Below are 55,338 nucleotides of genomic sequence, written 5' to 3'. Positions count from 1 at the left end.
CGATGATCAAGCGCCCGGTGCTGGATGTGGACGGCAGGCTGACGGTGGGCTTCAAGCCCGATTGCTACGCGGCGCTGTTCGGCTGACCCGGCCGGCCCTTCAATAAGGCTGGCCCTGCTCGCGGGCGCGTTTCCGGGCTTCCTTCTCGGCGCGCTTGCGCTCCTTGGCCTCGCGCTTTTCCTGCTTGCGGATCTCGCGGCCGCGATTGCGGTCCGCTTCCTCCTGGCTGGTGGTGACGGCGTCGACACCAGCGCCCACCGCCTTCACCGGCAGCGTCACGATATTGGCGGCCGTCCGCGCGACGCAGCCGGACGCGAGCAGGGCCAGAGGCAGGATAAGCAGGGCGGCGCGCATGCGGGACCGATCGATGGTTCTTGGTGCCCGCGCTTGTAGCCGGCGCCGCCCGCGCCGTCGATCGGGGTTGCGACGATTTGACCGCGCGGTCCGCCAGGGGCTACCACCCGCCCATGTCCACGACCTTCACCCTCGATACCTCCACCAGCCGCGCCCACCCCACGCCCGCGCCGATGAAGCGGATGACGGTGCCGCAGATCCAGGCGCGCAAGGGCAAGGAGCCGATCGTCATGCTCACCGCCTATACGGCGCGCATGGCGCAGCTGCTCGACCGGCATTGCGATATGCTGCTGGTGGGCGACAGCCTGGGCCAGGTGATCTACGGCCTGCCTTCCACCCTGCCGGTGACGCTGGACATGATGTGCGCGCATGGCGCCGCCGTGGTGCGCGGCAGCTATCATTCGGTGGTGATCGTCGACATGCCGTTCGGCACCTATGAGGCGAGCCCCGAGCAGGCCTTCCGCTCCGCCGCGCGCGTGATGGCGGAAACGGGCGCGGCCGGCGTGAAGCTGGAAGGGGGCGAGGCGATGGCGCCCACCGTGGCCTTCCTGCAGGAACGCGGCATCCCCGTGGTCGGCCATATCGGCCTTACCCCGCAGGCGGTGAACGCGCTGGGCGGCTATGGCGCGCGGGGCCGCAGCAATGCCGAACATTCGAAGATCATCGCCGATGCGCGCGCGATGGCCGATGCCGGCGCCTTTTCCATCGTCGTCGAAGGCGTGGTGGAGCCGCTGGCCGTCGCGGTGACGGCGGAGGTCTCCTGCCCGGTGATCGGCATCGGCGCGTCGGCCAGGTGCGACGGCCAGGTGCTGGTGATCGACGACATGCTCGGCATGTTCGAACGCACCGCCCGCTTCGTGAAGCGTTATGACGATCTGGCGTCCCGCATCGACGCGGCGGCGGGCGCCTATGCCGAGGAGGTGCGCGCGCGCGTCTTCCCCGGCATCGATCAGACCTATCAGCCCAAAGGCTGAACACAGCTTTCGTTCAGGTTCAGTCGTCGCTAAGAAGGCGACCCGCGATAATTCGGCCGCGATGCTTGGAGAGACTGCTTGGCCCTGAAGCCCCAGAATGAAGACGCCTTCTTCCGCGAGGTGGATGAGGAACTGCGTCGCGAACAGATCGGCACCTTCTGGCGCACTTATGGCCGCCTCGTCGCCATTGCGGTGGTGGTGGGGCTGGTCGCCTTCGGCGGGTGGCTCTACTGGCAGCACCGGCAGAAGACCGCCGCCGACGCCGCGAGCGAGGCGATGGTGCAGGCCCTGACCGATCTGGAGCAGGGCAAGCATAATGCCGCCAAGGCCAAGCTCGAAACCGTGCAGAAGGAAGGCATTCCCGCCTATCGCGGCGCGGCCTTGCTCGCCCAGGCGGCCTCTGCGCTGGAACGCGGCGATGTGAAGGCGGCCGCCGCCGGCTATCAGGCCGTGGCCGCCGATCCGGCGATCCCGCAGCCGTTCCGCGATCTCGCCACCATCCGCCAGACCGCCGCCGAATTCGATACGCTGCCGCCTGCCCAGGTGGTCGCGCGGCTGAAGCCGCTGGCCGAAGCCGGCAACCCCTGGTTCGGTAGCGCCGGCGAGATGACGGCCATCGCCTATATGAAGATGGGCAAGCCCGACCTGGCCGGCCCGATCTTCGCGGCCATGGCGAAGGATGAGGGCGTGCCCCCTTCGATCCGCGATCGCGCCGGGCGCCTCGCCCTTTCGCTCGGGGCCGATGCGGCCGCCCCTGCCGCCCCCGTCAAGGCGCCGGGCGCCGCAAAGGAATGACCAGCATGAAGCGTGCCGTGATCGCGGGGATGATCCTCGCCAGCCTCAGCGGCTGCGGAATATTCAAGAAAACCGCGCCCAAGACCGCCGTGCTCGGCGAACGCACCCCCGTCCTCACCTATGAGACGGGCGCCGAGGTCGATGCCTCGCTGGCGGACACGCCCGTCGAGGTGCCGGGCCCGATGACCAACGATGCCTGGGCGCAGCCCGGCGGCAATGCCTGGAAGGTGCTGAGCCACGTCGCGCTCGGCCAGAACCTGTCCGAGGCGTGGCGCGCCCATATCGGCGGCAGCACCAAGCGCGCGCGGCTTGCCGCCGCGCCGGTGGTGGCCGACGGCAAGCTCTACGTGATGGATATCGGTGGCCGCGTCCATGCCCTCGATGCCGCCAGCGGGCGCGAATTGTGGGTGAAGGCGATCCCGCAGGCGAAGAAGCTGTCGGGCGAGGAGCAAAAGGAAAGCCGGTCCGGCAAGGTCGTGTTCGGCGGCGGCGTCAGCTACGAAGCCGGCCGGCTCTATGCGACGACCGGGCTGGGCGATGTCTCCTCGCTCGATGCCGCCACCGGCAATATCGGCTGGACGGTGCGCCCCGGCGGCCCGCTGCGCGGCGCGCCCACCGTCGCCAACGGCCATGTCTATGTCGTCAGCCAGGACAACCAGCTCTTCGCGCTGAAGGCGGAGGACGGATCGGTCGTCTGGAACGAGGCCGGCACACTGGAACTGGCCGGCGTGTTCGGCGTCGCGGCCCCGGCCGCCGCGGCCGGCACCGTCGTCGCCGGCTTCTCCTCGGGCGAGCTCAACGCCTATCGCTACGAAAACGGCCGCATCGTCTGGCAGGATGCGCTGTCGCGCACCAGCATCTCGACCGCGGTGGCCAGCCTTTCCGATATCGATGCCGATCCGGTGATCGATCAGGGCCGCGTCTATGCCGTCGGCCAGGGTGGCCGCATGGTGGCGATGGAGCTCAACACCGGCCAGCGCATGTGGGAACTCAGCATCGCCGGCATCTCCACCCCCTGGGTGGCGGGCGACTGGATCTTCGTCGTCACCGATGACGCGCGGCTGATGTGCATCGCGCGCACCAGCGGCAAGGTCCGCTGGATCAGCCAGCTCGAACGGTGGCGCAGCGCGAAGTCGAAGAAGGGCCCGGTGAGCTGGACCGGCCCGATCCTCGCGGGCAACCGGCTGATCGTCGCCAATACGGAAGGCGAGCTTGCCTATGTCGATCCGGCGACCGGCAAGGTGCAGTCCAAGGGCAAGGCGGGTGGGCCGGTCTATCTTTCCCCCATCGTTGCCAACAACATGCTCTATGTACTGGCCGAGGACGGCACGCTGACCGCCTGGCGCTGATATCGCCCGCTCCCCGGTGTCCCGAGGGCATCGGGGAGGGCGCGATGCCGCCGATCGCATAATTGAGTCCCGCCGGCGCGCGAATGTCGGTAAGGGGGCACAATGTCCAAGCTTCCCGTGGTCGCGATCGTCGGCCGGCCGAATGTCGGCAAATCAACCCTGTTCAACCGCCTCGTCGGCAAGAAGCTCGCGCTCGTCGACGATCGGCCGGGCGTGACGCGCGATCGCCGCGAAGGCGATGCCACGCTGCTGGGCCTCGAATTCCGGGTGATCGACACCGCCGGCTTCGAGGATGAGGACCCCGATACGCTGCCCGGCCGGATGCGCCGGCAGACGGAAGCGGCGGTCGATGCGGCCGACGTCGCCCTGTTCCTGATCGACGCGCGCGCCGGGGTGATGCCGCTGGACGAGGAGATCGCCCGCTGGCTGCGCGCCGGCGATACGCCGGTGGTGGTGCTCGCCAACAAGGCCGAAGGCAAGGCGGGCGAGGGCGGCGTGCTCGAATCCTTCGCGCTCGGCTTCGGCGATCCGGTGCCGTTCAGCGCCGAACATGGCGAAGGGCTGGCCGATCTGTTCAGCGCGCTGCTGCCCTATGTCGATCGCGAGGACGATGCGGAGGATGAGGCGGCGGACGACGAGGATGAGGAGGGCCGTCCCACCGGCCCGCTGAAGCTCGCCATCGTCGGCCGGCCCAACGCCGGCAAGTCCACCCTCGTCAACCGCATGCTGGGCGAGGAACGAATGATCACCGGCCCCGAGGCCGGCATCACCCGCGATTCGATCGCGATCGACTGGGAATGGACCGATGCGGAAGGCAATGTCCGCCCCGTCCGCCTGATCGACACCGCCGGCATGCGCAAGCGCGCCCGCGTGCAGGACAAGCTGGAAAAGCTCTCGGTCGCCGATGCGCTCCACGCCGTCGATTTCGCCGAGGTGGTCGTGCTGCTGCTCGATGCCACGCTGGGGCTGGAGGCGCAGGACCTGCGCATCGCCGACAAGGTGCTGCAGGAAGGCCGCGCCCTCATCATCGCGCTCAATAAATGGGACGTGGCGGAAAATCCGCCGGCGCTGTTCCAGGGCGTGCGCACGGCGCTGGACGAAGGGCTGGCGCAGGTGAAGGGCCTGCCGCTGCTCACCGTCTCGGCCGCCACCGGGCGCGGGATCGACCAGCTTCTCCAGGTCGCCTTCGAATCGCGCGATGCCTGGTCGCGCCGCGTCTCCACCGGCCAGCTCAACCGCTGGTTCGAAAAGGCGATCGAGAAGAATCCGCCGCCCGCCCCCGGCGGCAAGCGGATCAAGCTGCGCTACCTCACCCAGGCCAAGACGCGCCCGCCCGGTTTCATCCTGTTCGGCACGCGGGTGGACGAGCTGCCCGAAAGCTATCGCCGCTATCTGATGAACGGCATCCGCCGCGATCTCGGCTTCGGCGCGGTGCCGGTGCGCCTCACGCTGCGCGCGCCGAAGAATCCGTTCGATTCCTGATGGCCCTGGCGGTCGATGCCCGGGGCATGCGCTGCCCCTGGCCGGCGCTGCGGCTGGCCCGTGCGATGCGGGATGCCGGCCCCGGCGCCACCGTCCGCCTGCTTGCGGACGATCCCGCCGCCCCGCGCGAGGTGGCGGCGCTGGCCGCCCAGCATGGCTGGCAGGTGGAGGAAGATGGCGAGGCTCTGATCGTTACGGGCTGAGATAGGTCGATAATCCGGCGGATTGTCGATGGCGCTGCCCACAAAACGGGCTGCCCCGTCAACGCGGCCTTTACGAATTTCCTGCAACAGGACGTTTGGCCGTGGGGAAATGGCCGATGGAGGAGCGGACAAGTGGCCGGTGAGACGTTGGCTTTGGTCGACTGGGACGTCTTTTCGCGCGCGCGCACCGAGCTTGGCGCGGGCTTCATCCGCATCCTCGGCTATTTCCGCGAAGACGGCGTGAAATCGATCCAGGCGATCGAGGAGGCGATGCGCGCCCGCAACGCCACCGCGCTCGTGATCCCGGCGCATACGCTGAAGGGCGAATCACTCCAGTTCGGGGCGGAGCCGCTGGCGGCGCTTTCCGAACATATCGAAAAGGTCGCCCGCCGCTGCGTCGAGACCCGTCAGGCCCCGGACGAGCTGATCCCCGATGTCGTCCGCCTGCGCCCGATGTTCGAGGAAACGCTCGCCCAGATCGACCGCGAGGCCAGCCCCCTCATGCAGCGGCGCCCCAGCTTCGGCCGCCGCCCGCCCACGGTTTTCGGCCAGGGCTGAATTCGTCCCGCTTGCCATCGTTGCCGCCGCCATGCTCTGACCGGCGCGACGGAGCAGGAGGACGGCCCATGAACCCATGGATATTGCTGGGCGGATCGATCGCGCTGGAGATCGCCGCCACATCCCTCCTCAAGGCGTCGGAGGGCTTTGCACGGCCGGGCTTCGGGATCGCTTCGATCGCGCTCTATTCGGCCTGCTTCTGGCTGCTGTCGATCACGCTCACGCGGGTGCCGATGGGTATCGCCTATGCGGTCTGGTCGGGCGTCGGCATCGTCGCGATCGCGCTGATCGGGCTCGCTTTCTTCCGCCAGCCGATGAACGGCGCGCAGTGGCTGTGCGTCGGCCTGATCCTCGTGGGCGCGGTGGGTCTGAACCTCACCACGCCGCACGATGCCGGTTCCGCGGATCAGCGGGTCGGCACGGGCTCCGGCCCGGAATAGTCGTAGAAGCCGCGTCCGGTCTTGCGGCCCAGCCAGCCGGCCTCGACATATTTCACCAGGATCGGCGCCGGGCGATATTTGGGATCGCCGAAATCCTCCTGCAGCACCCTCAGGATCAGCAGGATCGTATCGAGGCCGATCATGTCGGCCAGCGTCAGCGGCCCCATCGGGTGGCCGAGGCCCAGCTTCACGCCCTTGTCGATATCGACGATCGATCCCACGCCCTCGCCGACGGCAAAGAATGCCTCGTTCAGCAGCGGCAGCAGGATGCGGTTGACGACGAAGCAGGGCGAATCCTGCGCGATCACCGTTTCCTTGCCCACCTTCCTGGCGAAATCCTGGGCGACGGCGACGGTCGCGTCGGAGGTCGCAAGGCCGCGGATCACCTCCATCAGCGGCATCAGCGGCACCGGGTTGAAGAAATGCATGCCGATGAAGCGCGCCGGATCGATCGATGCCTGCGCCAGCCGGGTGATGGAGATGGAGGAGGTGTTGGACGCCAGCACCGCATCCGCCGCCAGCACCTTGCCGACATTCTGGAAGATCACGCGCTTGATGTCCTCGCGCTCGGTCGCCGCCTCGATGACGAGGCCGGCGGCCGCCATGGGCGCGAGATCGCCGATCGGCTCGATCCGGCCGATCGCGCCGTCCGCCTCGCCCGCGTCCAGCTTGCCCTTCTCCACCTGCTTGGCGAGGATCCTGGCGATCCCGGCCTTGCCCTTTTCGGCGACGTCGGCCGAAACGTCGGACAGGAACACCCTATATCCTGCCTGCGCCGCCACCTGGGCGATGCCCGCCCCCATCTGGCCCGCGCCGATTACGCCGATGCTGTCCATGTCCGCTTCCCTCCAGTCTGATCGGCCTCGCGGATAGGGGAGGATGGCGGCGATGGGAAGCCGGGGCGCGGCCCGGCTGCCGCAATCGCGATCAGGGCGCGGTTTCCGGCGGGCGCGCCTCGGCCAGGATCAGCGCGAACAGCCCGTCCGGGTCGGTCCATTCGCGCATCGGCGTCCAGCCGCCCGCCGCCAGCAGCAGCCGGGCGCCGCGCGGATCATATTTGTGGCTGTTCTCGGTATGGATGGTCTCGCCCGCCGCCATGGCGAAGCGTTGCCCGGCGACGGTGAAGCTTATGTCCGCCATCGCCTCCAGATGCATCTCGATCCGCGCGGCCTCGTCGTTCCAGATCGCGCGGTGGCGGAAGGCGGCGATGGGGATGTCGCCGTCCAGCTCGCGGTTGATGCGGTGGAGGAGGTTGAGGTTGAACGCCGCCGTCACCCCTTCGGCATCGTCATAAGCGGGGATCAGGATGGCGGGCGATTTCACCCTGTCCATGCCGATCAGCAGCATCGCGCCCTCGCCCAGCGTGCCGGCCATGGCGCGCAGCAGGTCCACGCCGTGCGCGGGCCCCATGTTGCCGATCGTCGATCCGGGAAAGAAGCCCAGCTTGGGCAGGTGGCGGACATCGCGGGGCAGCGCCACCCGCGCCATGAAATCCGCCTCCACCGGGATCACCGGCAGGCCGGGAAAGTCCGCCGCCAGCGCATCGGCCGATTGCCGCAGGAAATCGCCCGAAATGTCGATCGGCACATAAGCGGCGGGCGCGATGGCGGACAGCAGGTGAGGCGTCTTGGCCGACGATCCCGATCCGAACTCGATCACCGCGCGCCCCGGCCCGGCGATGCGGCCGACCGCGCCGGCATGTTCGGCCAGCAGCGCGGTTTCCACCCGCGTCGGATAATATTCGGGCAGGCGGGTGATCGCCTCGAACAATTCGGACCCGCGATGATCGTAGAACCAGCGCGCCGGGATGGCGCGCGGGCGGGCGGAAAGGCCGGCGATCACGTCGGCCCGGAAGGCCGCGTGCAGCGTGCCGGCGCGGTCGAGCAGGTCGGTTGCGGCCATGTCAGATATCCTTCGCCAGCCGCAATGCGGTGAACTGCCAGCGCTGATGGGGGTAGAAGAAGTTGCGGTAGGATGCCCGCGCATGGCCGCGCGGCGTGGCGCAGCTCGCGCCCTTCAGCACGCACTGGCCGGACATGAACTTGCCATTATATTCGCCGACCGCGCCGGGGGTGGGGCGGAAGCCCGGATAGGGCAGATAGGCGCTGGCGGTCCATTCCCACCCGTCGCCGAACATCTGCCTCAGCCCCGGCCCGCCGGCGCCTGCCGCGCGCGGCCGCACCGGCCCGGCTTCGTCCAGCTGGTTGCCGGAATGGGGGTCGATCGCGGCGGCGGCGCTTTCCCATTCCGCCTCGGTCGGCAGGCGCGCGGCGGCCCAGCGGGCATAGGCGTCCGCCTCATAATAGCTGATATGGGTGACGGGCGCCGCCGGCCGCACGGGGTGGAGCCCGTCCAGCGCGAAGCTCGCCCAGCCCGCGCCGTCTTCCGCCCGGCGCCAGTAGAGCGGGGCCGAAATCCCCTGCGACCGCACCCAGGCCCAGCCGTCCGCCAGCCAATGTTCGGGCCGGTCATAGCCGCCATCGGCCATGAACGCCTGCCATTCGCCGTTGGTGACGGGCCGGTCGGCCAGGGCATGCGGGGTCAGCATCACCGGATGGGGCGGCCCTTCGCAATCGAAGGCGAAGCCGTTGCGCGCGTCCGCGCCGATCTCGACGATGCCGTGGCGCCCTTCGATCCACCTGATCGGATCGGGCGCCGGCGAGGGCGGATCGCGCCGCGCCTCCCACATCGCCGGGCAGAGCGGATTGGCGGCGAAGAGGTTGAGGATATCGGTCAGCAGCAATTCCTGGTGCTGCTGTTCGTGCTGGATGCCCAGCATCACCCGGTCGCGCATGGCGGCGTCCAGCCCCGGCAGGGCGGCGATCACCGCTTCGTCCACCGCCTCGCGCCAGGCGATCACCTCGTCCAGCCTGGGCCGGGTCAGCATGCCGCGCCGCTCGCGCGGATGGCGCGCGCCCTCCGCCTCGTAATAGCTGTTGAACAGATGCGCCCAGCGCGGATCGCGCGGGCGATATCCGGTGCCGCCGTCGCGCAGCACGAAGGTTTCGAAGAACCAGCTCGTATGCGCCAGATGCCATTTGGCGGGCGATGCCTCCGGCATGGATTGCGCGGTCGCATCGGCGTCCGAAAGCGGCGCCGCCAACGCAAGGCTCAACCCGCGCACCGCCCGGAAACGGGTCGCGATATTGTCCTGCGGCTGGGTTTGTCGTGCCGCGTCGCTCAGCATGGCCTCAAGCCCATGGCCGACCAACGGATCACGGCCGGCATGGTTGCATGGGGCATGGCCCGGCTCAGGGGCCGGGATGCGCTGCCGTGGCGGCTAGCGCGTGGCCCCCGGCTGCCACAGCACGTCGCCGCCATTGTGGGAGGCGATCAGCCGGGCGAGCACGAACAGATGATCCGAAAGCCGGTTGATATAGGCAAGCGCGCGCGGATTGAGCGCAACCTCGCGCGCCGCCGCCACCGCCGATCGCTCCGCCCGGCGCACCACGGCGCGGGCGAGGTGGAGGTGCGCGACCGCGCCGGGGCCGGCCGGCAGGATGAAGCTGCGAAGCGGCGCCAGCCCCTCGTTCAGCATGTCGATCTCGCGCTCCAGCCGGTCCACCTGCGATTGGGCGATGCGCAATTCCATCTCGGTGGGCGCGAAATCGCCTTCGCCAGGCGTCGCGAGGTCCGCGCCCAGATCGAACAGCTCGTTCTGGATGCGGCCGAGCAGGGCGGCATGGCTTTCGTCGGCGACGTGCTGGAGCGCGACGCCGATCGCCGAATTGGCCTCGTCCACGTCGCCGATCGCCGCCATGCGCGGATCGGCCTTGGACACGCGCGAACCATCGACCAGCCCGGTCGTGCCGGCGTCGCCCGTGCGCGTGTAGATCCTGTTGAGCCTTACCATGCCGCCTCGTCCGCCGGGCTCAGCCGCCGCGGGCGACCAGCAGGAACAATATGATGAGGATGATCGCCAGCGCCTGGAAGCCGATGCGCGCCCGCATCATCCTGTTCTGCCGCTGGCCGGAAAGATTGGGGCCGCTCCCCGTCAGATCCGCCTCGGTGGTCTTCAGGAAGATGACGATGCCGCGCACCAGCGCCGCCAGCGTCGCCAGCATGGCCAGTATCATGAGGATGATCAGGAAAGTGGACATGGCGCCATTCTAGGCGCTTGCCGGGGGAATGCCAGCGGGGATTGCCCCGGCGCGCAGCGATGCGGCCAATGCGTGGCCGTCCATGCCCCGCTGGCGCATCAGGGCAAGCGCGGGCGCGCCGTCGCGCTTGGCCAGCCTCTTGCCGTCCGGCCCGGTCAGCAGCGGATGATGGTGGTAGAACGGCGTCGGCAGGCCCAGCAGCGCCTGCAGCAGGCGGTGGACATGGGTGGCGGCGAACAGATCCTCGCCGCGCACCACGTCCGTCACGCCCTGCGCGGCATCGTCGACGGTGACGGCGAGGTGATAGGATACCGGCGCGTCCTTGCGGGCGAGCACCACGTCGCCCTGCTCCCCCGGCGCCGCCGGCACCGTGCCCGCGGTCTCGTCCGTCCAGTCGAGCGGGCCGGCGCGGGCGATGGCGGCCGCCATGTCGATCCGCCAGGCGTGCGGCTCGGCGGCCATGCGGGCGGCACGGACCTGGGGATCGAGATGGCGGCAGGCGCCCGGATAGACGGCGCCCGCCGGCCCGTGCGGCGCCGCGGCGCTGGCGGCGATCTCCGCGCGGGTGCAGAAGCAGGGATAGACGAGGCCCATCGCCTTCAGCCGGTCGAGCGCGTCGGCATAGAGGCCGAGCCGGGCGGACTGGCGGACGACATTGCCGTCCCAGCGCAGCCCCAGCCAGGCCAGATCCTCCAATATTCCGGCCACATGCTCCTCGCGCGTGCGGCCGGGATCGATATCCTCGATGCGCAGCAGGAAGCGGCCGCCGGCCGCCCGCGCCAGATCATGCGCGCGGATCGCCGAGAAGGCGTGGCCCAGATGCAGCGCGCCGGTCGGGCTCGGCGCGAAACGCGAAATTACGTGACTCATCGGCAAAACGGCTCTTGACCACGAGTCGGGAACGATGTTGTCATGACGGTGTCACGCTCTTGAGGTTAGGAGCGCGACGTCGGGAGACGCGAGCCGGTTCGGCCTCCGCGTCCCGAGTGCGACGGGACCGAAGCCGTCCGGTGGCTCTTCCAGCCACACGGGGAGGCCGTCCGTTCCATGTACCATCCCGATCTCCTGCGCCATCCGGATAGTTGCCCGGCGCTCGTGCTCAATGCCGATTATACGCCGCTCAGCTATTATCCGCTCAGCCTGTGGTCCTGGCAGACGGCGATCAAGGCGGTGTTCCTCGAACGCGTCGATATCGTCGCTTACTATCAGCGCGAGGTGCACAGCCCCAATTTCGCGATGCAATTGCCCTCGGTGATCGCCCTTCGCCAATATGTCCGGCAATCGCAATATCCCGCCTTCACCCGGTTCAACCTGTTCCTGCGCGATCGCTTCACCTGCCAATATTGCGGCGCCGCCACCGACCTCACCTTCGATCACGTCATCCCCCGCGCCCAGGGCGGGCGGACGACGTGGGAGAATGTGGCCACCGCCTGCGCGCCCTGCAACCTCCGCAAGGGCGGCCGCACGCCGCGCCAGGCGCATATGGCGCTGATGGAGGAACCGATCCGCCCCACCACCTGGCAGCTCCAGGAAAACGGCCGCAGCTTCCCGCCCAACTATCTGCACCAGAGCTGGCGGGACTGGCTCTATTGGGATGTCGAGCTGGACGCCTGAGCGCCCGTCTGGAGATTCGCTCCCGGCAAATCCGGTGATGCCGGATTTCTCGACAGCCCCGAGCGCGCCTCCCTTTCATTTCCGGGCGGGACTGCTCTAAGGCTGGTGGCATGATCGCGCGCCTTTTCCTGCTCTTCGCCCTTTTTACCGCCGCCTTCCCCGCTTATGCGGCGGGCGGCATCGTCACCGCCGCCGATCCGCGCGCGGCGGAGGCCGGGCGGGAGATGCTGCGCGCCGGCGGCAGCGCCACCGATGCGGCGATGGCGATCATGCTGGCCCTGAGCGTGGTGGAGCCGCAATCCTCCGGCATCGGCGGCGGCGGCCTGCTCGTCCATCATGACGGCCGCACCGGCGCCATCGCCACGATCGACGGGCGCGAGGCCGCGCCCGCCGCCGCCACGCCCGATCGCTTCATGCAGGATGGCCGGCCGATGCCGTTCGCTACCGCCTTTCCCGGCGGCAAGTCCGTCGGCGTGCCCGGCAATATCCGGCTGATGGCGGAGGCGCATCGCCAATGGGGCCGGCTGCCCTGGGCGAAACTGTTCGAACCCGCGATCCGGCTGGCCGAAGGCGGCTACAAGGTCACGCCGCGGATGAGCCAGTTCGCCGGCTATGTCGCGCCGCTGTGGAAGGATTTTCCCGGCATCGCCGCCATTTATGCCCGCGACGACGGCAAGGCGCCCCCGGTCGGCACCCTGATCCGCAATCCCGCGCTGGCGAAGCTGCTGCGCGATGTCGCCGCCGGCGGGCCGGAGGCCTTCTACGGCGGCAGGAACGGCCAGGCGATCGTCGATGCGGTCAGCAAGGCGCCGGTCAATCCCGTGCCGCTCACGCTCGCCGATCTCGCCGCCTATCGCGCGAAGGAACGCCCGGCGCTGTGCGGCGCCTATCGCGGCTATCGCGTCTGCGGCATGGGGCCGCCCTCGTCGGGCACCACCACGATCCTCCAGATGCTCGGCATGCTCGAACGCTTCGACTTGGCCGCCCTCGGCAAGGACAGCCCGGAGGCATGGCACCTGATCGGCGAGGCGATGCAGCTTGCCTATGCCGATCGCGATACCTGGCTGGGCGATACCGATTTCGTGTCGGTGCCGCTGCAGGGGCTGATCGACCGCGACTATCTCGCCCGCCGCTCCACGCTGATCGCGCCCGATCATGCCCGTGGCACCTACGAACCGGGCGTGCCGCCGGGGGCGGAGCCGCGCACCGCCGCCGTCTCCGGCGAGGTTTCGGGCACCACCCATTTCGTCGCGGTCGATGGCGACGGCGATGTCGTAACGATGACCTCCACGGTCGAAGGGCCGTTCGGCAGCCAGCTCGTCGCCTCGGGCATGGTGCTCAACAACGAGCTGACCGATTTCACCTTCGCGCCGGAAAAGGATGGCGCCCCCGTCGCCAACCGGGTGGAGCCCGGCAAGCGGCCGCTCTCCTCCATGTCGCCCACCATCGTCTACGGGCCGGACGGCAGGGTGGTGCTGGCGATCGGGTCCGCCGGCGGCAAGCGGATCATCATGCATGTGATGAAGGCGCTGGTCGGCGTGCTCGACTGGAAGCTGCCCGCGGCCGATGCGATCGCGCTGCCCAACATCTTCTTCGGCGGCGGCGCGCTGCAGGTGGAACAGGGCAGCGCGCTCGATGCCATGCGCCCCGCGCTCGCCCGTTTCGGCCAGCCCGTCGTCGCGGCCGATCTGCCGTCGAAGCTCAACGCGATCGAACGTATCGGCGATGGCTGGCGCGGCGCCGCCGATCCGCGCAGCGAAGGCGTGGTGCTGGCGGAATAGCGCCGGCCGGCCCGCTGTGCGAGCGGCCTTTCCGTAGCGGGTGCATCGGGCTATCCCGGCAGCGGGGGCAGCAGAGAAGGCCCCGGAGAGGCTGCAGGAACAGGGCATGCGCACGCTGGAACATTTCCCCAATCTCGTCACCATGTTCTTCACGCGCGCACGGGAGAAGGGCGGCGCGCCCTTCCTCTGGGCCAAGCGGGGTGATGGCTGGCAGCCGACAAGCTGGGCTGAGGCCGCGCGCGAGGTGGCGGCGCTGGCCGAAGGCCTGCGCGGCATGGGGCTGAGGCGCGGCGACCGGGTGATGCTGGTTTCCGAAAACCGCCCCGAATGGTGCATCGCCGATCTCGCGATCATGGCGGCCGGGCTGGTGACGGTGCCCACCTACACCACCAATACCGAGCGGGATCACGCCCATATCCTGGAGAATAGCGGCGCGCGCGCGGTGATCGTGTCGACGCCCAAGCTGGCCCGCGCGCTGATGCCGGCGGTGCTGCGTTCCACCGGCTGCCGCCACGTCATCGGTATCGAGCCGCTGCGCATCGGCCAGTCGGGCGACGTGCGCTTCCACGACTGGGCGGAGCTGATCGCATCCCAGCCCGGCGATATCGCCGCGGCGGAGGCGGCCGCCGATTTCGGGCGCGACGACCTCGCCTGCATCATCTACACCTCCGGCACCGGCGGCGCGCCGCGCGGCGTGCGCCAGCATCATGGCGCGATCCTCCACAATGTCGCCGGCTGCACCACGATCATCGCCGAGGATTTCGGCTGGGATGACGAGGTGTTCCTATCCTTCCTGCCCCTGAGCCACGCCTATGAGCATACCGGCGGCCAGCATTTCCCGATCGGGCTCGGCGCGCAGATCTATTATGCCGAGGGGCTGGAAAAGCTCGCCTCCAATATCGAGGAGGTGCGCCCCACCATCATGGTGGTCGTCCCCCGCCTGTTCGAGGTGCTGCGCGCCCGCGTGCTGAAATCGATCGAGAAGCAGGGCCGCACCGCGCAATATCTGATGCGCCGCGCGCTCCAGATCGGCGAGAAGAATTATGCCGGCCGTTCCACGCTGGGCGACCTGCCGATGAAGCTCATCCTCCGGCGGACCCTGAAGCCCAAGGTGGGCAAGCGCTTCGGTGGGCGGATGAAGGCGATGGTGTCGGGCGGCGCGCCGCTCAACCCGGAAGTGGGGCTGTTCTTCCACTCATTGGGCCTCACCTTCCTGCAGGGCTATGGCCAGACGGAGGCGGCGCCGGTCATCTCCTGCAACCGTCCCTCGGCCGGGATCAAGATGGACACGGTCGGCCCGCCGCTGCCCGGCGTGGAGGTCCGCATCGCCGACGATGGCGAGATCCTCGTGCGCGGCGAGCTGGTGATGCACGGCTATTGGCGGAATGAGGAGGAGACGGCTCGCGTCCTCAAGGACGGCTGGCTGCACACCGGCGATGTCGGCCATATCGACGAGAAGGGCCGCATCGTCATCACCGATCGCAAGAAGGACATCATCGTCAACGACAAGGGCGACAATGTCGCGCCCCAGAAGATCGAGGGGATGCTGACGCTCGAGCCGGAAATCCTGCAGGCGATGGTGACGGGCGACCGGCGGCCACATCTGGTCGGCCTGATCGTCCCCGATCCCGAATGGGCGCGCGAATGGGCGGAGGCGCAGGGGATTGCCTATGACCCCGCCGTGCTGCGCGGCGATCCCGCCTTCCAGAAGGCGCTGATGGCGGCGGTCGATCGCGTGAACGGCAGCCTTTCGGTGATCGAGAAGGTCCGCCGCATCCTGATCGCCGACGAACCCTTCTCGATCGAGAATGAGATGCTCACGCCCTCGCTCAAGATCCGCCGTCACATCATCCGCAAGGCCTATGGCGCGGCGTTGGACGCGCTCTACGGCACGCGCTCCTGACGGGCGGTAACCACTTTTGATTTTCGGGATATACTCAATATAGACTTGCGAAATACATGAAAATCGTTGCAGTTTGTCTGGATCAATTTCGGAACCGGAGATTCGGCAATGATTGATGAGACGGACCGTCGAATCCTGCGGGCGATTCAAGGTGAAGGGCGAATAACCAACCAGGAACTCGCCGCCCGATGCGGATTATCTGCTTCGGCCTGCTTCGATCGGCTGCGCAAATTGCGCGAGCAGGGCTATATCACCGGCTTCGCCGCGCTGCTCGATCCGGTGAAGCTCGATCGCGCGCTGTTGATGTTCATCGAAGTATTGCTCGATCGCACGACCGGAGACGTTTTTCAGGATTTCGCGGCGGCCGTCAGCAATCTGCCCGAGATATTGGAATGTCACATGGTGGCGGGCGGCTTCGATTATCTTATCAAGGTCCGCGTGCGGGATATGGCGGCCTATCGCGCCTTCCTCGCCGATACGCTGGTGCAGATGCCCGGCGTCCGCGAAACCCGCACCTATGCGGTGCTGGACGAGGTGAAGAACGTCACCGCGCTGCCGATCTGATCGCGGCCTGGTTCCGGATTGCTGGAAAACGCCGGCCTCGGGCCGGCGTTTTTGTCTGGGCTCCAGGTCGTCGGGGCGATGGCCGTGCCCCGAACCGCCCGGCGGTTCCCCCGCCGCCGTGGGGGGCGGCGGCGGGAGATGCGGGTGTTACTGGCCCGGATTGGGGGCCGGCGCGCCGGGCTGGCCCAGCCGAGTCTTCTCCGAAGCCACCATGTCGGCCACTTCGGCCAGCAGCTTCTTCGCGTCGAAGACGATGCCGTCCTTGATCGTGTAGCTGACGCCGCCGACCAGCTCCTGCTTGTTCGTCTCCGGGTTCAGCCGCAGGTGGCCGGTGCCGTAGAGCGTCTTCAGGTTGGCGAGCGGGTTTTCCTTCACGATCACCATGTCGGCGAGCATGCCGGGGCGGATGACGCCGGTGGGCGCGGGCACGCCCTTGGGCCGCCAGGCCTCGTCCGCGCCCCACATGGTGGCCGAACGCATGATCTCCAGCGGGGTGAAGCCGGCCTCGCGGAACAGCTCCAGCTCCTCGATATAGGCGAAGCCGTAGACCTTGAAGATGAAGCCGGAATCGGTGCCCACCGTCACCCGGCCGCCCATATTCTTGTAGGCGTTCATCAGCTTGAAGAAATTGCCGTAGAAGCGGCCCCAGGCGAACTCGTTCTCCGTCGTCCAATCGTAGAAATAGGAACCGTGATTGTCGCGGGTGGACTGGAAATAGTTCCAAAGCTGCGGAGTGGTGAACTTGTTCTGCCAGTCGGCGTTGCGCGCCCGCATCAGATCGCGCGAGGCAGCGTAGATGTTGAACGTCGGGTTGAAGATGACGTTGTTTTCTTTCTGGTGCTGCAGATATTCGCCCCATTGCGGCGAACCGGCCGGAAACACCTCGTCCCAGATCTCGGCGACCTCGCCGAAGCGGTGCTGCTCGTTATTATAATCATAATCGACCGGGAACTGCTGGATGGTCGCATCCTTCAGCAGCGATTCGAAATGGCCGTAATAATGCGTCACCGTATCGAGATGCGCGTCGCCGGCATTGCGGGCGTTGAAATTGGCGACGCCGGTCTGCGCGAGGTGGGCGACGGTGCCCATCTTGTTCTTGTGGGCCTCGTCGATCGCGGCGGCGATGATCTCGGGCGTTTCCTCGGGCCGGTTGAAGAACTTGATGCCGTCGATATTGTTCTTGGCGGCCCAGCGCACCCAGAGACGGGCCTTTTCGGCGGAATCGATCGCGCCCCCGCTCCAGCCCGCGCCCAGCGTCTGATAGTTGAAGATGCGCGGGGCGGCGATCTCGTTGGCGGCCGAGCGGTTCTTCTCGGAGCTGGCGACCGCCGGATCGGCCAGCGGCACGCCGCGCACGGTCGTCACGCCATGGGCCAGCCACAGCTTGTAGGCGTAGCTGACGTCCGGTGCCTTGTCGCTGGCCGGGGTGTGGACGTGCATGTCGACGAAGCCGGGCATCACATACATGCCGGTGGCGTCGATCTCATAATCGGCGTCGCGCGGCTCGCGCTCGGCCTTCAGCGGCAGGCCCGGCCAGCCGGCCTGGGTGACGGCGGTGATCTTGTTGCCTTCGACGGTGATGTCCACCGGCCCGCGCGGCGGCGCGCCGGTGCCGTCGATCAGCGTGGCGCCACGGATCACGAACTTGCGGAACGGCCCCTTGCTCTCGGCGGACGTGCGCGCGGGCGCGGGCACGAATTGCGGCCGCGCGCCGGCGACCGCGCCGGTGGCGCCGCCGGCATACCATTCGTCCGGGTCATGGGCGGGGGACACGGTGGCGAGGCAAGTCGTGGCCAGCGCCAGCGCGGTCAGGCGGAGGATCATCTTCTTCATTGTTTCAGCCCCTTTGCTCTTCCCGTCTGGCGTTGTGCGACCGGCAGGGAATCCTTGTCTTTCATCGGCTTGCCCGGCGCCCCGATCAAGGGGGCGCCGGGCGGAACAAAAAAGGGCGGCCAACTTCGACCGCCCAGTAACAGGATCAGGGATGCGGCAGGCCTTCCTCGGGCATCCCCATGCGCCGCTTCTCGGCCTTCACCATCTCGGCCACGTCGGAAAGCAGCTTCTTCGCGTCGTAGACGATGCCGTCCTTCACGGTGTAGCTGACGCCGCCGACCCGCTCGAGCTTCTGGGTCTGCTCGTTCAGCCGCAGCGCGCCGGTGCCGTAGAGCGTCTTGAAGTTCTGGAGCGGGTTTTCCTTGACGATGACGAGATCGGCGAGCTTGCCGACGCGCACCGTGCCGATCGGCGGCACGGGCTGGCCCTTGGGCTCATAGAGGGTCAGCGCGCCGTTCAGCGTGGCGGACATCAGCACCTGGCTCGGGTTGAAGCCGGCTTCCTGCAGCATCTCCAGCTCCTGGACATAGCCGAAGCCATAGGGCTCGAAGATGAAGCCCGAATCCGAACCCGTCGTCACGCGGCCGCCGATATTCTTGTAATCGTTCAGCAGGCGCATGAACTTGTGGTAGAAATTGCGCCACTTGATCTCGGTGCCCACGGTCCAGTCGTAGAAATAGGAACCGTGGTTCTCGCGCGACGACTGATAGAAGCCCCAGAGCTGCGGCATGGTATATTTGTCATGCCAGTCGGCGTTGCGGGCGTGCATCAGATCGCGCCCGGCGGCGTAGATCGTCATCGTCGGATCGAAGGTGACGTGGTTTTCCTTCTGCTTTTCCAGATAGGCCCACCATTCCGGCGATCCCTCGGCCACGCTTTCCTCGTAGAGGTTGGCGACATCGCCGAAACGGTCCTGCTCGTCGGCATAATTATAATCGTGCCGCCAGTTCTGGACCTGGCCGTTCTTCAGCATGGATTCGAAGTGGCCGTAGAAATGGGTGACGGTGCCGAGGCCCGCCTCGCCCGCCTGCAGCGCGTTCATCCGGCCCACGCCGATCTGGGAAAGATGGGCGACGGTGCCGAGCTTCTGCTTCTTGGCCTCGTCGATGATCGCCTCGATCACTTCCGGCGGCTGATCCTCATTATCGATCAGCTTGATGCCGTCGATGCCCTGCTTGGCCGCCCACTGCACCCAGGCGCGCGCCTTTTCGGGCGTGTTGGTGCGGCCGCCGGTCCAGCCCTTGCCCTGGCCGGGGCGCTGATAGGCGAAGATGCGCGGGGCGACGATCTCGTTGCGGGCGGAACGCGCCCGCTCGCTCAGCGAGATTTCGAGGGGGGCGAGGTCCACGCCGCGCACGGTCGTCACGCCATGGGCCAGCCAGAGCTTGTAGGAATAGCTCATGTCCGGCGCCTTGTCGTCGCTGGCGCCATGGACGTGCATGTCGACGAAGCCCGGCGTCACATACATGCCGGTGGCGTCGAGCTCATAGTCGAAGTCGCGGGGCTCGCGGCCCTGCTTCATCGCCAGGCCGGGCGTGCCGGCCGGCAGGATATCGGCGATGACGTTGTTTTCGATGACGATGTCTACGGGGCCGCGCGGCGGGGCGCCCGAACCGTCGATCAGGGTGACGCCGCGGATCACCATCTTGCGGAAGGGGCCGGCACCTTCGCCGGGCTGGCGGGCGGGGGCGGGGTTGGCGCCCGCGCGCGGCTTCACCGCATCCACCTTGCCGCCGGCGGGCGGCGCCTGGTGGGCGCTGGCCATCGGCCCGCCCGAAAGGCCGAAGCCGGCGGCGCCGATCAGCAGCGCGCTACGCACGAACCCGAATTTATGCTTTTTCATTTCAGAACCCCTGTTCCCGGTTAGGCAGTGCGGCGCCCACGCGAGGGGGCGCAATCCGCGCCGGTCCGGGTTGGGATCGGACCGGCGCGGAAGCAGGCTCAGCGGAAGCGCTTGAGCAGGCTCAGGCCGAACGTGCGCGGCGGAGCGCTGTAGACGGTGGTCTTGCCACCGGTGTTGGAGCTCGATCCGCGGCTGTTGACCGCCGCCGCATCGAACAGGTTGTTGATGAACAGATGCGCGCTCCACTCGCCGTCCGGCGCCTGGACGCCGAAGCGGAGGTTGACCAGCTCGAACGCGTCGACCTTGCGGCGATAGACGTCGAGCGGGGAGAGCGTGCTGTAGGAGTTGCTGGTGTAGCTTGCGTCGACGCGGACGACACCGTCCAGCCCGTCGGTCAGGCCGGTGGTATATTCCGCTGTCCCAGCGAGGTTCCACTTCGGCACATAGGCCAGGCGATCGCCCTTGCGGCCGGTGGCGATCACGACCTCGCTCACCTGGTCTTCCGAAAGCTTGGCGTCGGTGTAGCCGACATTGGCGATCAGCGAGAGGCCGTCGATCGGGGTGGCGTTCAGCTCCACCTCGGCGCCGCGGATGCGGGCCGCGCCGGCGTTGGCGATCAGGCCGAACACCGATCCGGTGCCGGCGGTGCGGCCCGAGACCTGCAGGTCGTCCCAGTCGATCTGGTAGCCGGTGACGTTGAAGTAGACGCCGGGCATGATCTTGGACTTTACGCCAAGCTCATAGTTCCACAGGCTGTCGGACTTGTAGGCCGCAAGCGCCGCCGGCAGGCCGATCACCTGGTTGACGCCGCCGGGGCGGAAGCCCTGCGCCGCCTGGGCATAGACCATCAGGTCGCTGGTGAACTCATAGGAGACGTTGAACTTGTAGACGAAGCCGTCCTCGCTGGAGCTTTCCTCGGTATATGGCGTGACCCTCGAGGAATAATGCTCCTGGCCCTTGTCGATGCGGCCGCCGACCGTCTTGTCATAGTCGTAATAGCGCGCACCGGCCGTCAGCGTCAGCTTGTCGAAGAACTTGTAGGAAAGCTCCGCGAAGGCAGCCTTCTGCTTCAGGCGATCCTTGATCGTGCGATCGTAGAAGATGTTCTCGTCCACGAAGTCCTGCAGCTGGCCGGTATTGGGATCGGCCGTCAGCAGGGTGCTGCGCACGGTGGTCTTGCGGTCTTCGGAGAAGAGGCCGACCGTCCAGTTGAACGGACCGCCGTCGGTCGAGCTCACGCGCAGCTCGTTGGTCCAGTTCTTGATCCGCTGCGGCTGGTAGAGGCTCGAATAGAGGATGCGATCGGTCTGCTCGAGATAGGTCGCAAGCTCGGTCGGCGAGCAGGTGAGGTTCACGTTGCCCAGGTGATAGCGCGCGCAGCCTGCGGCATTGTCGCGGCCGTTGAAGGTATCGCTGACGTCGCCGACCTGGGTGCGGTCGCGATCGAAATAGGTGGTGACGGCGGTCAGGGCTACGGGGCCGAAATCATAGTTGATCGTGCCGCTGTAGATGCGGTTCTTGTCGTAATTGCCCGATTCCGAACGGCCGTCCGTCACGTAGCGCTTGCCGGTCTCGGCGATCCAGCGCGGGCTGTCGGTCGAAACCTTCTCATAATAAGCGGCGAGGTCGACGGTCAGTTCGTCGGTCGGGGTGAAGCGCACCAGCGCGCGGCCGCCATAGGAATAGCCGTCGTTGATGTTGGTGGTGCCGTAAAACTCGTTGTCCACATAGCCGGCGAACTGGTTGTAGTTGCCGACGACGCGGATCGCGAGCTTGTCCTCGACGATCGGCAGGTTGATCATCGCGTCGGTGGAGGCGCCCATGCTGCCGCCGTCCACGGCGGACATGGTGCCGGCGACGGCCGCCTCGATCCGGTCGGTCTTCGGCTTCTCGTAGATGATGCGCACCGTGCCGCCCATCGATCCCGAGCCGTAGAGCGTGCCCTGCGGGCCGCGCAGCACTTCGGCGCGCTGCACGTCGAACAGGCGCAGGTCGGGCGTGGAACTGGCCGCGTCGCTGGTGGTGCTGACCGATCCCGAGACGGGCGACTCATCGAAATAGACGCCCACGGTCGGCTCGCCGGCGGCGGTCACGCCGCGCAGGATGACGCGGCGGTTGCCGGGGCCGCTGTCGACGATGCGCAGGCTGGGCGTGTTGCGGGTGAGATCGGTGAAGCTGGTGGTGCCGCCGCGCTGGAGCGATTCGCCGCCGACGGCGGAAATGGCGAGCGGCGTATCCTGCAGGCGGGTGTCGCGCTTCAGCGCGGTGACGACGATTTCGCCGGAATTCTCGGTTTCCTGGGCGTGGGCGAGATGTGGCATGACAAGCATCGCAGTGCCGACAAGCAGTGCAACCTTGCGCTGCGATCGGGCAGCAGAGCGCGCGGCGAAAACTTCGCCGAATCCAAATGTCATCGGAGACCCCCTTTTAAATTTTTTGTTCCAGCGCGACCCGCAGGAACCTTGTCCTCATTATCCCTTGGTTCTGATTATCGGTTTTGTTCTGTTTTTTTCTTGTCCGTGAACCGTAACATCGGCTCACGCGAAGGTGTTTGTTTTTTTGCCCCTCAAAGTAGAATTTTCTTCGGGCTGATGCCGGGAATCGAAGAATTTCTCCTGAATCGGCCTGAAGCGGCAGCTTTTCGGGTATGAGGGGGAAATGCCGGAGATATCACGATGATCGCGGTGATTCCCGCCAGCCGTTGCGGCCGGAGGCAAGCAAGGGCAGGCATCCCGCAAGGCGCGGGAACCGAGGGGATCATGTTCCGCATGCTGGACATCCATCGGCATTCCCGCGGTGATATCCGCAAAAATGGGGGATGATAGGGCTAAGCGGCCCACGGATTTGCGATCCGTGGGCCGATTTGGCGCACAGGGCGCAACATATTCGGGATCGCGGACGCATTTCTCCCGAAACGGCGACTAACCGAACGATATTCGAAAAGGCCGAAGTGGGAGGGAGCGTGCGGCCGCCGCGCGGGCCGCATATGCGGGAGCGATCCGCGCCGGATCGGGGAATTTCAGCGGGCGGCGGCCGCCCGGCCGAGGCGGGGGAGGCGCAGCCGCCCGGCCCAGGCCCGTTCGTGGAAGAAGAAGGCGACCGCGTTCACGCACGGCTCGATCAGCGCGATCCCGCCGGCGATATGCGCCGATCCGGTAAGGGCATAGGCCACGCTGAACCCCACCGTCAGGTGGATGGCGAGATAGGTGAGCGTCTTCAGATATTCGTGCGACATGGCGGCGGACCTTTGCTGGTCCAGCTTATATGCGAATCGTTCGCAATAAGATCAAGGCGATTGATATCGCTTCTGTGATCGCCTGTATCGATCAATCCTGGCCGATCGCCTGCTCGATCCGGCTGAAGCCGTCGCGCGCCATCAGCTCGGGCAGATCGCGCACGATCCGTCGCGCCAGGCCGGGGCCTTCATAGACCAGCGCGCTGTAGAGCTGCACCAGGCTGGCGCCCGCGCGGATGCGGGCATAGGCGTCGCTTGCGCTGGCGATCCCGCCCGCCGCGATCAGCGGGATCGCGCCGCCCGTCGCCTTGCGGAAATCCCGCAGCCGCTGGAGGGCGAGATCGCGCAGCGGCGCGCCGGAAAGCCCGCCCGTCTCCCCGCGCAGCGCCGATTTCAGCGGCGGCCGGCCGATCGTGGTATTGGCGACGATCAGCGCGTCGATCTTCCGGTCGGCCGCGACGGCGGCGATATCGTCGATATCGGCGGGCTCCAGATCGGGCGCGACCTTCAGGAACACCGGCGGCCGCGCCTGCCCCCGCGCCTCCATCACGCCGGCCAGCAATTCGTCCAGCGCCGCGCGCGATTGCAGAGCCCTGAGGCCCGGCGTGTTGGGGGAGGAGATGTTGACCGTCAGATAATCGGCCACGTCCTTCATCACCGTCACGCCGCGCGCATAATCGGCGATGCGATCGGCGGCATCCTTGTTGGCGCCGATATTGACGCCGACGATGCCGGGGCGGTGGCGCCGCTTCAGCAGCCGTTCCAGCGCCGCCGCCTGGCCGCCATTGTTGAAGCCCATGCGGTTGATGACGGCGCGGTCCTCGCCCAGCCGGAACAGGCGCGGGCGGGGATTGCCGGGCTGGGGGAAGGGGGTGAGGGTGCCCACCTCGACGAAGCCGAAGCCCAGCGAGAGCATCGCGTCCGGCACCTGCGCGTCCTTGTCGAAGCCGGCGGCCAGCCCCACCGGATTGGGGAAGGCGATGCCGGCCAGGTTCACCGCCAGCCGGGGATCGGGCGCCGGCCTGCCGCCCGCCGGTTTCAGCCGCAGCGCCGTCACCGTCGTGCGATGCGCGCTTTCGGCGTCGATGCGGAAGATGAAGGGGCGGATCAGCGGATAGAGCGACATGGCCGCCCGCCTAACCCGTCGCGCCCGCCGCTGTCATGTCTTTTGCGCGAATGGCGGTTTGACGCGGCGTCTGGTCACGCTAACACACTGGCAGGGGACCAGATGATCTAGCCGGCAATCGAACAGGATAAACAGGGAGTCCGCATGTTCCGCACCCTTCTTCTCACCTCCGCCATGCTGCTGGCGGCGCCTGCCGCGGCGCTGGCCGCGCCCGCTGCGGCGCCTGCCGCCGTTCCCACCGCGCAGGATGCCGCGCTGAAGCAGTTCTTCGTGGATTTCGACAAGGCGGAGCTTGCCCGCTCGCCGATGACCAAGGCCTATCGCGGCATCCGCGACGGCGATTACGGCAAGTGGAACGATTTCTCCGACGCGGCCGAGGTGCGCCAGCACGATGCGGAGCAGGCGGCGCTGGCGGAGATGCGCAAGCGCTTCGACCCCGCGAAGCTGAACGAGGAGGATCGCCTGTCCTTCCACCTGTTTGAAAAGATGATCGAGCGGCGCGACCGGGCCTTCCCCTATCGCGACTATGAATATGCCTTCGATCAGATGAACGGCGCGCAGAGCCAGCTTCCCGCCTTCCTCATCAACATCCACCGCGTCACCAGCAAGGCGGATGCCGAAGCCTATGTCAGCCGCCTCCAGGCGCTGGGCCCGGCGATCGACGAGATCGTCGCGGCATCGAAGGAACGCGCGGCCAAGGGGCTGATGCCGCCCAAATGGGTCTACCCCTATGTCATCTCCGATGCGCGCAACGTCGTGGCCGGCGCGCCCTTCGGGCCGGGCGAGGATGCGCCGCTCTTCGCCGATCTCAAGGCCAAGGTCGGCAAGCTGGATATCCCGCAGGCGGAGAAGGATGCGCTGATCGCCGCCGGCGCAAGCGCGCTCACCACGTCCGTCCAGCCCGCCTATCAGCGGCTGATCGCGGAGATGGCCGCGCAGGAGGCGAAGGCCGGCACCGATGACGGCGTGTGGCGGTTCCCGAACGGCGCCGCTTATTATGCGGAGCGGCTGGCCAATTACACCACCACCAGCCTGACGCCCGATCAGATCCACCAGATCGGCCTCGACAATGTCGCCCGCATCCATGGCGAGGTGCAGGCGATCATGGACAAGACCGGCTTCAAGGGCGACCTCCAAGCCTTCTTCAAGTTCATGCGCGAGGACAAGCGCTTCTACGCGCCCAATACGGACGAGGGCCGCGCCCTCTATCTCGCCGAAACCGAAAAGGCGAAGCAGTGGGTGACGGCGAAGCTGCCGCAATGGTTCGGCGTGCTGCCGCAGGCGCCGCTGGTGGTGAAGCGGGTGGAGCCGTTCCGCGAGAAATCGGCCGGCAAGGCTTTCTACCAGAGCCCCGCGCCCGATGGTTCGCGCCCCGGCACCTATTATGCCAACCTCTACGACATGGCGGATATGCCGCTGTTCGAGGTGGAGGCGCTCTTCTACCATGAGGGCCTGCCCGGCCATCACCTCCAGCGGACGATCCAGACGGAGCTGAAGGACGTGCCGCCCTTCCGCCAGTTCGGCGGCGTCACCGCCTATACCGAAGGCTGGGGCCTCTATTCGGAGAAGCTCGCCAAGGACATGGGGCTCTATACCGATCCCTATCGCGATTTCGGGCGCCTCCAGCTGGAGCTGCATCGCGCGATCCGGCTGGTGGTCGATACCGGCATGCATCACAAGCGCTGGACCCGCGAGCAGGCGATCAAATATGTCGAGGACAACAGCGCCGATGCGCCGGGCGGCATCGTCAAGGCGATCGAGCGCTATGCCGTCTATCCCGGCCAGGCGACCGCCTACATGATCGGTCGCCTCAAGATCAGCGAGCTGCGCGATAAGGCGCAGAAGGCGCTGGGCGACCGCTTCGACGTCCGCGGCTTCCACGATGTCGTGCTGAAGAGCGGGCCGGTGCCGCTCGACGTGCTCGAGGAACAGGTGGATGCCTGGGTGAAGGCGCAGAAGGCGGCCTGATCGCCGGCCGGCGGGGCGCGTGCCGCGCGCGCCCCGCATGCCGGCCAGCCCTTTTCCCATCCGGGTAATTCCTGAGTCGATTCCATCCAATCGCGGCGCAGCAGAGTGCGCTAGTCACTTTCCTGCGACCCGAAGGGCTCACCGTCCAAGGATGGCGAGGCCTTTTCCTTTGGCCCGGCTGGATTTTTCCAGCCGGGCTTTTTTTGGCCCGCGGCCTTCGTCTTTTTGTCCGTGACAAGGGGGAACGAAGATGCTCCCATGCGTTCTGGACGGACAACTGGGGAGTTGGACGGACGTGGGGAATATCGGAGCCGGACGTGCCAGCACGGTGAGCCTGCGCTATTTCGCGCCGGCGCCGGAATTGCGGCGATTCATCGCGGCCTATTATATATTCCAGACGGATCAGCCACGGCTGGCCGATCTGGTCCGGGCCGATATGGCCCAGCTTCGCTTCATGGTCCAGGGCGCCGGCTGCTACGGTTTCGGCGAGGATCGCTTTGCGGGCGCTCCCGAAATCTCGCTGCTCGGGCCGACGACGGCGGCCACCGCCTTCGATGTCGAGGGGCCGGCGCTGGTGTTCGGCATCGCCATCCTGCCCATGGGCTGGGGGGCCTTGGTGCGGGAGGATGCCAGCCTCTTCGCCGATTCGGTGGTCGATGGCGCCGCCATGTTCGGGGCCGCGACGGCGGAGACGCTGGATGCGCTGCGCCACGATCCCCGCCCCAGCCGGATGATCGCGGCGGTCGATCGGCTGCTGCGCGGGCTGGTGGACGGCTCGGACTGGATGCCGGACTGGTTCGCGCTCCTCGCCGATCGCTGGCTCACCGATGCGCCGTCGCCCTCGGTCGATGCGCTGGTGCGGGAGGCCGGCGTGTCCGGCCGCCAGGTGGAGCGCCTCGCCCGCCGGCTCTACGGCGCGCCGCCCAAGCTGCTCGCCCGCAAATATCGCGCGCTGCGCGCCGCCAGCCGCTTCGCGGCCACGGGGATGGGCTGGGCGGACGCGGCGGGCGACGCTTTCTACGATCAGTCGCATTTCATCCGGGAATTCAAGCGTTTCACCGGCCACACCCCCTGCCAGTTCCAGCGCGAGCCTTCGGCCGTCACCCGCCTCACACTCGCCCGGCGCCACCTCGCCAGCCTGCCCCGGCTCGCGCTGGTGAGCTGATCCGCTCCGGCCGCGCCGGAACCAAGGCGGCCTCCCACCGCACCCTTGACGTAGGCGGCCATCGGCCCCAAGTGCCAATCGGAACGAATCAGTCCGATTGGAGATCATGCGCCTTTCCAGCCTTGCCGATTATGCGGTCGTGATGCTCACCGCCGCCGCGCGCCATGCCGGCGCGGGGGCGGATGATGCGCGCCTGTCCGCGGCGATGCTGGCGGAGGAGACGGGCGTGCCGCTGCCCACCGCGCAGAAGCTGATGGGCAGGCTGGCGGGCGCCGGCCTCCTCACCTCGGCGCGGGGCACCGGCGGCGGCTTCCGCCTCGCGCGCGATCCGGCGGCGATCAGCCTGGCGGAGATCATCGAGGCGGTCGAAGGCCCGATCGCGATGACGGCCTGCGTGGAGCAGGGCCGCCATGATTGCGCGCTCGAAGCCGGCTGCCGTGTCCGTCCGCACTGGACGGCGGTGAACGGCGCGGTAAAGGGCGCGCTCGGCGGGGTCAGCCTCGCCACGCTTGCAGGAGTGCCCGCATGAGTGAAGTCCGCAACCGCGAGGCCTATGAGGCCGCGCAGAAAGCCTCGACCTACGAATGGGGCTTCACCAGCGATGTCGAGCAGGATTTCGCGCCCAAGGGCCTCAACGAGGATACCGTCCGCTTCATCTCGGCCAAGAAGAACGAGCCGGAATGGATGCTGGAATGGCGCCTCAAGGCTTTCCGCCTGTGGCAGACGATGACGCCGCCCGACTGGGCGAAGCTCAACGTGCCGCCGATCGACTATCAGGACGCTTATTATTACGCCGCGCCCAAGGCGAAGCCGAAGCTGAACTCGCTGGACGAGGTCGATCCCGAGATCCTCAAGGTCTATGAGAAGCTCGGTATCCCGATCGAGGAGCAGAAGGTGCTCGCCGGCGTCGAGGGCAGCCGCAAGGTGGCCGTGGACGCGGTGTTCGACTCGGTCTCCGTCGCCACCACCTTTCGCGATGAGCTGAAGAAGGCCGGCGTCATCTTCCTCTCCATCTCGGAAGCGATCCGCGAATATCCCGATATGGTGCGGAAGTGGCTGGGCAAGGTCGTGCCGATGCACGACAATTATTTCGCGACCTTGAACTGCGCGGTCTTTTCGGACGGCACCTTCGTCTACATCCCCGAAGGTGTGCGCTGCCCGATGGAGCTTTCCACCTATTTCCGCATCAATGCGGAAAATACCGGCCAGTTCGAACGCACCCTGATCGTGGCGGACAAGGGCAGCTACGTCTCCTATCTCGAAGGCTGCACCGCGCCGATGCGCGACGAGAACCAGCTCCACGCCGCCGTGGTCGAGCTGGTGGCGCTGGACGATGCCGAGATCAAATATTCCACCGTCCAGAACTGGTATCCCGGCGATGCCGACGGCAAGGGCGGCATCTACAATTTCGTCACCAAGCGCGCGCTCTGCCAGGGCCGCAACAGCAAGGTGAGCTGGACGCAGGTGGAAACCGGATCGGCGATCACCTGGAAATATCCAAGCTGCGTGCTGGCGGGCGAGAACAGCGTCGGCGAATTCTATTCGGTCGCCGTCACCAACAACATGCAGCAGGCCGATACCGGCACCAAGATGATCCATCTCGGCAAGGGGTCGCGCTCGACCATCGTGTCCAAGGGCATCTCGGCCGGCCGCTCGAACAACACCTATCGCGGCCTCGTCCGCGTCGGCCCCACGGCGGAGGGCGTGCGCAACTTCACGCAGTGCGACAGCCTGCTGCTGGGATCGGACTGCGGCGCCCACACCGTGCCCTATATCGAGGTCCGCAACCCCTCGGCCCAGATCGAGCATGAGGCGACGACCAGCAAGATTTCGGACGATCAGCTCTTCTACGCCATGTCGCGCGGCCTCAACCAGGAGGATGCCGTGGCGCTGATCGTCAACGGCTTCGCCAAGGAAGTGCTCCAGCAGCTCCCCATGGAATTCGCGGTCGAGGCGCAGAAGCTGCTCGGCATCAGCCTGGAGGGCAGCGTTGGCTGAATTGACGCCCCGGGACGACGCGAGGCGCCTCGACACCCCTCCCCTCCAGGGGAGGGGCCGGGGGTGGGGCCTCTCGGCCGGGCGCATCGCCGAACTGGGCGATCGCGCGGCCGCCATGCGGGGCAATCCCACCGAGCCGGAAAAGCGCCTGTGGCGGCACCTTAGCAACAGCCAGCTCGATGGCCATAAATTCCGTCGGCAGGCGGTGATCCATGGCTGGATCGCCGATTTCCTCTGCCCCCGCAAAGGGCTGATCGTGAAAGTCGATGGCGATACCCATGAGCCAGTGGCCGACGCACGCCGTGATGCGGCGCTCGCGGCGCTCGGCTACAGGGTCGTGCGCGTCACCAATGGCGAGGTCATGGGGAATATGGACGGTGTGTTGCGGCTGTTGCGCGAAACGCTCGAAACCATGCCCGATCGGCGGGCGCCCCACCCCAACCCCTCCCCTGAAGGGGAGGGGCCTGAATTGGCCGTTCCTTTTGCGGGGCGGCAGCCCATCATGGGATTCGAAGATTGAAGATGTTGCAGATCAATAACCTCCACGCCGAAGTCGACGGCAAGCCGATCCTCAAGGGCCTCTCGCTCAGCATCAATGCGGGCGAGGTCCATGCGATCATGGGGCCGAATGGCGCGGGCAAGTCGACGCTTTCCTACGTCCTCGCCGGCCGCCCCGGCTATGAGGTGACAGAGGGCACCGCCACGCTCGACGGGCAGGATCTGCTGGCGCTCGATCCGCACGAGCGCGCCGCCGCCGGCCTGTTCCTGGGCTTCCAATATCCGGTCGAGATTCCCGGCGTCTCCAACCTCCAGTTCCTGCGCACCGCGCTCAACGCCCAGCGCAAGAGCCGGGGCGAGGCGGAGCTTTCGGGCGCCGAGTTCCTGAAGGTCGCGCGCGCGCAGGCCCAGGCGCTCGGCCTCGACATGGAGATGCTGAAGCGCCCGGTGAACGTCGGCTTTTCGGGCGGCGAGAAGAAGCGCAACGAGATGGTGCAGATGGGCATCATCGATCCGAAGATGGCCATCCTCGACGAAACCGACAGCGGCCTCGACATCGATGCGCTGCGCGTGATCGGCGACGGCATCAACCGCATCATGCGGAAGGACGACAAGGCCGTGCTGCTCATCACCCATTATCAGCGCCTGCTCGATTATGTCCGGCCGGATTTCGTCCACGTCCTCGCCAATGGCCGCATCGTCCGTTCAGGCGGGCCGGAACTCGCGCTGGAGCTGGAGCGCGAAGGCTATGGAGCGATCGCGGCGTGACCGCGCTGGCCCTCCCCACCGCGAGGCAGGAGGCCTGGCGCTACAGCGACCTGGAGGCCGTCGCCGCCGTCTGGCCGGTGCCGCCGGCCGAGCGGATCAATGTCGCCGCCGGTGAAAGCGCCGTGCGCATCGTCGCGCCGCAGGCCGGGGCGGATGGCGTGGTGATCGCGGATTATGCCGTCGATATCGCCGCCGGCGGAACCTGCGCCTTCTTCATCCTGAACATCGCCGGCCGGCTGGGCCGCATCGCCATCGACGTGACCCTGCACGACGGCGCCCATTTCGAGCTGGGCGGCGCGATCGTCGGCGGCGCGGGGCAGACGCTGGAGATCGTCACCACCGTCAACCATGTCGAGCCCAACGCCACCAGCAACCAGGTGGTGCGATCGGTGCTGGCCGGAACCGCCACCAGCAGCTTCCTCGGCAAGGTCGCCGTCGCGCGCGATGCGCAGAAGACGGATGCCAGCCAGTCGGTGAAGGCGATGCTGCTCGATCGCACGGCCACCGCCAACGCCAAGCCGGAGCTGGAGATCTTCGCCGACGACGTGAAGTGCGCCCATGGCGCCACCGTCGGCGAGCTTGACCGGCAGGCGCTCTTCTACCTCGAAAGCCGCGGGCTCCCGCCCGCCGAGGCCAAGGCGCTGCTGCTCCAGGCCTTCGTCGCCGGCGCCTTCGTCGCGCTGGAGGATGATGGCGCGCGCGCCGATCTGGAAGCGAAGGCGCTCGCCGCGCTGGAGGCGCTGCTGTGACCGCGCTCGCCGATGCCCGCCCGCTCGACTGGCTCGCCGATTTCCCGGCGATCCCGGAAGGCTGGGCCTATCTCGATACCGCCGCCACCGCGCAGAAGCCCAAGATGGTGATCGATGCGATCGCCCGGGCCTATGGCGAAACCTATGCCACCGTCCATCGCGGCGTCTATCAGCGCTCGGCGGACATGACGGTCGCGTTCGAGGCCGCACGCCAGCGGGTCGCCCGCTTCATCGGCGCGGGTTCCGCGGACGAGATCGTGTTCGTGCGCGGCGCCACCGAAGGCATCAACCTCGTGGCGCAGAGCTGGGGCGGCACCCACCCGAAGGCGGGCGACCGCATCCTGCTTTCCACGCTGGAGCATCATTCCAACATCGTGCCGTGGCAACTGCTGCGCGATCGCGTGGGCGTGGAGATCGATGTCGCCCCGCTCACCGCCGATGGCCGGATCGATCTCGATGCCGTGGCGGCGATGCTCACCCCCGCGCACAAGCTGGTGGCGCTGGCCCATGTCTCGAACGTGCTCGGCTCGGTGCTGGATGTCCGCCGCGCGGCGGCGCTGGCGCACGATGTCGGCGCGCGGCTGCTGGTCGACGGTTGCCAGGCGGTGCCGCGCCTCGCGGTGGACGTGGCGGCGCTCGGCTGCGATTTCTACGTCTTTTCCGGTCACAAGCTCTACGGCCCCACGGGCATCGGCGTGCTGTGGGCGAAGGCCGACATCCTCGAATCCATGCCCCCCTGGCAGGGCGGCGGATCGATGATCGACAAGGTCAGCTTCGAACGCACCACCTATGCGCCGCCGCCGGCCCGGTTCGAGGCGGGAACCCCGCATGTCGTGGGCGTCGTCGGCCTCCATGCCGCGATCGATTATGTCGATGCGATCGGCCTGGCCGCGATCCACGCGCACGAAGCCGCGCTGGTAAAGGCCACGCGGGAAGCCTTGTCCGGCATCAACAGCGTGCGGCTGTTCGGGCCGGAGGATTCGGCCGGCATCGTCAGTTTCGCGGTGGAAGGGGTGCATCCCCACGATGTCGGCACCATATTGGACGAGGCGCATGTCGCCATCCGTGCCGGGCATCATTGCGCCCAGCCGCTGATGGAGCATCTGGGCGTGCCCGCCACGGCACGTGCCAGCTTCGGCGTCTATAACGGGCTCGCGGATGTGGCGGCGCTCGCCAACGGTATCGAACGGGTGACGAGAATATTCGGATGAACGAGGAAACGAAGATCCGCACCGAGGAAGTGAGCGCCGTGGCGCCGGCGCCGCGCGCGCGCGTCGAGGATGCGCTGGACGATGCGCCGCCCGCCGCCGATGCCGCGGCCGATCGCCCGCGCGATTATCTGGACGGCTTCCTCGCGCAGAAGCCCGTGCCCCAGGGCGCGGGCGAGCCCGGCGGGGAGATTTACGAGGGCGTGATCGCCGCGCTCAAGGAAATCTACGATCCCGAGATTCCGGTGAACATATACGATCTCGGCCTCATCTACGGCGTGGATGTCGATGCCGGCCATGTCGTCGTCACCATGACGCTCACCACGCCCCATTGCCCCGTGGCCGAATCCATGCCGGGCGAGGTGGAGCTGCGTGTCGGCTCCGTGCCCGGCGTCGGCGTGGCGGAGGTCAACCTCGTCTGGGACCCGCCATGGGACCCGCAGAAGATGTCGGACGAAGCCAAGCTCGAACTGGGGATGCTGTGATGAGCACGACTACCGCCCCCCGCGTCCGCCCCGCCGCGATCATCCTGACGCCGTCGGCCGAGCAGCGCATCGCCGATCTGATGGCCCGCGCCCCCGAAGGCGCCGTGGGCGTCAAGCTCTCCACGCCGCGCCGCGGCTGCTCGGGCCTCGCTTATTCGGTCGATTACGTCACCGAAGCTGATCCCTTCGACGAAAAGATCGTGACGCCGGGCGGCGATTTCTACGTCGACGGTGGCTCGATCCTCTACCTCATCGGATCGACGATGGACTGGGTGGAGGATGATTTCACCGCCGGCTTCGTCTTCCAGAACCCAAACGCCAAGGGCGCCTGCGGCTGCGGCGAGAGCTTTACCGTCTAGGCGGGGCCGCATTGCCCGTTCGCTCCGGGCGACTTGCCTCGACTTCGCTCCACACGAACGGCGGGATTTCGGTGGCCGTCCCGTCATCCTGACGAAAGTCAGATCCATTACCGCAACGCCCGCGATGGTAGCGTTGCGGCAATGATGCTGAATCAGGTTCGGCAGGACGATCGCGCTCGAACGCCGGTTGCCCCCACCGGCACCCCTCGCTAGACCGCGCGCCATGCTGCCCGCGCTCGCCCATGTAGATTGCTGGATCTTCGATCTGGACAATACGCTCTATCCGGCGTCGGCCGATCTGTTCGCGCGGATCGACGTGCGCATGGGCCAGTTCGTCCAGAACCTCCTCGGTGTCGACCCGCTGGAGGCGCACCGCATCCAGAAAAGCTATTTCGTCGAGCATGGCACCACCCTCAACGGGCTGATGGCGCGCCATGGGATCGAGCCGCGCGAATTCCTGGATTTCGTCCACGATATCGAGATGGACGCGTTGGCCGAGGATCGCCGGCTGGTCGAGGCGCTGGCCCGGCTGCCGGGGCGCAAGCTCGTCTTCACCAATGGCGACCATGCCTATGCGCGCCGCGTGCTGGGCCGGCTGGGCCTGTCGGAAAGCTTCGAGGCGATCCACGATATCCACGCCTGCGCCTATCGGCCCAAGCCCGATCCGGCGAGCTACGATGCGATGTGCGCGGCGCTGAACGTCGCGCCGCGGACGGCCTTGTTCGTGGAGGACATGGCCCGCAACCTCAAGCCCGCCAAGGCGCTGGGGATGAAGACGGTGTGGGTGAACAACGGATCGGATCATGGCGATCACGGCCATGATCCCGATTATATCGATTATGAGATCGCCGAGGTCGGCGAATGGCTGGAAGAGATATTGGGGACGAAGATATGAGCGATCTGGCGCAGACGATCGAAGCCGCGTGGGAAGTCCGCGACACGCTGGGTTTCGATACGAAGGGCGATGTGCGCACCGCCGTGGATGCGGCGCTGGCCCAGCTCGACGCCGGCACCGCGCGCGTGGCGGAGACGGTGGATGGCGAGGTCATCGTCCACCAGTGGCTGAAGAAGGCGGTGCTGCTCTCCTTCCGCCTCAACGACAATGCGCTCATCACCGGCGCGCCGGGCGAGGCGAGCTGGTGGGACAAGGTGCCCAGCAAATTTTCCGGCTGGGGCGAGGCGGAATATCGCGCCGGCGGCTTCCGCTCGGTGCCCGGCGCGGTCGTCCGCCGGGGCGCCTTCATCGGCAAAGGCGCGGTGCTGATGCCCAGCTTCGTCAATATCGGCGCCTATGTCGGCGAAGGCACGATGGTCGATACCTGGGCGACGGTGGGCAGCTGCGCGCAGATCGGCCGCAACGTCCATCTTTCGGGCGGCGCCGGCATCGGCGGCGTGCTGGAACCGCTGCAGGCCAATCCGGTGGTGATCGGCGACGGCGCCTTCATCGGCGCGCGCGCGGAAGTGGCCGAAGGCGTGATCGTGGGCGCGGGCGCGGTGCTCTCGATGGGCGTCTATCTCGGCGCCTCGACCAAGATCGTCGATCGCGCGACCGGCGAGGTGTTCGTCGGCCGCGTGCCCGACTATGCGGTCGTCGTCCCCGGATCGCTGCCCGGCAAGCCGCTGCCGGATGGCACGCCCGGCCCGTCGCTCTATTGCGCAGTGATCGTGAAGCGGGTGGATGCGCAGACCCGCGCCAAGACCGGCATCAACGAGCTGCTGCGGGATTGATCGCCCGCCTTTCGTGACGCTTTTTCCCTCCTTCGCCCGGCGCCCGCCACGATTCGGCTTGGGGCGCCGGGCGGGCCGTGCCTAGACTGGCGGACCGGCCGGCTCCGCGAAGGGGCGGGTTGCGGGAGGGGGAAGCCGCCATGGCGCAGATCGTCGTCCATCATCTCGAAAATTCGAAGTCGCAGCGCATCGTCTGGCTGCTTGAGGAGCTGGAGCTGCCTTATGATATCGTCCGCTACCAGCGGATGATGGGCGCGGCGCCGCCGGAAATGACGAAGGTCCACCCGCTCGGCAAGGCGCCGTCGGTGGAGATAGACGGCGTGGCGATGGCCGAATCCGCCGCCATCATCCAATATGTGCTGCTGCGCTACGGCCGGGGCCGCCTCGCCCCCGCGCCGGATTCGCCCGATTATGCGAAATTCCTGGAACTGCTGCACTATCCGGAATCCTCGCTGGCGCTGCGCACGCTGCTGCCCTTGTTCATCCGCCTGTTCGGCGTCAGCGCACCGATGCTGGAAGGCTATGCGGCGCACGGCCTGGGCGTGCAGCTCGACTATCTCGATGCCCTGCTTGCCGGGCGCGACTATCTGATCGGCGATGGTTTCACCGCCGCCGATCTCCAGCTCACCCACGAGCTGCAATTCCTGAAGGCGCAGGGCCAGATCGAGGATCGCCCCGCGCTCACCGCCTTCGTCGCCCGCATGGAAGCCCGCCCCGCCTGGCAACGCGCCGTCGCACGCGGCGGCCCGTTCAGCCTCGCTTTCGGGGCGTAATCCCCGCCGGTCCTACCGCCCGCCCGCTTTCTTGGTCCGCAGCGTCGGATCGGCGCCGGCCGGATCGTCGGGCCAGGGATGGCGGGGGTATCGGCCGCGCATCTCCTTGGCGACGGCGGCCCAGCTTCCCGCCCAGAAGCCCGGCAGGTCGCGCGTCGTCTGGATCGGCCGGCCGGCGGGCGAGGTGAGGCGCAGCACCAGCGGCACGCGGCCGTCGGCCAGCATCGGGTGGCGGGTGAGGCCGAACAGCGCCTGCGGCCGCAGCTCGACCGCCGGCCCGCCGTCCGCCGCATAGTCGATCGCGTGGCTCGATCCGGCGGGCGTCGCCAGCCGCGCGGGCGCCAGCCGGTCGATGGCGCGCCCGCCCTCCCAGCCCAGGATATTCTCCAGCGCCTGCGCAAGGTCGCCGGGGTTGACCGCGTCCAGCCTCCGCCGGCCCGCCACGATCGGCGCCAGCCATTCGTCGATCGCCGCGATCAGCGCCGCGTCCGACAGGTCGGGGATCGAGGCGTCATGCGTCCGGGCGAAGGCCGCGCGCTGCCGCAGCGCCACCGCGCTTTCGGGCCAGGGCAGCAGGCCCAGGCCGTGCTGCCGCACCCCTTCCACCAGCGCCGCGGCCACGGCGTCCCGGTCCGGCGCGTCGTCCGGCCCGCCGCCCAGCCGCACCGCGCCCAGCCGCCGCTCGCGCCGGGCGATCACGCCGCCGGTCGCGGGATCGAAGCGCACGTCGCGCACCATGGCGATCCGGTCGGCGAACAGCGCCTCGATATCGGCCAGCTCGATCGCGGCGGCGGAAAGGATGCGCGCGCCCGCCGCCGACCCTTGCGTCTCCGCCACCGCCAGCCATTCGCCGCGCGCCAGCGGCGACAGCGGATCGAGCCGGAAGCCCCGCCCGCCGACGGCGATCCAATTCTCCCCCGATGCATCGCGCCTGCGCGCCACCCGATCGGGAAAGGCCAGCGCGACGCAGGCGGCCAGCGCATTCTCTCTCTCTGCTTCGGGGAGAGGGGGCGGCCGCCCCGAATGGCGTGCAGGCGGATAGGGGCTTCCCTTCTCCCCCTCCTCTCCCGGAAGAAAAGAGGTGTGCTGAACGAGCCGCCGCCACCGTTTCGCCAGCCCGCGCGCGGCCTCGGCCCGCTTGCCGCGCTCGCCCCGCCAGCGGCGCAGCCTCAGCTCGAGGTCGGCGTCGTTGCCGCCCAGCCCGCGTTCGGACAGCAGCACCGCCACCTCGGCCGCGACATCCGCCCAGCCGCGCGCCTTCGCCTCCACCAGCATATGGGCCAGGCGCGGCGGCAGCGGCAGCGCGGCGATCGCCTTGCCGTGCGGCGTCGGCCGGCCGTCCCCGTCGATCGCGCCCAGCACGGCGAGCCGCGCCCGCGCCTCGGCCACGGCGGCGGCGGGCGGCGGATCGATCCAGCGCAGCGCGGCCGGATCGGTCACGCCCCAGTTCGCGCAGTCCAGCAGCAGGGCGGAAAGGTCCGCCTCCAATATCTCCGGCGGGTCGAAGCGGGGCAGGCCGGCGGTCGCCGCTTCCTCCCACAGGCGATAGGCGGTGCCCGGCCCCTGCCGCGCGGCGCGGCCGGCGCGCTGCGTGGCGGCCGCCTGGCTCACCCGCTCGGTCGAAAGCCGGGTCACGCCCGCCGCCCGGTCGTAGCGCGGCCGCCGGGCCAGCCCGGAATCGACGACGATGCGCACGCCGTCCAGGGTCAGGCTGGTCTCGGCGATGCTCGTCGCCAGCACCACCTTGCGGATGCCCGGTGGCGGCGCGGCGATGGCGGCGCGCTGCTCGGCCGGTTCCAGCGTGCCGTGCAGCCGGTGGATCGCGATATCGGCCGGCAGCCCCGCCAGCCGCTCCGCCGTCCGCTCGATCTCCGCCACGCCCGGCAGGAAGGCCAGCAGGCTGCCCTCTTCATCCGCCAGCGCGCGGCGGATGGCGGCCGCCATCTCGTCCTCGATCCGTGCCTCCGCCCGCCGGCCGATATGGCGCAGCGTCAGGGGCCAGCTCCGCCCCTCGCTCTCGATCACGGGCGCGTCGTCCATCAGCGCGGCGAAGCGCGCGCCGTCCAGCGTGGCGGACATCGCCACCAGCCTGAGGTCGGGCCGCAGCGCGCCCTGCGCATCCAGCGCCAGCGCCAGGCCGAAATCGCTGTCCAGGCTGCGTTCGTGCACCTCGTCGAACAGCACGGCCGAAACGCCGGCCAGCTCGGGATCGGCCTGGATGCGGTTGCGGAAGATGCCCTCGGTCAGCACCAGGATGCGCGTCGCCGCCGACTGCTTCGAATCCATCCGCGTGGCATAGCCGATGGTGCGGCCCACCGGCTCGCCCGCCAGCGCCGCCATCCGCTCGGCCGCCGCGCGCGCGGCCAGCCGGCGGGGCGACAGCAGCAGGATCTGTCCGTCGCACCACGCCTCGCCGAGCAGCGCCGGCGCCACCGCCGTCGTCTTGCCCGCGCCCGGCGGCGCCACCAGCACGGCGGACGACTGCGCGCGCAGCGCCGCCAGCAGATCGGGCAGCACGGCGTGGATGGGAAGATCGGTCACGCCGGCGTCTTCCTGCCGATATGTCCGGGTGATCGGGCCGGTGCCGCCTTGAAAATGTGCTGAAAGCGCATTTTCAAACGCGCCTGTCAGGCCAGCGCCTCGGCGATCAGCCGGCGGCTGTTGGCGACGCCGTAAAGCTTGATGAAGCTGCCCATGCGCGGCCCCTGGCTCGATCCCAGCAGGGTTTCGTAGAGCGCCTTGAACCAGTCGCGCAGCGCCTCCTTGCCGAAATGCGCCTTGCCGATTTCATAGACCTCGTTCTGGATCGCCTCGGCATCGGCATCCTCGCCCAGCGCCGCCAGCTTGTCGTCCAGCTCCTGCAGCGCGGCGGCTTCCTTCGCGTCGGGCTTGCGGCGGACCAGGGTGGGCGCCACGAAATCGCGGTGATAGGCCAGCGCGTGGCCGATCAGCCGGGCCAGTTCGGGATAGGCCTCCGCGCTCGCATCGGGCACGTAATTGGCCAGATAGCCCCAGACCTGCGCCTCGTCCGCCTCGCCCAGCACGCCGACGAGGTTCAGCAGCAGGCCGAAGCTGATCGGCAGGGTCGCCGCCGGCACCTGGCCGTTGTGGATATGGTGCACGGGATTGCCCAGCTTCTGCTCGATCGGCTGGGCGGGATAGGCGGCGCGGAACTGCCAGTAATCGTCCACCGCGCGCGGGATCACGCCCATGTGGAGCGACTTCGCCTTCTTCGGCTCGCGATAGGCGTAGAAGGCCAGGCTCTCCTCCGGCCCGTAGGTCAGCCACTGCTCGAGGCTCAGGCCATTGCCCTTGGACTTGGAGATCTTCTCCCCCTTCTCGTCCAGGAACATCTCGTAATTGAAGCCCTCGGGCGGCCGCACGCCCAGCACGCGGGCGATCTTGCCCGATTGCGTCACCGAATCGATCAGGTCCTTGCCGGCCATCTCGTAATCGACGCCCAGCGCCACCCAGCGCATCGCCCAGTCGACCTTCCACTGCAGCTTGGCCCTGCCGCCGAGGATGGACTGGACCACCGTCTCGCCCTCATCCTCGAACCGCACCAGCCCCTGCTCGGCGTCCACCACCTCCACCGGCACCTGCAGCACGATGCCGCTCTTCTCGCTGATCGGCAGCACGGGGGAATAGGTCGCCTGCCGCTCCTTGCGCAGCGTCGGCAGCATCACGCCCATGATCGCGTCATAATGGCGCAGGATATCCTTCAGCGCCGCATCGAACCGGCCGGACGTGTAGCATTCGGTGGCGGACAGGAATTCATATTCGAAGCCGAAACGATCCAGGAAATCGCGCAGCATCGCATTGTTGTGATGGGCGAAGCTTTCGAACTTGCCGAACGGGTCGGGCACCTGGGTCAGGGGCTTGCCCAGATGCGCGCGCAGCATCTCCTGGTTGGGCACGTTGTCCGGCACCTTGCGCAGGCCGTCCATGTCGTCCGAAAAGGCGATCAGCCGGGTCGGCACGTCGGACAGCGCCTCGAAGGCGTGGCGCACCATGGTCGTGCGCAGCACCTCGTTGAAGGTGCCGATATGCGGCAGGCCCGACGGGCCATAGCCGGTCTCGAACAGCACATAGCCCTTCTCCGGCGCGCCGTCCGGATATCGCTTCAGCAGCTTGCGGGCTTCCTCGAAGGGCCAGGCCTTGCTGTCGAGGGCGGCTGCGCGGAGGTCGTTTGCCATGTGTTCCCGTGTCGTTTAGGTGTTTGGAGGACGCCTTAGAGCGATTCCGCCCCGGATGGAAAGCCGAAGGGCGCGCAATCGGGGCGGGAAGCGGGGTGCCCGATGCGGACCGTGGAACCGGAAATCCTTTCAGCCGATGCCGCGCTGCCCGTGCTCTATGCGCGGCGGATCGATCCGGTTCCCGAACGCAGGCTCTATGTCGCGCGGCCGGGGCTCCGGGCGATGCCCTCGGGCAGCCTCATCATGGCCGGCTGCCTGCTGCTCCAGCTCTGGACGCTTACCTTCCTCCTCTGGGCGATGTGGTGGCCGGCGCCGCAGACGCCGCGTCTCCTCGCTTTCGCGGTCGGCGGCACCGTCACGCTCGCCTTGCTGGTGCTGCTCGTCATCCTCCTGCTGCTCCGCCGCTATCCGGGCTTCCTGCTCGGGGTCGCCCGCGCGCCCTTCATCCGGCTGACCGTCACCGACCGGCGCGTGGTGTGGAGCCTGCCCTGGCAGCGTTACCCGCTGATGGAGATCGGCCGCGAGCGCATCCTCGGCGGCATATTGGGCGCGGTCGACCGGCGCGGCTTCGGCAATGCGGCGATGATCATGGTTCATGGCGATCCCGCCGCCGATATCGACGGCAACATCCACTTCGATCGCCTGCCCGACGTCGAAAAATTCGTGGCGGCGCTGGCGCGGTAGGATCTGAGGGGCGGTTTAGGAATTCGCTTTTCGCGGATTTCGGCACGGCCCGCAAATCCGGTGAAACCGGATTTCCCGAACAGTCTCTCAGAGTCCGCAAATCCGAAAAAGCGGATTATCAAAACAATCCCTGGCGGCGGCCGCGGCAATTCCCAATTGAAGCGCCGTTAACCATCCCATACGCAGGTTTCCCGAAGCCCAGAACAACAACAGAGAGGAAGCCGATGTCGAAAATCACGATCATCGCCGCACTTCTGATTGCGGCGATGCAGGGGGCGGCCGCAAACGCGGCATCTTTCCTTTTCATCCGCCATGCCGAAAGCACGGCGAACGCCGGCACCGCCACTACTGTTGAAGAGATGCTCGATCCGCCGCTCACCGCCTTGGGGCAGCAGCAGGCGCTCGATCTGGCCGATGTTCTGGCCGGCTACAATATCACGACCATCTATACGAGCGCCTACCAGCGCACGCAGCAGACCATCGCGCCCACCGCCGCCCATTTCGGCCTGACGCCCACCGCCGACGCCCGCACCAACGAATGGTATGTCGGCGATGTCGAGCTTGGTGGCCCGGCCGTGGATTATCTGAGCATCATCGGTCGCTGGGCGATGGGGGATACCGCCGCCAAGGCCGATCTGCCCAATGCGGAATCGCTGGATGACATGGTCGCCCGCGTGCTGCCGGCGTGGCAGGAGATGATCGCCGCCCACAAGGATGAGGACGGGGTCGTGGCCATCGTCGGGCACGGGGCCGAAATCGGCTTTGTCATGTCCTATTTCGCCCAGAATGTCAGCTCGGGCTTCGCCTTCTCGCATGGCCTGGACAATACCGGCATCGTCGAGCTCGAGATCGTGAACGACAAGCCCTACGTGACCAGCTGGCAGGGCATCGCCCTCCCGGTCCCGGCCTCGGTTCCTGAACCGGCGACCTGGCTGATGCTGCTGGTCGGCTTCGGCGCGATCGGCGCCGCGATCCGCTCGGGACAAGCGCAGCGGCTGCGCGCCCGGATCGCATAAGGCGCGGGCGCCCTCGACAATCCCGTCGACAGGCCTTGGGATATCCGGCGGACGGAGGGCCTGTCGACGGGGACGCGGGGAATGCCCGCAACAGATGTTCCCCCCCTCAACGTCGTATCAGGCCCCAATGCCATGCCAGCGCAGCCTGGCATCACATCGGGCCTGGCATGGCCTCTCGGCGGCATGATCGGACGGGTTGATCGTCAGCGACGCCAGCCTGCGCTGGCGTGACGCGGGGATAAGCAACAACCCCCATCCCGTCCGCAACCGATCCGCAAGCTGGCCGTTCCCCTCCCGTTCCCGTGGCGCTAAGGAGGGTCCGTGTCCACCCCGCTTCCCTGGCCCGCCATCCACGCCACCCATGGCGGCATCTGGATCGCCACCCCCGACGGCGCCGTCCGCAGCGTCGGCCGGGGGGAGGCGATCGCGCTGGCGGCGGAGACCCCGGCGGTGCTGCTCAACGCGCCCGTCACCGCCACCCGGCTGGGCTATGGCGAGCTTTCCGGCCTCGACCTGCTCGAACTCTTCGCCTTCGTCCATCCCGCCCGCTTCGTCGTGCCCACGCCCGCCGGCATGGCCCGCGCGCTGGGGCTGGAGCCGCCGGCGGACGATGCGGCCGCCGCGCCCTTCCTGCTGCGCGCCGCCGCCGCCTTGCTCGATCGGCTGGGCGATGCCGGCTGGGCGGAGCGCGAGGGCGGCTGGACGGCGGCGCAGGCCATGTTCCGCCTGCGCTGGCCCTGGGCGGCCGCCGTCGCCGAACGGATCGACCGGCCCGAACGCGCCGAACGCTGGCTGTTCTCGAAGCTTCCCGAATGGGAGGAGGCAGCACCCCGCCCGCAGCCCCGGCCGCTGGTGCTGGCCGATGCCGAAACCGATGACGCGCTGGCCCGGCTGGTGGGATCGGGCGCCGAGCCGCGCGAGGGCCAGCGCCTCTATGCGGAAGCCGCGGCGCGTGTTTTCGATCCCCGCCGCGCGGAAGGCCGGCCCAACATGCTGCTGGCCGAAGCCGGCACCGGCATCGGCAAGACGCTGGGCTATCTGGCGCCGGCCTCGCTCTGGGCGGCGGAAGCCGGCGGCACCGTCTGGGTTTCCACCTATACCAAGGCGCTCCAGCGCCAGCTCGATCGCGAAACCGCGCGCATCTTCCCGCATCCCGCCGATCGCGCCCGCCGGGTGGTGGTGCGCAAGGGGCGGGAAAATTATCTCTGCCTGCTCAATCTGGAGGATGCGCTGCAGGGCGGCTTCCAGGGGCGGGCGGCGATCCTCGCCCAGCTCGTCGCGCGCTGGGCGGCCTATAGCCGCGACGGCGATATGGTGGGCGGCGATCTGCCCGGCTGGCTCGTCACCCTGTTCCGCCGCGCCGGCTCCACCGCGCTCACCGACCGGCGCGGCGAATGCGTCTATGCCGGCTGCCCGCATTATCGAAAATGCTTCATCGAACGGTCGGCCCGCGCGGCCGAAGGGGCCGATCTCGTCATCGCCAACCATGCGCTGGTGATGATCCTGGCCACCCGCCGGCGGGAGGAAGGCCTGCCGCTCGCGCGCATGGTGTTCGACGAGGGGCATCATCTGTTCGATGCCGCCGATTCCACCTTCGCCACCGCGCTGACCGGGCAGGAGACGATCGAGCTTCGCCGCTGGATCGTCGGCCCCGAAGGTAAGTCGCGCGGGCGCAGGCGGGGCCTTTCCGCCCGCCTTTCCGATGTCGCTTCCTATGACGAGGAAGGCGCGCTGGCCATCGATGCGGCGGTGGAGGCAGCCTCCGCGCTGCCGGCCGATGGCTGGCTGGGCAGGCTTGGGGAAGGGCTGCCGCTCGGCCCGGTCGAACGGCTGCTCGCCGCGGTGCGCGACACCGTCTATGCCCGCGCGTCCGCGGCCGATGCGGGCTACGGCCTGGAAACCGAGGCGGCGGAGCTCGATCCCGCGCTGATCGATGCCGCCGCTCCCGCCGCCCGTGCGCTGGAGGCGCTGGTCCGCCCGCTCGCCCGCCTGCGCCAGCGGCTGGAAGGCCTGCTGGAAGACGGACCGGACTGGCTGGACGGCCCGGCCCGCGCGCGGATCGAAGGGGCCGTCGCCGGCCTTTCCAACCGCGGCCAGCTCCTCGCCGCCTGGGTGGCGCTGCTCGCGCGGATCGGCGGCCCGGTCGATCCCGATTATGTCGACTGGCTGGCCGTCGACCGGATCGAGGGGCGCGAATTCGACATCGGCCTCCACCGCCACTGGCTTGATCCCACCCGGCCGCTGGCCGAAACCGTGCTGAAGCCCGCGCACGGCGTGCTCGTCACCTCCGCCACCCTGCGCGGCGGGGAGGATTGGGCGGCCGCCGAAGCCCGCACGGGCGCCGTCCATCTCGATCAGGCGGTGCCCCGCTTCGAGGCGCCGAGCCCCTTCGACTATGCCGCCCGGGCCGAGGTGCTGATCGTCACCGATCTGAAGCGCGGCGATCTCGCCGGGCTGGGGTTGGCCTATGCCCGGCTGATTCAGGCGGCGGGCGGCGGCACGCTTGGCCTGTTCACCGCGATCCAGCGGCTGAAGGCGGTGCATGCCCGCATCGCCGATCGCCTCGCCCGCGAAGGGCTGCCGCTCTACGCCCAGCATGTCGATCCGATCGATACGGGCACGCTGGTCGATATCTTCCGCGATGATCGCCGCGCCTCGCTGCTCGGCACCGATGCGCTGCGCGACGGGGTGGACGTGCCTGGCGCATCGCTCCGGCTGGTGGTGATGGAAGGGGTGCCATGGCCGCGCCCCACCGTGCTCCATGCCGCGCGCCGCGCCGCCGGCGGCGGATCGGCGCATGACGATCGCGTCGTGCGGGCGCGGCTGGCGCAGGCCTTCGGCCGGCTGATCCGCCGCGCGGACGATCGCGGCGCCTTCGTGCTGCTGTCGGCGGCCACGCCGTCCCGCCTGCTCGATGCATTTCCGGCCGGCGTGCCGGTGCGGCGGCTCACGCTGGACGAAGCCGTCGCGCATGTCGCGGCGCTCAACGCATCCGCGCCCGCTAACCCTGTCGGCGCCTTTTCACCGCAACAAGTTTCCGGCATCAGCATGGAGCCGGAAGGGGATGTTGGAACGGAATGAAACGGCTGACGCTGCTGCGCCACGCGAAATCGGGCTGGGACGATCCCGTCGCCCGCGATTTCGATCGACCGCTCAATCCGCGCGGGTTCAAGGGTGCCCGGCTGATGGGCCGACACATGCGCGATCTCGGCCTGCGTTACGATCTCGTCATCGCCTCGCCCGCCCTGCGCGTGGTCGAAACCCTGGACGGCCTGTGGGAGGGCTATGGCCGTTCGCTCCATGTCGAGCTCGACAAGCGCATCTACCTCGCATCCGCCGCTACCCTGCTCGATGTCGTGCAGGAAGCGCCCGACGATGCCGATGCCCTGCTGCTCAGCGGGCATAATCCGGGGATGGAGGATCTGGTGCTGCTGCTGGTGCCCGACCGGCCGGACGATGCCGCGCGCGATCAGGTGGAGGAGAAGTTTCCCACCGCCGCGCTCGCGGAAATCCATATCGACGTCGATCATTGGGCCGATGTGAAGGCCGGCAGCGGCATGCTCGCCCGCTTCATCCGCCCCCGCGATCTCGATCCCGCGCTGGGCCCCGAGGCCCGGCGCTGATCTTACCGATATTCGTGCGTGACGTCGCGCTTCAGGCCGTGCAGGCGCACCGTGCGGCCGCCTTCGCAGATCGGTGCCGCCACCAGCCGCATCCACCGGCTCCTCCGGCGGGTGGGCAGGATCTCCACATCGATGGTGAAGCCGCGGCGGTGGCGGATGGCGTGCGCGCGCAGCCGCTCCATCGCCGCGCGCGAGGGCTCGCAATAAAGCGCAACGATCTCCGGCCGCAATAGCCCGGCCCCGCGCGGCAGGCCGAACAGGTCGTAGACGGTGGGCGACCAGCGGAGCCCGTTGTCGGCGAGATCGCACTGCCACACGCCGATGCCCTGCCGCTCGAAATGGTCGGGATCGAGGACGACGTTCGTCGCCGGCCCCGCATCGTCCCGCAGCGTTCCCAGGTCAAACCGCTGCCCGGATTCGAAAAGCGGCCAGCTATGGGTCAGCGGCAGGAGGTCGAGGGGCGTCGGCGGGGGCTTTTCCACAAGCAAGGGTTGAGCCTAAATCCGCCCGCTTAACAAGGCGTGATGCCGCGTTCCGGCGGCGTCCCCGGCCCTTATTCCGCCGCGCGCGCCTTTTCGTGGTGGCGGATCACCTCGTCGATGATGAAGCGCAGGAATTTTTCGGAAAAGTCCGGGTCCAGATTGGCCGATCGCGCCAGCGTCCGCAGCCGTTCGATCTGGGCCGATTCGCGGCCGGGGTCCGCCGGAGGCAGGCCGGCCTCGGCCTTGTAGCGGCCCACGGCCTGCGTGACCTTGAAGCGTTCGGCCAGCATGAAGACCAGCGCAGCATCGATATTGTCGATGCTTTCGCGATACCGCTTCAGCACGTCGTCTGACATCATTTTCCCTTCGGGCTCGGAACCGGCGCCCTTTTGTGGAGGTTCGGGCCTCTGTGCAACCCCGGGCGCTTGCCTTTACGGCCGCGCCGCGCCAAGGGCGCTTGTCATGACTGCTACCGTTACCCCCCTGCATCGCAAGGCCGCGCCCTCGCTGGAGCCGATGGTCCGTCTCGTCGAAGCCGATATGAAGCAGGTGAACGCGGTCATCCTCGATCGAATGCAGAGCGATGTGCCGCTGATCCCGGAGCTGGCTGGCCACCTGATCGCCGGCGGGGGCAAGCGGATGCGGCCGATGCTGACGCTCGCCTGCGCCCGCCTGCTGGATTATGACGGCACGCGCCACCACAAGCTGGCCGCGTCGGTGGAGTTCATCCACACCGCCACCCTGCTGCACGACGATGTCGTCGACGGATCGGGCCTGCGCCGGGGCAAGCGCACCGCCAACATGATCTGGGGCAATCCCGCCAGCGTGCTGGTCGGCGATTTCCTGTTCAGCCGCTCGTTCGAGCTGATGGTGGAGGATGGCAGCCTGCGCGTGCTGCGCATCCTGTCCAACGCATCGGCCGTGATCGCCGAGGGCGAGGTGAACCAGCTCACCGCCCAGCGCCGGATCGAAACCACCGAGGAACGCTATCTCGACATTATCGGCGCCAAGACGGCGGCGCTGTTCGCCGCGGCCTGCCGCATCGCCGCGGTGGTGGCCGAACGCGACGAAAGCGTGGAGCTGGCGCTCGACGCCTATGGCCGCAACCTCGGCATCGCCTTCCAGCTGATCGACGACGCGATCGACTATCTGTCGGACGGGGCGACGATGGGAAAGGACACGGGCGACGATTTCCGCGACGGCAAGGTCACGCTGCCGGTGATCCTCGCCCATGCGCGGGGGGCCGACGAGGATCGCCAGTTCTGGCGCGATGCGATGGAAGGCCGGCGCGCCTCGGACGATGATCTCGCCCACGCCACCCGCCTGCTGCGTGAAACCGGCGCGCTGGACGATACCTTCGCCCGCGCCCGCATCTACGGCCAGCGCGCGGTCGATGCGCTGGGCGGGCTGGGCAGCGGCCATGCCCGCGCGGCGCTGGTCGAAGCGGTCGAGTTCGCGGTCGCCCGGGCTTATTGAATCGGCGGAAGGATAAGGCGGCCGATCCGCGAAAATCGCCGGGCGCCCCTCCAAATCGTCATGCCGCAGGCCGGCATCGCATCGAGGCAGGCCCAAATCCTTCATTCCCGCGAAGGCGGAATGAGATGCGATGGAAGGCCAACCTTCCCGGCTACACGGCAGCGACCACCCGGCCGCCCGGGGTGCGGCCTAGAGTGTCTGGAACATCACCAGCGCATCGACATAACCGGCGGTCGGATGCCGGAAGGCGCCGGGCAGGCGGCCGACGATCTCGAACCCCATCTTCTGCCACAGGCCGACCGCGCGGACATTGGTGGAGACGACACAGTTGAACTGGATGGCGCGATACCCCTCCGCGCGCGCCTGATCGATCGAGTGGGCGCACATCGCCCGCGCTACGCCCCGGCCGCCGGCGTCCTGCGCGGTCATGTAGCCGCAATTGGCGACATGGCCGCCGCCGCCGGCCTGATTGGCGCGCAGATAATAGGTGCCGAGGACGCGGCCTTCCGCCTCGGCTACGAACGTATGCCGGTCCCGCCCCAGCCAGTAGGCAAGTGCGTCCTCGCGGGCCATGTCGCGCGGCAGGGCATAGGTTTCGCCCGCGCGCACGATCGGTTCGATAATGGCCCACAAGGCCGCCCCGTCGGCCGCCGTGGCCCGCCTGATCTGGATCATCCCGGCTATATGCCGTGCAAGATCATGGCCTTACAAGTCGTCCCATTTCGGGGCGGTTTTGCCGTCGTTTATCGCCCTGCAGGCACCGTTCGTAGAAAAACGCTCCCTCCTTCGCGCCCAGGACCTACTGCCGCAAGCGAAAGGGGCGGAAAATCGCATTGATACAGAATCTTATTGATAAGCGCGATCGGCCGGGCCGCTGGCGGACGGTGCGCGCCGTGCTGGAGCCGGCGGGGCAGGGCGCGGTGGGCGCCGAGCCGGTTCCCGCCTATCTTCTCGCCTGCGACATCCAGACGGCGCCGATCGAACGCGAAGCCATCAGCGTCGCCGAGGCGGTGCGCTGGGCATCGGCCCAGCCCTGGCCGGTCGACCTCTATCTCCATGACGATGGGGCTGAGCCGGCCTAAGCCAATCGCCATCAGGAGGGTGGTGGTTCGATCACGCCAGAGAATCGTCACCCTGAACTTGTTTCAGGGGCCACTTCTCCCCAATGCCGACAGCGTTTGTCGCACGATGGGCCCTGAAACGAGTGCAGGGTGACGACAAGCGATGGCCAAGATCATGGGCGCCGATCCAAGCTGTCATGCCGGCGCAGGCCGGCATCGCTGGCGGCAGAAGCTTCCTCACAGCAATCGAATCTGCCGCAAAACAAACCCCTCCCCGCCAGGGCGGGAGAGGGGCCTGCAAGTCCTTCGTTCGAAAGCGGTCCAGCCCGCCGCCCATGATAGGGCGGGGAGGGCCTCACCGCCCCCGGATCAGTTCGCCGCCTTCACGCTGGCGATCCAGCCGTCGATCTTCTTTTCCAGCACCGTCATCGGCAGCGCGCCGGTCATCAGGATCTGGGCGTGGAACTCGCGCGGATCGAACCTGGCGCCCAGTTCCGCCTGCGCCTTGGCCTTCAGGCGGGACATGGTGAGCTGGCCGATCTTGTAGGCCAGCGCCTGCCCCGGCCAGGCGATGTAGCGTTCGACCTCGGCGGTCGCGTCGGTCTCGCCCATGCCCGAATTGTCGAGCATGTATTTGATCGCCTGTTCGCGGGTCCAGCCCTTGGCGTGGATGCCGCTGTCGACCACCAGCCGCATCGCGCGCAGCATCTCGTCGTCCAGCCCGCCGAACCGCTCATAGGGATCGGTCTCCATGCCCAGCTCCTTCCAGAGCGTCTCGGCATAAAGGCCCCAGCCTTCGGCATAAGCGGTGTTGCCGCCATAGCGCATGAAGGCGGGCAGGCGATCATTCTCCTGCGCGAGGCTGATCTGGAAATGGTGCCCCGGCGCGCCCTCGTGGAGATAGAGCGTCTCCATCCCCGGCGTGGTGCGCGAAGGCAGGTCGTAGGTGTTGAAGTAGAATATGCCCGGCCGGTTCTTCGACGGGTCCTTGGGATCGTACATGCCCGGCTCGTAGGACCCGCCGGCCTGCGTCTTTTCGCGATAGGGCTCGTAATAGCGGATCTCGAGCGGGGTCTTGGGGATGGTCGAAAACTGCTCGGGGATGCGCGCGTCCACGCGCTTGCCGATCGCATAATAGCCGTCGACGAGCTGCTGCTTGGATTTCGGCTTGAACTTCGGATCGGTGCGCAGATGGTGGAAGAATTCCGCCAGCGTGCCCTTGAAGCCCACCTGCGTCTTGATCGCCTCCATCTGGCTGCGGATGCGCGCCACCTCGGAAAGGCCGAGCTGGTGCACATAATCGGGCGTCAGCGGCAGGGTGGTGAGCTGCTCGATCGCGGCGAGATAGACCTTGTCGCCGCCCTTCATCGCGCTGATGCCCACGGCCTCGCGCGCCACCGGCAGATATTCGTTCTTCAGGAAATCGCGCAGGCGGATATGGGCGGGGATCAGCTCGTCGCGGATGGTGGCGGCATAGGCCGTCTTCAGCCGGGCCTGGTCGGCGGCGGAAATGCCTTCGGGGAATTTCTTGACCGGGCCGTAGAAGGTCGATCCCTCCACCCCCAGGGCGATGATCTCGTCGAGCTGGTCGATCATGTTGCGGACAGTCATCTTCGACTGGACGACGCCCGATGCCATGCCCTGGCGGAAACGCTCGATCGAACGATCCAGCAGCGCCACATATTCCTTGTGGCGCTTCAGGTTGTTCTCATAATCCGCCAGCGTCTTGAACGGCGCCGCCCCCTGGCCCGAGGCGAAGCTGGGGTAGAAGGTGTGGAAGCCGGTGAAATGGTCGATGGGGCGCACGGCGGTCAGCGCCAGCATCTCCGGCGTCAGGTTCTTCAGCGTTTCCTGCGTCTGCCATTCGAACACGTCATAGGCGATCTGGTCGGTGGCATCGAGGCTGGCGCGGTCGATCGCGTGCAGGCGCTTCAGGTCGTCCTCGGCTGCGGCGCGCTCGGCATCGTAATAAGCGTCGCTAACATAATCGCCGAGATGATCGGCATAGCGCAGGTCGCCGCGGAAGATGGCGTTGATCGGGTTGCGCTTCAGGCTCGCCTCGTCGCTGGCATGGAACAGCGCGTGGAGCTGATCGTGCGCGGACTGGCTCGCGGCGGCGACGGGGGCGGGGGACTGCGCCTCAGCGTTCGCGGGCAGGGCCGCGAGCAGCGAGACGGCGGAAGCGAGGAGAAGGTGACGAACGGCCATGCGTGGCTCCCTGTTAGGAGATATGCCGTCCGCTTTACGGGGGTAATACACCGGCCGCAAGCCGCCGGGAAGACGATGTCCCCCGGCGGCTGCCGCCGCCCGCTTACCAGAAGAAGGCGCGATGGGCCTCGATCACCCGGCCGGTGCGCACGTTCACCAGCAGCACGTCGTTGCCGTAGCGCACCCAGCGGTTGACGCCGGTCGGCTTCGGCAGCCGGTAGCGATAGGGATCGCTGATCACGTAGCGCGAGGCATAATAAGGCGCACCCAGACGGGCGCCGACGGCGACCGGGCGATAGACGTAGCCGCGCGGGCCGACATAGGCCGGACGGCGATAGACGTCGCGATGGTTGCGGCGATAATCCTGCCAGTCCTCGCGATATTCCCGCTTCGCGTCGCGCACGTCGTGCCTGTCGCCATAACGCTGCGCCATGCGGATATCCTGACGATCCCGCTTCAGTTCGGCGGTCTGCGCCTGGGCGGCCAGCGGCATGGCGGTGGCCGCGATCAGGGCCGAGATGATGAGCTTGCGCATGGGTCCGGTCTTTCCTCCAAGGTCCGCGGATCGATTGCCGTCCGCTTCCGATCCCCGGATTTCCATAGCGCGCGTGAACGGTGGAGGAATGTGATCGTCAGCTTCCATACAGAAACAAGGCGCTGGGAAGGCTGGATTTTTTCAAGGCTGAAACATGATGACGAAACAGAAGGCCCGGCCTGCGCTGTGCAGGCCGGGCCTTCCCGGATATCCGCCTCGGTCAGCGCCAGAAGAAGCCGGGAATGACATCCTCGATCAGGCCGGTGGTGGTGTCGATCAGCAGCACGTCGTCATAATAGCGGACCCAGCGATAGGGGCCGTAGATCGGCGGCAGGCGATAATACCAGGGATCGCTGATCCAGTAGCTGCGGACATAATAGACCCCCGGCAGCCGGTAGCCCGGCGCCCAAGGGCGATAGCCGCCATGGCCGGCCGGGCCGTAATAGACGGGCAGGCGATAGATATAACGGTTGGACTGGCGATAATGCTGCCAGTCGTAGCGATTGTCGTTGCGCCACCCCTGCGACCAGCGGTTGCGGTTGTCCCATTGGTTGTCCCCGCGATCGCGATCCCTGCGGTCGTCCCACCGCTCGCGATTGTCCCAGCGATTGTCGCGGCCCGGCCGGTCCCGGTCGTTCCAGTTATTTCCGGGCCGGCCGTTGATTGCATCGCGATCGCCATAGCGGATCGTGCGGTCGCGATAGCGGCTGTCGGCCGGCTGCGATCCGGGGCGTGTCCGGGGATCGGCCGACCAGCTATCGCCACGGCGGAGGGCGGCGCGGTCGCGGCCGTCTTCATTGCCAGAAAGCCCCGCGCGCTGCGGCGCCGGGCGCTGCGGGCCGCGCGCGCCCTCCGCGCTGTTGCCGCGGGCGATGGATCCGTTCCAGCGGGGCGACGCATTGGCCGAGGGGGCGGGGCGTGCCGTGTCGGGGCGCTGCGCGGGGCCTTCCATGCGGCCGCCCGGACGGCCGATATCGCCGCGCCCGCCGGTCTGCCCCTGCCAGCTCCGTCCCTGCGAACCCTGCCCGTGCCAGCCTTGCGATTGCGCCAGCGCCGGGGTCGCGGCGGTCGCGGCCAGCAGCAGCGCCACCAAAATCCCACGCACCATGTCCATGCTCCTTGCCCAGGCGCACATCCGCGCCACCTTGGGGCACACCCTGGGCGAAGTCCACTGAGCGGAGGCTGAACCCCTTGGTCAGCGAATTGAAAGCTGCCGGACTTTTCCGCTCATTCCTTGCCGGCGGGCTTGGGCGGGGTGAGGGCGGGAATGGCGCGGGCCGCGTCCTCGGGATCGATCCCCGGCGGCGGCGCGGCGGCGATCGTCTCGCCCCCGGCGGCGACGCGCGCGGCGTGGCGGATCGCGCGGCGGATGCGCGGATAGGTGCCGCAGCGGCAGATATTGGTGATCTCCGCATCGATGTCGGCATCGCTGGGGTTGGGATTCTTCTCCAGCATCGCCGCCACGGCCATGATGATGCCGGACTGGCAATAGCCGCATTGCGGCACGCTTTCGGCCACCCACGCCTGCTGCACGGGATGGCTGCGATCGCGCGACAGCGCCTCGATCGTCGTCACGAAGCTGCCTTCGATGGAGCCGATCGGTACCTGGCAGGATCGCACCGCCGCGCCGTCGATATGGACGGTGCAGGCCCCGCACAGCCCCGCGCCGCAACCATATTTGGTGCCCGTCAGGTTCGATGCGTCGCGCAGCGCCCACAAGAGCGGGGTCTCGGGGTCCATGCGATAATGGACCGGCTGGCCGTTCACCGTGAAGCGCGTCATGCCATCAGCGCATAAACGCTGCGGCTGCCGCTTGAAAGAGTGCTGCGGGCGATCGGCATGGCGCGCGCCGGCCCTTGCCAATGGCGCGGCGCATGCCATCTCCGTCGCCATGGCCGGCCATGACCCGACGGGCGGGTAAAGCGTGGCCCGCGAAGGATATGGAATCGGATGCGCCAACCCAGCTTCTTCATCCCCCATGGCGGAGGCCCCTGCTTCTTCATGGACGATCCCGCCGGCATGTGGACGCGCATGGAGGCGTTTCTCGCCGGCTTCGTCGCGGGCCTGCCGGAACGGCCGAAGGCGCTGCTCGTCGTCTCGGGCCATTGGGAGGAGGATGCGTTCACCGTCCAGGATGGCGCGCGGCCGGGCCTGCTCTACGATTATTACGGCTTTCCGCCGCATACTTATCGGCTCCACTGGGATGCGCCGGGCGCCCCCGATGTGGCGCGGCGCGCCGCCGGCTTGCTGGCCGATGCGGGATTCGCCACCGTTCGTGACGCCGAGCGCGGCTGGGATCACGGCGTGTTCGTGCCGATGAAGGTCGCGGTGCCGGGGGCGGATATCCCGACGGCCCAGCTTTCGCTGCGCCAGGATCTCGATCCCGCCGCGCATATCGCCGCCGGCCGCGCGCTGGCGCCCTTGCGCGATGAAGGCGTGCTGATCGTCGGATCGGGGATGAGCTTCCACAATATGCGCGTGCGCGACGGCGACGCCACCGGCCCCGCCGACATCTTCGATGCCGCGCTGACCGCGGCCGTCACCGATCCCGATCCCGAGGCGCGCGCCCGGCGCCTTTCGGCGTGGAGCACGCTGCCGCATGCCCGCTTCGCGCATCCGCGCGAGGAGCATCTTATCCCGTTGATGGTCGCGGCCGGGGCCGGCGGGGATGATCCTGCGGCGCATGTGTTCGCCGATCATGTGATCGGCTGGAAGGTTTCCGGCTACCGCTTCGGCTGAAGCGCGGCCGTCCGATCAGCGGGGAGGCAGGGGGCGCGGGCGGTGATTCTCGTCGAGCGCCACGAAGGTGAACAGTCCTTCCGTCACCTTCACCTCCTGTGCGCCGGCATCGCGCGTGGCGATCACCTCGATGCGGATGGCGAGCGAGGTGCGCCCGCGCCGCTCGACCTCGGCATAGACCGATATCAGATCGTGCAGCAGGATCGGCGCGATGAAGGCCATGGAATCGATGGCCACCGTGGCCGTCGCGCCCTTGGTCTCGCGATGGGCGACGATGCCGCCGGCGATATCCATCTGGCTCAGCACCCAGCCGCCGAAGATATGGCCGTTGGAATTGATGTCGCCGGGGCGCGGCACGACCCGCAATATCGGATCACGCGGATGATGGGCCGAGGTCGCGTCGGTCATGGCCTGTCCTTCCTGCCGCCCACATCCTCGTCATGGCCCGATCCCGAGCTCATGAACACCAGCAGCATCAGGCCCGCGCCCAGCAGCACCGATGCGCCGACGCCGGCGATGGTGGCGATCACCATGTGGATGCTGACCAGCCCGCCCTCGACATGAAGATAATAGAGCGCGGCGGCCACCGCGACGATCGCCGCCAGGACCATCCAGCGCATCAGGCGCCAATAATGGCTCCACGACGGCGACAGGCGCCTGGGGTCGGAATGCGGCGGGCGATGCTCAGTCATTGCTTCCATTTGCGCCTGCGGCGTGTTTTCATCAACCCAGGCGGCGGCAAGACCGCCGGAGCCGGGATCCGAAGCCAAGGAGGCGGACATGACGATAGCGACGATTCTCGGGGGCAAGGGCCACGATGTGATCAGCGTATCGACGGGGACGCGCGTGGCGGAGGTCGTGTCGCTGATCGCTTCGAAGCGGATCGGCGCGGTGCCGGTGATGGATGGCGCCAGCGTGGCGGGCATCCTGTCCGAACGGGACATCATCTATAAGCTGCAGAGCGACGGCGCCGCGATCCTCGACTGGCCGGTCGAACGGGTGATGACGGCGCCCGCCATCACCGTCACCGGCGACGTGCCGGTCCTGCATGCGCTCTCGCTAATGACGAAGCGGCGGATCCGCCATCTGCCGGTGGTGGAGGATGGCCGCCTCGCCGGCCTCGTGTCGATCGGCGATCTGGTGAAGGCCCGCATCGACCGGATCGAGGCCGAGGCGACGGCGATGCGCGATTATATCCAGGGCGTGTGAATCGGCGAATCCCGCCGGGCGTTCGATTCGTGTCGGCCGCCATTTGATTCGAAGCCCGCGAAAGCCGCTGCGGCAGCGGGTTTGATGGCTCTGCCGGCCGCGCGGGCCTGTTTTGTTGGCCGCTGGTGATTCTGTTTTCGCCGAGGGCTGGCGGTCGCCAGGCCGGGCGCCGAATTCAAATTCCCTTATATTTTTCAGTGAGTTGGGATAATATTGCAATAAAGTTGCTTATGGGGAGTTGACGGTGGGGGGCGGT

Annotated in this window: 57 protein-coding genes (1 of these 57 only partly in view); 34 read left to right on the top strand and 23 right to left on the bottom strand. The window is 67.8% G+C overall.

Annotation, left to right across the window (positions count from 1 at the left end; all coding sequences use genetic code 11):
* Positions 1–86 carry the final stretch of an ArsC family reductase gene (locus tag CV103_RS15990; protein WP_107395520.1) on the top strand. The gene continues 262 nt to the left of window position 1, outside the view, so the window shows 86 of its 348 coding nt (coding positions 263–348); the start codon falls outside the window, past its left edge; its stop codon occupies positions 84–86.
* A 13-nt stretch (positions 87–99) separates the two neighbouring features.
* On the opposite strand, the gene CV103_RS15985 is transcribed toward CV103_RS15990, so the two are convergent.
* Positions 100–354 carry a hypothetical protein gene (locus CV103_RS15985; RefSeq protein WP_107395519.1) on the bottom strand — a complete coding sequence of 85 codons (255 nt, stop codon included), beginning with the start codon at positions 352–354 and terminating at the stop codon, positions 100–102.
* Positions 355–467: 113 nt separating this feature from the next.
* On the opposite strand from CV103_RS15985, the gene panB reads away from it, so the two are divergent.
* From panB to CV103_RS15950, 7 genes are all read left to right on the top strand, one after another.
* Positions 468–1,328 carry a 3-methyl-2-oxobutanoate hydroxymethyltransferase gene (panB, locus tag CV103_RS15980; protein WP_107395518.1) on the top strand — a complete coding sequence of 287 codons (861 nt, stop codon included), beginning with the start codon at positions 468–470 and terminating at the stop codon, positions 1,326–1,328.
* Between the two features lie 78 nt (positions 1,329–1,406).
* Positions 1,407–2,123, top strand: coding sequence for a tetratricopeptide repeat protein (locus tag CV103_RS15975; protein ID WP_107395517.1), 717 nt, complete (start codon positions 1,407–1,409; stop codon positions 2,121–2,123).
* 5 nt (positions 2,124–2,128) lie between these two features.
* On the top strand, positions 2,129–3,472 hold the full coding sequence (locus CV103_RS15970) for a PQQ-like beta-propeller repeat protein (protein WP_107395516.1): 1,344 nt from the start codon (positions 2,129–2,131) through the stop codon (positions 3,470–3,472).
* 102 nt (positions 3,473–3,574) lie between these two features.
* Positions 3,575–4,954, top strand: a complete 1,380-nt coding sequence (der, locus tag CV103_RS15965; RefSeq protein ID WP_015458510.1) for a ribosome biogenesis GTPase Der — start codon at positions 3,575–3,577, stop codon at positions 4,952–4,954.
* Complete coding sequence (locus CV103_RS15960; RefSeq protein WP_015458509.1) at positions 4,954–5,157, top strand: sulfurtransferase TusA family protein; 204 nt, start codon at positions 4,954–4,956, stop codon at positions 5,155–5,157. Before der ends, CV103_RS15960 begins: the two co-directional genes overlap by 1 nt.
* 132 nt (positions 5,158–5,289) lie before the next feature.
* Entirely contained in the window at positions 5,290–5,715 is a 426-nt protein-coding gene (locus CV103_RS15955; RefSeq protein WP_015458508.1) for an Hpt domain-containing protein, read from the top strand.
* Positions 5,716–5,783: 68 nt separating this feature from the next.
* On the top strand, positions 5,784–6,155 hold the full coding sequence (locus CV103_RS15950) for a DMT family transporter (RefSeq protein ID WP_015458507.1): 372 nt from the start codon (positions 5,784–5,786) through the stop codon (positions 6,153–6,155).
* Here CV103_RS15950 and CV103_RS15945 read toward each other — a convergent pair.
* From CV103_RS15945 to gluQRS, 6 genes are all read right to left on the bottom strand, one after another.
* Positions 6,122–6,991, bottom strand: a complete 870-nt coding sequence (locus tag CV103_RS15945; protein ID WP_015458506.1) for a 3-hydroxyacyl-CoA dehydrogenase NAD-binding domain-containing protein — start codon at positions 6,989–6,991, stop codon at positions 6,122–6,124. The genes CV103_RS15950 and CV103_RS15945 overlap by 34 nt on opposite strands.
* A 91-nt stretch (positions 6,992–7,082) precedes the next feature.
* Positions 7,083–8,057 (bottom strand): L-histidine N(alpha)-methyltransferase, encoded by a 975-nt coding sequence (gene egtD, locus CV103_RS15940; RefSeq protein WP_107395515.1) that lies wholly within the window; start codon positions 8,055–8,057, stop codon positions 7,083–7,085.
* A 1-nt stretch (position 8,058) separates the two neighbouring features.
* Positions 8,059–9,342 (bottom strand): ergothioneine biosynthesis protein EgtB, encoded by a 1,284-nt coding sequence (gene egtB / locus CV103_RS15935; RefSeq protein WP_107395528.1) that lies wholly within the window; start codon positions 9,340–9,342, stop codon positions 8,059–8,061.
* A gap of 93 nt (positions 9,343–9,435) precedes the next feature.
* Positions 9,436–10,008, bottom strand: a complete 573-nt coding sequence (locus tag CV103_RS15930; protein WP_107395514.1) for a cob(I)yrinic acid a,c-diamide adenosyltransferase — start codon at positions 10,006–10,008, stop codon at positions 9,436–9,438.
* A gap of 19 nt (positions 10,009–10,027) precedes the next feature.
* Entirely contained in the window at positions 10,028–10,255 is a 228-nt protein-coding gene (locus CV103_RS15925) for a twin transmembrane helix small protein (RefSeq protein ID WP_015458502.1), read from the bottom strand.
* Between the two features lie 9 nt (positions 10,256–10,264).
* Positions 10,265–11,125, bottom strand: a complete 861-nt coding sequence (gene gluQRS, locus CV103_RS15920; RefSeq protein ID WP_107395513.1) for a tRNA glutamyl-Q(34) synthetase GluQRS — start codon at positions 11,123–11,125, stop codon at positions 10,265–10,267.
* Positions 11,126–11,302: 177 nt separating this feature from the next.
* Here gluQRS and CV103_RS15915 point away from each other — a divergent pair, with 177 nt between their 5' ends.
* The 4 genes from CV103_RS15915 (at position 11,303) to CV103_RS15900 (ending at position 16,117) form a co-directional block, all read left to right on the top strand.
* Positions 11,303–11,869, top strand: a complete 567-nt coding sequence (locus CV103_RS15915) for an HNH endonuclease (RefSeq protein WP_015458500.1) — start codon at positions 11,303–11,305, stop codon at positions 11,867–11,869.
* 110 nt (positions 11,870–11,979) lie between these two features.
* Positions 11,980–13,650 carry a gamma-glutamyltransferase gene (gene ggt, locus CV103_RS15910; RefSeq protein ID WP_107395512.1) on the top strand — a complete coding sequence of 557 codons (1,671 nt, stop codon included), beginning with the start codon at positions 11,980–11,982 and terminating at the stop codon, positions 13,648–13,650.
* 106 nt (positions 13,651–13,756) lie between these two features.
* Positions 13,757–15,553 carry an AMP-dependent synthetase/ligase gene (locus CV103_RS15905; protein WP_070935060.1) on the top strand — a complete coding sequence of 599 codons (1,797 nt, stop codon included), beginning with the start codon at positions 13,757–13,759 and terminating at the stop codon, positions 15,551–15,553.
* Positions 15,554–15,661: 108 nt separating this feature from the next.
* The gene (locus tag CV103_RS15900; RefSeq protein ID WP_015458497.1) at positions 15,662–16,117 is read left to right on the top strand and encodes an Lrp/AsnC ligand binding domain-containing protein; all 456 of its coding nucleotides are present in this window, start codon (positions 15,662–15,664) and stop codon (positions 16,115–16,117) included.
* Between the two features lie 147 nt (positions 16,118–16,264).
* On the opposite strand, the gene CV103_RS15895 is transcribed toward CV103_RS15900, so the two are convergent.
* The 3 genes from CV103_RS15895 to CV103_RS15885 form a co-directional block, all read right to left on the bottom strand.
* Complete coding sequence (locus tag CV103_RS15895; RefSeq protein WP_015458496.1) at positions 16,265–17,950, bottom strand: amidohydrolase family protein; 1,686 nt, start codon at positions 17,948–17,950, stop codon at positions 16,265–16,267.
* Positions 17,951–18,095: 145 nt separating this feature from the next.
* Complete coding sequence (locus CV103_RS15890; RefSeq protein WP_051128818.1) at positions 18,096–19,715, bottom strand: amidohydrolase family protein; 1,620 nt, start codon at positions 19,713–19,715, stop codon at positions 18,096–18,098.
* 176 nt (positions 19,716–19,891) lie between these two features.
* Positions 19,892–22,114: a TonB-dependent receptor gene (locus CV103_RS15885; protein WP_245896896.1), complete on the bottom strand. Its 2,223-nt coding sequence runs from the start codon at positions 22,112–22,114 to the stop codon at positions 19,892–19,894.
* Between CV103_RS15885 and CV103_RS22535 the strand changes: the two genes are divergently transcribed.
* A complete protein-coding gene (locus CV103_RS22535; RefSeq protein ID WP_170112649.1) occupies positions 22,113–22,316 on the top strand; it encodes a hypothetical protein in 204 nt (67 codons plus the stop codon). The genes CV103_RS15885 and CV103_RS22535 overlap by 2 nt on opposite strands.
* A 496-nt stretch (positions 22,317–22,812) precedes the next feature.
* Here the strand turns inward: CV103_RS22535 and CV103_RS15880 are convergent, their stop codons facing one another.
* Together CV103_RS15880 and CV103_RS15875 are read right to left on the bottom strand one after the other, a co-directional pair.
* The gene (locus CV103_RS15880; protein ID WP_015458493.1) at positions 22,813–23,028 is read right to left on the bottom strand and encodes a DUF2061 domain-containing protein; all 216 of its coding nucleotides are present in this window, start codon (positions 23,026–23,028) and stop codon (positions 22,813–22,815) included.
* 91 nt (positions 23,029–23,119) lie between these two features.
* The gene (locus CV103_RS15875) at positions 23,120–24,154 is read right to left on the bottom strand and encodes a quinone-dependent dihydroorotate dehydrogenase (RefSeq protein ID WP_107395510.1); all 1,035 of its coding nucleotides are present in this window, start codon (positions 24,152–24,154) and stop codon (positions 23,120–23,122) included.
* Positions 24,155–24,298: 144 nt separating this feature from the next.
* Here CV103_RS15875 and CV103_RS15870 point away from each other — a divergent pair, with 144 nt between their 5' ends.
* The 13 genes from CV103_RS15870 to CV103_RS15810 all read left to right on the top strand — a co-directional run bounded on the left by CV103_RS15870 (position 24,299) and on the right by CV103_RS15810 (position 35,853).
* On the top strand, positions 24,299–26,122 hold the full coding sequence (locus CV103_RS15870) for a DUF885 domain-containing protein (RefSeq protein WP_107395509.1): 1,824 nt from the start codon (positions 24,299–24,301) through the stop codon (positions 26,120–26,122).
* A 295-nt stretch (positions 26,123–26,417) separates the two neighbouring features.
* On the top strand, positions 26,418–27,287 hold the full coding sequence (locus tag CV103_RS15865; protein WP_236626876.1) for a helix-turn-helix domain-containing protein: 870 nt from the start codon (positions 26,418–26,420) through the stop codon (positions 27,285–27,287).
* 106 nt (positions 27,288–27,393) lie between these two features.
* Positions 27,394–27,816, top strand: coding sequence for an SUF system Fe-S cluster assembly regulator (locus CV103_RS15860; protein ID WP_070936196.1), 423 nt, complete (start codon positions 27,394–27,396; stop codon positions 27,814–27,816).
* Positions 27,813–29,285 carry a Fe-S cluster assembly protein SufB gene (gene sufB, locus CV103_RS15855; protein ID WP_107395508.1) on the top strand — a complete coding sequence of 491 codons (1,473 nt, stop codon included), beginning with the start codon at positions 27,813–27,815 and terminating at the stop codon, positions 29,283–29,285. Before CV103_RS15860 ends, sufB begins: the two co-directional genes overlap by 4 nt.
* Positions 29,278–29,805 carry an endonuclease domain-containing protein gene (locus CV103_RS15850; RefSeq protein ID WP_342749171.1) on the top strand — a complete coding sequence of 176 codons (528 nt, stop codon included), beginning with the start codon at positions 29,278–29,280 and terminating at the stop codon, positions 29,803–29,805. The genes sufB and CV103_RS15850 overlap by 8 nt, the downstream gene beginning before the upstream one ends.
* A gap of 2 nt (positions 29,806–29,807) precedes the next feature.
* Positions 29,808–30,551 carry a Fe-S cluster assembly ATPase SufC gene (gene sufC, locus CV103_RS15845; RefSeq protein WP_015458486.1) on the top strand — a complete coding sequence of 248 codons (744 nt, stop codon included), beginning with the start codon at positions 29,808–29,810 and terminating at the stop codon, positions 30,549–30,551.
* Positions 30,548–31,300: a SufD family Fe-S cluster assembly protein gene (locus tag CV103_RS15840; RefSeq protein WP_107395506.1), complete on the top strand. Its 753-nt coding sequence runs from the start codon at positions 30,548–30,550 to the stop codon at positions 31,298–31,300. The genes sufC and CV103_RS15840 overlap by 4 nt, the downstream gene beginning before the upstream one ends.
* Positions 31,297–32,511, top strand: coding sequence for a cysteine desulfurase (locus CV103_RS15835; RefSeq protein WP_107395505.1), 1,215 nt, complete (start codon positions 31,297–31,299; stop codon positions 32,509–32,511). Before CV103_RS15840 ends, CV103_RS15835 begins: the two co-directional genes overlap by 4 nt.
* On the top strand, positions 32,508–32,993 hold the full coding sequence (locus tag CV103_RS15830; RefSeq protein WP_070935045.1) for an SUF system Fe-S cluster assembly protein: 486 nt from the start codon (positions 32,508–32,510) through the stop codon (positions 32,991–32,993). Before CV103_RS15835 ends, CV103_RS15830 begins: the two co-directional genes overlap by 4 nt.
* Positions 32,993–33,352: a HesB/IscA family protein gene (locus CV103_RS15825; RefSeq protein WP_015458482.1), complete on the top strand. Its 360-nt coding sequence runs from the start codon at positions 32,993–32,995 to the stop codon at positions 33,350–33,352. Before CV103_RS15830 ends, CV103_RS15825 begins: the two co-directional genes overlap by 1 nt.
* A gap of 223 nt (positions 33,353–33,575) precedes the next feature.
* Positions 33,576–34,247 (top strand): pyrimidine 5'-nucleotidase, encoded by a 672-nt coding sequence (locus CV103_RS15820; protein WP_107395504.1) that lies wholly within the window; start codon positions 33,576–33,578, stop codon positions 34,245–34,247.
* The gene (dapD, locus tag CV103_RS15815; protein WP_107395503.1) at positions 34,244–35,080 is read left to right on the top strand and encodes a 2,3,4,5-tetrahydropyridine-2,6-dicarboxylate N-succinyltransferase; all 837 of its coding nucleotides are present in this window, start codon (positions 34,244–34,246) and stop codon (positions 35,078–35,080) included. Before CV103_RS15820 ends, dapD begins: the two co-directional genes overlap by 4 nt.
* Positions 35,081–35,220: 140 nt before the next feature.
* Positions 35,221–35,853 carry a glutathione S-transferase family protein gene (locus CV103_RS15810; protein WP_015458479.1) on the top strand — a complete coding sequence of 211 codons (633 nt, stop codon included), beginning with the start codon at positions 35,221–35,223 and terminating at the stop codon, positions 35,851–35,853.
* A 12-nt stretch (positions 35,854–35,865) separates the two neighbouring features.
* On the opposite strand, the gene hrpB is transcribed toward CV103_RS15810, so the two are convergent.
* Complete coding sequence (hrpB, locus tag CV103_RS15805; protein WP_107395502.1) at positions 35,866–38,394, bottom strand: ATP-dependent helicase HrpB; 2,529 nt, start codon at positions 38,392–38,394, stop codon at positions 35,866–35,868.
* Between the two features lie 86 nt (positions 38,395–38,480).
* Positions 38,481–40,049, bottom strand: coding sequence for a lysine--tRNA ligase (locus CV103_RS15800; RefSeq protein ID WP_107395501.1), 1,569 nt, complete (start codon positions 40,047–40,049; stop codon positions 38,481–38,483).
* 102 nt (positions 40,050–40,151) lie between these two features.
* Here CV103_RS15800 and CV103_RS15795 point away from each other — a divergent pair, with 102 nt between their 5' ends.
* From CV103_RS15795 to CV103_RS15780, 4 genes are all read left to right on the top strand, one after another.
* Positions 40,152–40,733: a hypothetical protein gene (locus CV103_RS15795; protein WP_107395500.1), complete on the top strand. Its 582-nt coding sequence runs from the start codon at positions 40,152–40,154 to the stop codon at positions 40,731–40,733.
* Between the two features lie 224 nt (positions 40,734–40,957).
* Positions 40,958–41,749 (top strand): histidine phosphatase family protein, encoded by a 792-nt coding sequence (locus tag CV103_RS22930; RefSeq protein ID WP_070935033.1) that lies wholly within the window; start codon positions 40,958–40,960, stop codon positions 41,747–41,749.
* 321 nt (positions 41,750–42,070) lie between these two features.
* The gene (locus CV103_RS15785) at positions 42,071–44,830 is read left to right on the top strand and encodes an ATP-dependent DNA helicase (RefSeq protein ID WP_107395499.1); all 2,760 of its coding nucleotides are present in this window, start codon (positions 42,071–42,073) and stop codon (positions 44,828–44,830) included.
* Positions 44,827–45,372: a SixA phosphatase family protein gene (locus CV103_RS15780; protein ID WP_107395498.1), complete on the top strand. Its 546-nt coding sequence runs from the start codon at positions 44,827–44,829 to the stop codon at positions 45,370–45,372. The genes CV103_RS15785 and CV103_RS15780 overlap by 4 nt, the downstream gene beginning before the upstream one ends.
* 2 nt (positions 45,373–45,374) lie before the next feature.
* On the opposite strand, the gene CV103_RS15775 is transcribed toward CV103_RS15780, so the two are convergent.
* Together CV103_RS15775 and CV103_RS15770 are read right to left on the bottom strand one after the other, a co-directional pair.
* Positions 45,375–45,854, bottom strand: a complete 480-nt coding sequence (locus CV103_RS15775) for a hypothetical protein (RefSeq protein WP_245896901.1) — start codon at positions 45,852–45,854, stop codon at positions 45,375–45,377.
* A 71-nt stretch (positions 45,855–45,925) separates the two neighbouring features.
* Complete coding sequence (locus tag CV103_RS15770; RefSeq protein WP_070936192.1) at positions 45,926–46,210, bottom strand: chorismate mutase; 285 nt, start codon at positions 46,208–46,210, stop codon at positions 45,926–45,928.
* Between the two features lie 106 nt (positions 46,211–46,316).
* On the opposite strand from CV103_RS15770, the gene CV103_RS15765 reads away from it, so the two are divergent.
* On the top strand, positions 46,317–47,330 hold the full coding sequence (locus CV103_RS15765; protein ID WP_107395496.1) for a polyprenyl synthetase family protein: 1,014 nt from the start codon (positions 46,317–46,319) through the stop codon (positions 47,328–47,330).
* A 189-nt stretch (positions 47,331–47,519) separates the two neighbouring features.
* On the opposite strand, the gene CV103_RS15760 is transcribed toward CV103_RS15765, so the two are convergent.
* Positions 47,520–48,005, bottom strand: a complete 486-nt coding sequence (locus CV103_RS15760; RefSeq protein ID WP_015458469.1) for a GNAT family N-acetyltransferase — start codon at positions 48,003–48,005, stop codon at positions 47,520–47,522.
* Positions 48,006–48,163: 158 nt separating this feature from the next.
* On the opposite strand from CV103_RS15760, the gene CV103_RS15755 reads away from it, so the two are divergent.
* Entirely contained in the window at positions 48,164–48,412 is a 249-nt protein-coding gene (locus tag CV103_RS15755; protein WP_107395495.1) for a hypothetical protein, read from the top strand.
* A 348-nt stretch (positions 48,413–48,760) separates the two neighbouring features.
* Here the strand turns inward: CV103_RS15755 and CV103_RS15750 are convergent, their stop codons facing one another.
* The 4 genes from CV103_RS15750 to CV103_RS15735 form a co-directional block, all read right to left on the bottom strand.
* A complete protein-coding gene (locus tag CV103_RS15750) occupies positions 48,761–50,599 on the bottom strand; it encodes a DUF885 domain-containing protein (protein ID WP_107395494.1) in 1,839 nt (612 codons plus the stop codon).
* Between the two features lie 103 nt (positions 50,600–50,702).
* Entirely contained in the window at positions 50,703–51,134 is a 432-nt protein-coding gene (locus CV103_RS15745) for an RcnB family protein (RefSeq protein WP_015458466.1), read from the bottom strand.
* Between the two features lie 220 nt (positions 51,135–51,354).
* Positions 51,355–52,242 carry an RcnB family protein gene (locus CV103_RS15740; protein WP_146163445.1) on the bottom strand — a complete coding sequence of 296 codons (888 nt, stop codon included), beginning with the start codon at positions 52,240–52,242 and terminating at the stop codon, positions 51,355–51,357.
* A 119-nt stretch (positions 52,243–52,361) separates the two neighbouring features.
* Positions 52,362–52,916, bottom strand: a complete 555-nt coding sequence (locus tag CV103_RS15735; RefSeq protein WP_107395492.1) for a (2Fe-2S)-binding protein — start codon at positions 52,914–52,916, stop codon at positions 52,362–52,364.
* A gap of 168 nt (positions 52,917–53,084) precedes the next feature.
* On the opposite strand from CV103_RS15735, the gene CV103_RS15730 reads away from it, so the two are divergent.
* Entirely contained in the window at positions 53,085–53,873 is a 789-nt protein-coding gene (locus tag CV103_RS15730; RefSeq protein WP_107395491.1) for a DODA-type extradiol aromatic ring-opening family dioxygenase, read from the top strand.
* 15 nt (positions 53,874–53,888) lie between these two features.
* On the opposite strand, the gene CV103_RS15725 is transcribed toward CV103_RS15730, so the two are convergent.
* Together CV103_RS15725 and CV103_RS15720 are read right to left on the bottom strand one after the other, a co-directional pair.
* Positions 53,889–54,281 carry an acyl-CoA thioesterase gene (locus tag CV103_RS15725; RefSeq protein ID WP_015458462.1) on the bottom strand — a complete coding sequence of 131 codons (393 nt, stop codon included), beginning with the start codon at positions 54,279–54,281 and terminating at the stop codon, positions 53,889–53,891.
* The gene (locus CV103_RS15720; RefSeq protein ID WP_041865275.1) at positions 54,278–54,565 is read right to left on the bottom strand and encodes a hypothetical protein; all 288 of its coding nucleotides are present in this window, start codon (positions 54,563–54,565) and stop codon (positions 54,278–54,280) included. Before CV103_RS15720 ends, CV103_RS15725 begins: the two co-directional genes overlap by 4 nt.
* 88 nt (positions 54,566–54,653) lie before the next feature.
* On the opposite strand from CV103_RS15720, the gene CV103_RS15715 reads away from it, so the two are divergent.
* Positions 54,654–55,082 (top strand): CBS domain-containing protein, encoded by a 429-nt coding sequence (locus CV103_RS15715; RefSeq protein ID WP_015458460.1) that lies wholly within the window; start codon positions 54,654–54,656, stop codon positions 55,080–55,082.
* The last annotated feature ends 256 nt before the right edge of the window (positions 55,083–55,338 follow it).

The sequence above is a fragment of the Edaphosphingomonas fennica genome (assembly GCF_003034225.1).
GTDB lineage: Bacteria > Pseudomonadota > Alphaproteobacteria > Sphingomonadales > Sphingomonadaceae > Sphingomonas_E > Sphingomonas_E fennica.
The sequence above is the reverse complement of the archived record's forward strand: the minus strand, read 5'-3'. Positions and strand labels throughout refer to the sequence as shown.

Bases quoted from the DNA above. Each gene is read 5' to 3' on its own strand.
- CV103_RS15825 (WP_015458482.1), top strand. From the start codon at position 32,993: ATGAGCACGACTACCGCCCCCCGCGTCCGCCCCGCCGCGATCATCCTG.
- CV103_RS15800 (WP_107395501.1), bottom strand. From the start codon at position 40,049: ATGGCAAACGACCTCCGCGCAGCCGCCCTCGACAGCAAGGCCTGGCCC.
- CV103_RS15730 (WP_107395491.1), top strand. From the start codon at position 53,085: ATGCGCCAACCCAGCTTCTTCATCCCCCATGGCGGAGGCCCCTGCTTC.
- CV103_RS15860 (WP_070936196.1), top strand. From the start codon at position 27,394: ATGCGCCTTTCCAGCCTTGCCGATTATGCGGTCGTGATGCTCACCGCC.
- CV103_RS15760 (WP_015458469.1), bottom strand. From the start codon at position 48,005: ATGATCCAGATCAGGCGGGCCACGGCGGCCGACGGGGCGGCCTTGTGG.
- ggt (WP_107395512.1), top strand. From the start codon at position 11,980: ATGATCGCGCGCCTTTTCCTGCTCTTCGCCCTTTTTACCGCCGCCTTC.
- CV103_RS15905 (WP_070935060.1), top strand. From the start codon at position 13,757: ATGCGCACGCTGGAACATTTCCCCAATCTCGTCACCATGTTCTTCACG.
- CV103_RS15895 (WP_015458496.1), bottom strand. From the start codon at position 17,950: ATGAAGAAGATGATCCTCCGCCTGACCGCGCTGGCGCTGGCCACGACT.
- CV103_RS15960 (WP_015458509.1), top strand. From the start codon at position 4,954: ATGGCCCTGGCGGTCGATGCCCGGGGCATGCGCTGCCCCTGGCCGGCG.
- gluQRS (WP_107395513.1), bottom strand. From the start codon at position 11,125: ATGAGTCACGTAATTTCGCGTTTCGCGCCGAGCCCGACCGGCGCGCTG.
- CV103_RS15885 (WP_245896896.1), bottom strand. From the start codon at position 22,114: ATGCCACATCTCGCCCACGCCCAGGAAACCGAGAATTCCGGCGAAATC.
- CV103_RS15870 (WP_107395509.1), top strand. From the start codon at position 24,299: ATGTTCCGCACCCTTCTTCTCACCTCCGCCATGCTGCTGGCGGCGCCT.
- egtB (WP_107395528.1), bottom strand. From the start codon at position 9,342: ATGCTGAGCGACGCGGCACGACAAACCCAGCCGCAGGACAATATCGCG.
- CV103_RS15765 (WP_107395496.1), top strand. From the start codon at position 46,317: ATGACTGCTACCGTTACCCCCCTGCATCGCAAGGCCGCGCCCTCGCTG.
- CV103_RS15930 (WP_107395514.1), bottom strand. From the start codon at position 10,008: ATGGTAAGGCTCAACAGGATCTACACGCGCACGGGCGACGCCGGCACG.
- CV103_RS15880 (WP_015458493.1), bottom strand. From the start codon at position 23,028: ATGTCGCACGAATATCTGAAGACGCTCACCTATCTCGCCATCCACCTG.
- CV103_RS22930 (WP_070935033.1), top strand. From the start codon at position 40,958: ATGTCGAAAATCACGATCATCGCCGCACTTCTGATTGCGGCGATGCAG.
- CV103_RS15830 (WP_070935045.1), top strand. From the start codon at position 32,508: ATGAACGAGGAAACGAAGATCCGCACCGAGGAAGTGAGCGCCGTGGCG.
- CV103_RS15750 (WP_107395494.1), bottom strand. From the start codon at position 50,599: ATGGCCGTTCGTCACCTTCTCCTCGCTTCCGCCGTCTCGCTGCTCGCG.
- CV103_RS15735 (WP_107395492.1), bottom strand. From the start codon at position 52,916: ATGACGCGCTTCACGGTGAACGGCCAGCCGGTCCATTATCGCATGGAC.
- CV103_RS15970 (WP_107395516.1), top strand. From the start codon at position 2,129: ATGAAGCGTGCCGTGATCGCGGGGATGATCCTCGCCAGCCTCAGCGGC.
- CV103_RS15820 (WP_107395504.1), top strand. From the start codon at position 33,576: ATGCTGCCCGCGCTCGCCCATGTAGATTGCTGGATCTTCGATCTGGAC.
- CV103_RS15810 (WP_015458479.1), top strand. From the start codon at position 35,221: ATGGCGCAGATCGTCGTCCATCATCTCGAAAATTCGAAGTCGCAGCGC.
- egtD (WP_107395515.1), bottom strand. From the start codon at position 8,057: ATGGCCGCAACCGACCTGCTCGACCGCGCCGGCACGCTGCACGCGGCC.
- dapD (WP_107395503.1), top strand. From the start codon at position 34,244: ATGAGCGATCTGGCGCAGACGATCGAAGCCGCGTGGGAAGTCCGCGAC.
- CV103_RS15720 (WP_041865275.1), bottom strand. From the start codon at position 54,565: ATGACTGAGCATCGCCCGCCGCATTCCGACCCCAGGCGCCTGTCGCCG.
- der (WP_015458510.1), top strand. From the start codon at position 3,575: ATGTCCAAGCTTCCCGTGGTCGCGATCGTCGGCCGGCCGAATGTCGGC.
- CV103_RS15900 (WP_015458497.1), top strand. From the start codon at position 15,662: ATGATTGATGAGACGGACCGTCGAATCCTGCGGGCGATTCAAGGTGAA.
- CV103_RS15740 (WP_146163445.1), bottom strand. From the start codon at position 52,242: ATGGTGCGTGGGATTTTGGTGGCGCTGCTGCTGGCCGCGACCGCCGCG.
- CV103_RS15945 (WP_015458506.1), bottom strand. From the start codon at position 6,991: ATGGACAGCATCGGCGTAATCGGCGCGGGCCAGATGGGGGCGGGCATC.
- sufB (WP_107395508.1), top strand. From the start codon at position 27,813: ATGAGTGAAGTCCGCAACCGCGAGGCCTATGAGGCCGCGCAGAAAGCC.
- CV103_RS15745 (WP_015458466.1), bottom strand. From the start codon at position 51,134: ATGCGCAAGCTCATCATCTCGGCCCTGATCGCGGCCACCGCCATGCCG.
- CV103_RS15795 (WP_107395500.1), top strand. From the start codon at position 40,152: ATGCGGACCGTGGAACCGGAAATCCTTTCAGCCGATGCCGCGCTGCCC.
- CV103_RS22535 (WP_170112649.1), top strand. From the start codon at position 22,113: ATGACAAGCATCGCAGTGCCGACAAGCAGTGCAACCTTGCGCTGCGAT.
- CV103_RS15950 (WP_015458507.1), top strand. From the start codon at position 5,784: ATGAACCCATGGATATTGCTGGGCGGATCGATCGCGCTGGAGATCGCC.
- CV103_RS15925 (WP_015458502.1), bottom strand. From the start codon at position 10,255: ATGTCCACTTTCCTGATCATCCTCATGATACTGGCCATGCTGGCGACG.
- CV103_RS15985 (WP_107395519.1), bottom strand. From the start codon at position 354: ATGCGCGCCGCCCTGCTTATCCTGCCTCTGGCCCTGCTCGCGTCCGGC.
- panB (WP_107395518.1), top strand. From the start codon at position 468: ATGTCCACGACCTTCACCCTCGATACCTCCACCAGCCGCGCCCACCCC.
- CV103_RS15715 (WP_015458460.1), top strand. From the start codon at position 54,654: ATGACGATAGCGACGATTCTCGGGGGCAAGGGCCACGATGTGATCAGC.
- CV103_RS15770 (WP_070936192.1), bottom strand. From the start codon at position 46,210: ATGTCAGACGACGTGCTGAAGCGGTATCGCGAAAGCATCGACAATATC.
- sufC (WP_015458486.1), top strand. From the start codon at position 29,808: ATGTTGCAGATCAATAACCTCCACGCCGAAGTCGACGGCAAGCCGATC.
- CV103_RS15725 (WP_015458462.1), bottom strand. From the start codon at position 54,281: ATGACCGACGCGACCTCGGCCCATCATCCGCGTGATCCGATATTGCGG.
- CV103_RS15890 (WP_051128818.1), bottom strand. From the start codon at position 19,715: ATGGCCAGCGCCCACCAGGCGCCGCCCGCCGGCGGCAAGGTGGATGCG.
- CV103_RS15780 (WP_107395498.1), top strand. From the start codon at position 44,827: ATGAAACGGCTGACGCTGCTGCGCCACGCGAAATCGGGCTGGGACGAT.
- CV103_RS15875 (WP_107395510.1), bottom strand. From the start codon at position 24,154: ATGTCGCTCTATCCGCTGATCCGCCCCTTCATCTTCCGCATCGACGCC.
- CV103_RS15915 (WP_015458500.1), top strand. From the start codon at position 11,303: ATGTACCATCCCGATCTCCTGCGCCATCCGGATAGTTGCCCGGCGCTC.